This window comes from Streptomyces yamdrokensis (assembly GCF_053890455.1).
Map to the genome: position 1 here is coordinate 114378 of NZ_JBSSMB010000004.1, position 56660 is coordinate 171037.

A 56660-nucleotide genomic window follows, 5' to 3' on the forward strand; every position below is an offset into this window, starting at 1 on the left:
GGCCGAAGCGGGCCACGTCCCGCGGATGGATCTGCAGCGTGCACCGGTTGCTGCCACCGACCAGCGAGGGCACGTTGTGCATCCAACTGTTGTTCGAACGCAGGTGCCGGCGTCCGATCAGCACCATCTCCGGGGCCGGGTCCCGCAGCCGATCCAGCAGGCGCGGCACGTCGGCGGCCAACGCCGCCGGCGCCAGGTCGACCTTCCCCGACGCGGTGCACAGGATCTCCGGCAGCCGCGGCTGCAGCGGACCGAGGTCCAGGCCGTGCGGGGCCTGCCGCATCGCCTCCAGCGATAGACCGTAGGACCCCAGTTTCAGCAGCGCGTCCAGTATGTGCTCGGTCCCGTCGGCGCCGTCCAGGCCGTCACGCAGCTCCGGTGCGGCCGCGAGCAGCTGCCCGAGCAGCATCTCCTCGCACACCTCGGGGTCGGCGTCGGGGCCCTGACCGCTCAGGATCAGCAACAGCTTGGCCAGGATCGCGGCCTCGGAGCGCTGGTCGTGACCCAGCGGCAGCACCGGCGGGGAGAAGCGGGCGTAGTTGCGGACCATGATGATCTGCACCAGGAAGTCGAAGTGCGGGCTCTGCAGGATCCGCGGCGGTGGCAGGATCACGTTCGCGTGCCGGGTCGTCTCGTTCAGGTAGGGGTCGACGCAGACCATGAAATCCAGCCCGGACAGGGCCCGCGTCAGGCGCGGGGCGCCCGGCGCGGACAGCGCCGGGTTGCCCCCCACCGTGACCAGGGCCCGGATCTGCCCATCCCCGGGTGTCTCGATCTCGTCGGCCATAGTGGCGACCGGGAACTCGCCGAGGACCTCCGGCAGACCACGTACCCGGCTGTGCCACGCGCCGGTGGCGAACGGCTGTCCGCTGCGGAAGATCTCCAGGCCCGCGGTCTTGGCGAACATGACGCCGCCGGCCCGGTCCAGGTTCCCGGTCAGGGCGTTGATGACGTCGACCAGCCACTGTGCCGTCGAGCCGAACTCGGCGGTGCAGGTGCCGATCCGGGCGTAGACGGACGCCGACGGCGCCGCCGCGACCTCCCGCGCCAGCCGCACGGTCGTCGCCGCCGGCACGCCGCAGGCCCGCTCCACCGCCTCCGGCGTGAAGTCGCGGGCCAGGGAACTGAGTTCGGGGAGCCCGGTGACCTCCACGTCCAGAGAGGTCAGTCCCTCGGCCAGTAGCGTGTGCACGATGCCGAACAACAGGTACGCATCCGTCCCGGGGCGGATGAACAGGTGCTCGTCAGCGAGCTCGGCGGTGCGGGTGCGCCGCGGATCGACGACCACGACCTTGCCACCGCGCTCCTGCAAAGCCCGCAGCCGGCCCTTGAAGTTCGGCGCCACGCACAGCGAGCCGTTGGACTCCACCGGGTTCGCCCCGAGGATCAGCATGTAGTCGGTGCGGTCGAGGTCCGGGACGGCCACGGCCATCGGATCGCCGAACATCAGGCCGCTGGCGACGTGCTTGGGCATCTGGTCGACGGTGCTGGCCGAGTACACGTTGCGGCTACCGAGGGTCTGGGTCAGCGGCTGCCGGTAGAGGAATCCGGCCATGGTGTGGAACGTCGGGTTGCCGAAGTACAGCGCCACGGCGTCGCGGCCGTGCGCCGCCATGGTCTCGCCGAGCCCGCGGTGCACCTCGGTGAACGCCTCCTCCCAGCTGGCGGGCCGCAACTGCCCGTCGACCCGGACCAGTGGACGCGCCAGCCGGTCCGGATCCTCGTCGAGCTGGCCCAGCGCCGCCCCCTTCGGGCAGAGGAAGCCCTTGCTGAACGGGTCGTCCTGGTCGCCCTCGACCCGCAGTACGGAGCCGGCGTCGTCCAGGGTCAGCCGTAACCCGCAGGACGTCTCACACAGTGGACAAGTCCGGAGTGCAGTCTTCATGCTCGCTCCCGAGTTCGGGGGTGGGCCGACGCCCCAGGCGCAGCCCAACCCAGGCCACCGCCGGTCGGATCGTCCGGGCCGTGGAAGTGGGACAGGCGGACCTCGCCGGCGTCGCACGGTCCAAATCGCCTCCAGACGCTAGCAGCGGCGGCGGCGCGGACCCTTCTCGCTGGATGCGAAGGGGCGCAAACCGGTTGGGCATTCCCGAAGATGTCGGCCGCCGCCGGGCAAGCGATCGTGGGGGCAGACCTGCCGAAGAGAGGATTCGCCATGGCTCCGAACGCCGAGCCGGCCACCGCCGCCGGACCGCTGACCGCCTTCCGTGAAGCAGACTCCGAAGCGCTGGCCGAGGCGTTCAGCCGCCTGATCGGCACGTTCTGGACCGACGGAGTGCTGAACGATCCCGCCTCGGCACGGGAAGCCGTCCCCGATCTGCTGGTTGCCTGGGACGACGCCGACGCCGTGCACCGCGGCTACCTGGCGATCGCCCTCGGCCTGCTCGTCGAGGCCGAGTACCCGGTGCTCGGCGGCCCGGTCGCCTCCGCCGTGCGCCAGGGCTTGGACTCCTTCCTCGACGAGGTCCGCGGCACCACCGCCGTCACACCGCTCACCCTGGCGCTGCTGTACCTGCTCTCGCACTTCCCGGACGAGCGCGCCCGCGTCCGGTCCGCATTCAGCGGTGTGCCGCTGGACCCCGACGACCGGACCCGACTGGACCGCGGGCTGACCCGGCTGGACCACCTCGACCCCGACCTGGGCCGGGCCTGGCCCTCCCCGTTCGACTGGGACATCGACGAGCAGGAGCGGGACTTCGACCGGGCCTGGATCAGGACCCTGACACCGGAGCAGATCACCGCGACCTGGAACGACGACACCCGCACGCTGTGGGCCACGGCCGGCGCCAAGGCCCTGTGGTCGGTGGCCAACAAAATGCCCACTCCGGTCGTCGACCGGAACCCGTACTGGTCGGCCCGGCACGAGCCGGCAGGCACCGCCGACAGCGCCACGTTCGCCCGGCACGAATCCGCGTTGCGCTGCACCTCCTGCCGGAGCGCCCTGTCCTTCCAGGACAGGGGCGCACGCTGTCAGGGCTGCGCCACCTTCTACCCCGTCGCCCTCGGTGGCATCCTTGACCTGTCCCGCCGGGAGCGCTCCGGCGCCGGCGTGAGCGACGCCGCCGAGGACATCGAGGCCGACGTGCTCCAGAACGCCGCCGTAATGAGCACTGTCGGCCAGCACTACGAGGTTGGGCTGCGCCCGGCCTTCCTGCGTGTTATGGGCCAGAACTGGGACGGCGGCATCACGCCTGCGATCGAGGACGCCTACATAGCCGACCGGCTGCGCGCGGCCGCCGCCCGCACCGATGCCCCCGTCCTGGACCTCGCGGCCGGCGCCGGCCGCTGGACCTGGGTGGTCGCCGACGCCGTCGGCGCCGACCGGGTCATCGCCCTGGACCTCAACGACGCCATGCTCCACTGGCTGCGCGGCCGACTGCCACACGTGGCCGCGGTCCGGGCCAGCGCCCTTGAGCTGCCCATCGCCGACAGCAGCCTGACCGCCGTCAACTGCTGGAACGCCCTGCAGGCGATGCCGGACGCGGCCCAGGTGATCGCCGAGATCGGCCGCTGCCTGAAGCCAGGCGGCATCTTGACCCTGATGACCTTCCGCTGGGCCGACGACCCGGTGTACCGCTACTTCCAACGCTCGCACATCTTCCCCGCCCGGCCCGAGGGCTACCTGCTGTTCGAGCCGCAGGAGATCCGGTCCTGGCTGGCCGCCGCCGGGTTGGGCGTGGTCGAGGAATCCGGGCCGGGGACGTTCGTGTTCCTCACCGCGAAGCGGGAGGGCTGAGGCGTGGGAGACGACGGCCGGATCGTCGTCGAAATACTTCTCGCCGACCACCCCTTCGAGGGCTTCCTGGACCCCGTGCGCCGGCGGGCCGCGGAGTTCGGCGCAGCGCACCCCGACTACGAGGTCCGCATCTCGACGTACCGGTACTGGACCGAGACCGGCCGCGAGGACTTCATCCGGATCCTGGACCAGGGCCGCGTCCCGGCGCTCGTCGACGTCTTCTTCACCGAGACCCAGCACGCCCGCGACGCGGTCGCCGCGACCGGTGGGCCGCTGTTCACCCCGGTGCAGCGAGCGGTAGGTGGACGCCGGGAGATTCTCGGTGAGCCGGTGGTCATCGACGACTTCGTCGACAGCGCGCGCCGCTACTACAGCTACGACGGTGAACTGGTGTCGATGCCGTTCAGCGTTTCCACGGGCCTGCTGTACGCGAACATGACGATGCTGCGGGCGGCCGGAATCACCGAGGTGCCGCAGGACTGGGACGGCTTGGAGGCCGCTTGCCGGGCCGTCGTGCAGACGGCCGGCGGCCCTTCACATGCCATCGCGTGGGCCGTCGACGGCTGGTTCTTCCAGGGTGCCGTGTGCCAGCAGGGCGGCCTGCTGGCCGACCACGCCAACGGCCGGTCGGGCCGGGCCCAGAAGGTGAACCTGGCCTCCGAGGAACTTTTGGCCTGGGCCACGTGGTGGCAGCGGCTGCACAAAGACGGCCTGTACCTCCACACCGGCGCGGCCCAGGACTGGGCGGGGACGTCCGAGGCCTTCATCGAGGGCCGGGTGGCGTTCCTCTGCAACTCCTCCGTGATGGCCCAGTCCGTGGTGTCGACCGGGGCGCGGGCGGGGATCGAGGTCGTAGCCGACGGCCTGCCGCGCAATGGCGCCGTGCCGTACTCCGGCGACGTCCTGGGCGGCGACTCCCTGTTTCTGGCCGCCGGGCTGCCGCCGGAGGTGGAGGACGGCGCGCTGGCATTCCTGCAGTACCTGCTCAATCCGGAGGGCGCCGCCGCCTGGCACAAGTCCAGCGGCTTCATCCCGGTGACCCACGGCTCGCACCGCCTACTGGAAGCAGAAGGCTGGTTCGCCGACAAACCGCACCATCTGGAGGCGCCGAAGCAACTCGACGCCTCCGACGGAACGCCGGCCGCGACCGGCGCGCTGGTCGGCGAACTCGCGAACATGCACGCCGACCTGGTCCAGGCGATGAGGGACGTACTGGAACAGGGCGCCGACCCCGCGAGGCGCTTCGCGCAGGCGACGGACGCGGCGCAACAACGGCTGGACGACTACAACAGACGGACCGCCGAACGGCACACGGCGCACTGGCCCGAAGCCGCCGAACCGCCACCCCGCACGTCAGATCGCGGTCCCGGCACGACCTGAGACACAACCCGGGACGCGACCCGGGACGCGACCCGGGACAAGAGCGAACCGTCCGCTCCGCCGACGCCGGACCGTCCGCGGCCCTCGCGGGCCGCAGACCACATGCCACTCCTGCGGGTCGGCGGCGCCCAACACCGGCGCGCCGCCGACCCGTCCGAGTGCCAGCGCCCGGACGGCGGCCCCGACGGCTACTCCGGCGAACGGCAGTACGCCGGGAAGAGCCGAGAACAGCAACGAGGTCGGGGCGGTGACGAGGAACAGCCAGACTCCGGCGAAACCGCCGTCCGGCTGCTCGAGTCCCTGATGTCCTTGATGGCGTTCACCCACTCGGCGTTGGCGGAGTTTTCGACCTCGCGCTCCTGGCCCGGCCGATTCAGCGGAATTGGTGGATCTGGGCACTTTCTGCTTTCCTGACCGCCTGCCGGACAGCCCGCTTCATGAAAGCGCGAGGTCAACTCGTGGCCGAGTCGGGCCCGTCGTGGCATGAACGGCACCAGGCCAGGCCTGCGTGCAGGCCGCGGAAACGGGCCGTGGGCGCCGGCGCGAAGCACCGGCTGGTCTTCGTCGACCGGCTCCTGGCTACCCTCGTGCATCTCCGGCACGGGGCCACGCACGACGTGCTGGCCTGCTGGTTCGACGTGGACCGCTCCACCATCACCCACGCCATCGGCGAGGTACGACCGCTGCTCGCCGAGCGAGGGTGCACTGTGAGTCCTAGCCTTCGGCTGCGGGCCCTGGCCGAGGTCGTCGACCATCCCGGTGCCAGCGGGAAGACCGGGATCGTCGACGGCACCGGGATCCGGGTCCGGCGGTCCGCCGTCGGACGCAGGGACCGGGACAAGTTCATCTCCGGCAAGAGCAAGCAGAACGCAGTCAGGACCATGGTGTTCACCGACGCGGACGGTCGGATGCTGTTCTGCAGCCCGACCAGGCCCGGAGGCTGCGCGGACATCACCGCCGATGCCGGCCACCAGGGCTTGGGCGCACAGACGGGCGGACGGATGGTGACACCACCGCATCCCGAGTTCAAGAAGAACGCCCCGGCCTGGTACGGGGAGATGTACGAGCGGCAGCGCAAGGCGCGTTCCTCACGGCGTATCCGGGTCGAGCACGGCATCGCCCATCTGAAGAACTGGCGTGCTCCGACCCGCCCCCTCGGTCGCCGTGAGCACATGAGTCACACCGTCCAGGCCGTCGCCGGACTGCTGTCCCGTCAGCAGACCGCGGACCTGACGTCGGCACGGCAGACGTGAACATCCAGCCCCGCCGCCATCCTCGACGCCTCATCGCCAACCATGCACGAGTTCGTCAGGAAAAGACCCAGAACACTCACCCGGAGAGCTCGGCCCGCCACGGCCGCGGCCACTCCCCCGACGGCGGCGGATCTCCCGCGATGCCGAGGTCACGTCGCGCGTTCTCGTAGAAGGCATCGCGCGCCGCACTCACCAGCTGATGCGTCCTGGTCCACATCTCGGCGTCGAGCGGCCCCTCCCGTACGAGCAGCTCGATGGTCCAGATCGTCTCGTGCCAGCGCCGCGCCGCCGCGCCGCCGCGATCAGCGGTCAGACTTCGGTGACACGAACAGCTCAGTGGTCGAACTTCGTTGACATTCGGCGAAGGTCCAATGGCACAGGACACCTGCTCAGCAGGGGCACGGCTCAGCATCTTCACACCACCGAACGCGATTCGCACGCAATTCGTACGGCAATCGCACGCAATACGTACGGTTAATGGGCTAGGATGTCGGTCAGGAGGTGCTCCATGTCCGAGTTGTTCGACGCGGTCGACGCGCTGGTCGCGTCCCGTTCCCCGCTGCCGTCAGCACAGGAGCGCAAGCGGCTGCGCGTCGCGCACGGTCTGACGCTGGACGAAGTCGCCGCCGCGCTGAAGGTACGCCGGGCCACGGTGTCCGGCTGGGAGTCGTCCAAGAAGCCGACTGAGCCGCGAGGCCCGGAACGCGAGGCATACGCACGGCTGCTGGAGAAACTCGCGGAGCTCTACCCCGTACCCCCGGCACCAAAGGAGCCGGCCACCCCGGTGTCGGCCACGTCCACCGGCACACCCGCCCCGGCGGAAGCGCAGACTCCGGCCGCGTGCCCGGCGCCCGAAGCCGCGGCCACGACTGCACACGAGAACACCCGGAACACTCCCGCTCCCACCGCCCCTGTCGAGAAGGCTGCGCCGCACTCGACGAGCAGCGGCGAGAGCACGTCGACGTCGCGCCGCCCGGGCACGCGGAAGGCTGCTCCACCCGGCTTCCCGGCGGGCGGCACCGACCCGCGCTTCGAGAACGGGCCACTCGCGGTCGTCGACGTCGACGCCGATGGGCGGGTGCTGGCGTACTGCACCGGCGGCCTGGTCCTGGACGTGCCCGCCAAGTCGGTCCCGGCACTGGTGGACTGGACGCTCAAGGAGGCGAAGCTCGGGCAGCCGAGGCTGTCCGGTCCGGGCAAGGACGCCGACCCGCTGCTCGTGCTCACCGAGGCCGCGCTGGAGCGCTACGGCCTGCCGGCCGTCCTCACCGATGAGGAGCGGCTCGCCGGGCGGATTCCGGAGGGTCACAAGGTCATCAAGCAGCTGGCGCGCGCGGAGTGGAAGCTGACGAAGCGCGGGTTCGGCCCGTGGGCCCGCATCTACCGCCCCGCCACAGGTTCGGAGCGGGCCTGCGCGCAGTTGTGCATCCCCTCGTGGAACGCGCTCGACTCCCGCCACTGGGGCCACGCCGCCCAACTCCCGCCGGCGGACCTCGCCAGGGTCCTGGGTGTGTACGCGTCCCGGGTGATGACGCCGCGCGGTTCCACTGCCGTCACCGGCCTGGAACTGATGACTGCGCTGCACCCGCCGACCCGTGCGTCCGAGCCCGACGCCGACGGCAAACGGCACTCCGAGCTCAACCCCGGCTCGCTGGGCAAGGACCCGGTGGACTGCGCGCCCTGTGAGGCCCCGGACGGGCACCCGCTGCTCAAGGACCTGCCGCGGTTCCATGTGCGCGGCCCGGCGGAGAAGCTGTTCGAGGAGGCGTACGACTGGGCTCGGCCCATGACCGACGCCGAATGCATGCGTCGCAACCTGGTCGGCATCGACGTGAACATGGCCTTCGCCGCCGGCGCCAACGGCCTGGTCGTCGGACTCGGAGCGCCCACGCACGTCAAGGCGCCGGTGTTCGACCCGAAACTGCCCGGCTCCTGGCTGGTGGACCTGTCCCACGTCGACCTGTCCCGTGTGAAGGTCGGCAAGGACAAGTGGGCGGACCTGGACGCCTCCCTGCTGCCCAGCCCGTTCACGCCGAAGGGCGAGCGTCCCGAGGGCCCCGCCTGGTACGCGACGCCCACCGTCGCCTATGCGGTGGAGCTGGGCTACGAGGTGCGCCCGATCGAAGCGTGGGTCCGCTATGACAACGGCCGCTACCTGGACGGCTGGTACAACCGACTGCGCGACGCCTACCTCGCCACGATGGCCGACCTCGGCGTGGACGTGGACCTGCCGCCGGCCGGCTTCCTGACGGTCATGGACGGCTACAAGGAGCGCGACCCGGAGCTCGCGATCGTCGTCTCGGCGGTCAAGGCGACGGTCAAGGGCGGCCTGGGCAAGCTGCGCGAGCGTCCCCGGGGCGAGGGCTGGCGGCCGGGCGAGCCGTGGCGGGCGCTGTCCCGCCCGACGTGGCGGCCGGACATCCGCGCGGCGGTCATCTCCCGCACACGGATCAACCTGCACCGCAAGATCGTCAAGCACGCGGCCTTCACCGGCCAGTACCCGGTCGCGATCCTGTCCGACTGCGTCGTGTACGCGGCCGACGGCACCAGCCCGCTGGACTTCCTGCCCTACCGGGAGGGCAAGCCACTGCCGGGCGGCTTCAAGGTCGGCATCAACCCGGGCCTGGTCAAACACGAGGGCACTCAGAGTGTCCTGTGGGGTGAAGAGGTCCGCGAGCGGTTCGACGCGCCGGAGCTCAACCTCGCCCGGTACATCAAGGACGGCACCGTCACCGACGTCGACAACGGAGAGTAGGAGTAGGCCACGATGAGCCTGTTCGGGGACGGCCTGGAGGCCGCGGTGCACAAGGCGTTCACCCGCCCGGCACCCAAGAGCGCCGGCGCGCAGATGCGGTACCTGGTCAAGCAGCTCAAGGGCACCAAGGCGGTCGCACAGATGCTGCGGGTCTCCCAGCGCACCGTCGAACGGTACGTGAAGGACCAGATCAAGAAGCCCCGCGCAGACCTTGCCGCTCGCCTGGAGCGCGAGGTGAAAAGACGGTGGCAGCCGCAGATCAGGGCGAGGGCCAAGGAGAAGGCGGCGACGACGGGCGGTATCGTCATCGACACCCGCGCCAGGCTCGGCTACACCGCGCCGATCGGTTCGACGGACCAGGACCGCATCCGGCACCTGACCGTCGCCCTGCCGCCGCAGTACGCCGCCCGCCTCTTCGAAGCCCAGCAGGCCGGCGCCAGCGACCAGCAGCTCAGGGAAATCGCCGCCGAAGGGCTCAAGGAGGTGTACTTCCAGGACAGCGGCCGCCGCGCCGGGAGCCTGGAGGAGATCCGCTTCACAGATATCGAGCACCTTGAGTTCGACCTGTAGGTCCTGAACAGCAGTAGGGGCTCGAACCGCCTTCTCGGTTCAGGCCCTTGCTCCTCGGTTACCCGGGCTGGGAGACGTACTGCGACGCGGGATTCGGCATCAGCCGCGCCCAGGTATATCGGCTGCTGGACCGTCGCCCGCGCGCCCCGGACGCGATTCACGGCACTGTCGCCGCCGGCACCGAGCCCTCTCGCACGCGAGACACCGGCCCGGCCGCCGTGGCCGCGCTCGACTACGGCCTGTCCCAGCGCGCTCTCATCGTCGTCTCCGGCGGTACGGGTGACGTCGAGTAACTGAATCCCGCCGGCTCGCCACGCTCGCCCACAGAGACCTTCAGGCCTTTGATGAGCCTACGTGTGCGCGGCGGACCACCAGGCAGTCCGTGATGTCCGCGCCACTTTGCCCGCACGGCCGGATGATCCGGTGGTGCATCTCGCGCTCGCCGCACCGTCGACAACTTTGTCGCAGGTAGGCACGCGATCGGCGGGCTGACTCTCGAGGTCGCTCCGGCCCACCTCAGGCCACCGAGGCCCTCGCACGGCTTCGCTGCCCGTCGCTACGCCTTGTTCGGGGACCACAGCCCCCTGTACGGCACCGTCCTGTGACTGCCGCTGCCCGACTGTTGCTGTGAGGCACATACCCCGTCCTTCCAGGTGGGCGGGGCGCGCTGTGAGGGCGTCAGGTATGGGATGAGGGCCTGTGACGGCCTGGCGCTGCTCCCGGTCCGGCTGCTCATGGCGGTGGGCAACGAATTGCCACTCGGCAGCTTCCGGTAGGGGGCGGCGTTGTCGTGGTGGTGCGGCTCGTGGTGCTGGTGGTCGTCGGGTGGTGCCATGGGTACAGCGCGGCATTTGCATGGGCGGGGCACAGCACGGCTGTTGAATGGCTCGGAGGATTGCAGTGTGGCTGCGCAGGCGAAATGCCGCTCTCCGCGCCTACGGGTCGGTACATCCTCGGCCCTGGGGGGCCTGCGGTGCACCGATGGGGCCTGCGGGTGCCCGGGCGACCGCGACTTGTCGGGGGTGTCAACGGGCTGAGTGGCTGAGGCGGGCAGGGGCTGATGGAGGCATACGTGGCGGGTGATTCGTCGACTGCGGCTGCATCCTGGCGTGCTTTCGTCGGCTGAGGACGGGGTAGGGGGCACGGTTTTTTGTCGACGGGCCGAAGGGGGGCGCGGATGTCGACGCATGGCGGGGAGGTACTGCGCGCTGACTCGCGCGACTGCCTTCGGGAGCTTGGTGTGTGGGTGGGGCCGTCGCAGCTCACAACCTGTCCTGCTGTATAAGAGGGCGCGATGAAAAAAAGTGCTCTGACCTGCAAAAACACCCTTCCGCATCGGGTTCTGACGATCTGGCAGCCGGTTCTGAGCATCGTGCACCCGGTTTCCAGGAGCAGGGCAGGCAGTTCTGGCAACCGTTGTACCCATGTTTCAGGAACCGTGACCACGGCTGCAGGATCTGACCAGATTGACGTCAGGTACATCAGCAGGTGCCGCTTCCACGTGGGGGCGGGCTTCAGCCGCGGGCCATCTCTGGTGGAGCGACACGCTCCGGAAGCGGAGTTCATGAACTCAACGCTCATGTACGTTAGGTTCATCTAGTCGGCCCTGAAGGCCGCCGCTCATTGACGCTGACGCAATGCCCGATTTTGGAGGGCTTCTTGGGAGCAGTACGCAGGCTGGTCGATGCCGACACCGGCGAGGCACTCCCATATGCGCCCTACGCCTTCTCGGGCGACCACATCCAGGTGGACAAGGCCAGAGTCGAAGCGATCACCGAGAGTAAGGAATTCACCCCGAGCCAGAAGTACATGGTTCTGTGGTGGATCGGTGTTTCTCCCCAGGGCATGGCGCCACTGAGGGCGACCGGCGCGGACATCGCCAAGAAGGTCGGGATGACCGCCGATGCCGTAGGCAAGATCAACCGGAAGCTGCTCAAGCGGCGGATCCTGATCGAGCGCGGGCGCATCGGCAACTACAGGCTCTATCGGATCAGCCCGTACATTGCCTTTCACGGGACCGGTATCGAGCAACGGGAAGCGATCAAGACATGCAACCCGCCGGACATCCCCGGCTTCAACAATACGACCCTTTCGCCGTGGGAGGCCCAGTGAACAACGACGACAAGCGCAAGCTTCTGGACGTCCTCCACCGCACGGCTGGCATGACCGCGAACCAGCGCCTGGTCATCATGCTCTACGCGATGCACCCCACCGACCGTGCCGGCGCCGTCGTCGAGACCGGAGCCAAGCTCGCCGAGCTCGTCGGCATGTCCCCGACGGTGTTCTCCCGCACCCGGCGCCAGGTCGTAGAGGCCGGATGGCTCGAGGAATCCGAGAGGCTCGCTCACATCAGTTACTACCGGCTCAGTGCGAAGTGCACCGGTGAGGACGTCGTCGTCCCCTTGCGTCGTGCGACCTGAACGGCTCTGAGAAGCACAACTCATGTACGTGAGGTCAATGAGTACCGCCCCTGAGGACGGTACTCATTGACCTCACGTACATGAGGGTCCGGCGCCTCCGGACATGGACGAGCGAGCAGACGCCCCCAGTCAGCACCCGTTGACCTGCCCGGCCAGGGCCGGGATCTCCGCTCTTGCTTTACCCGCAGCGAGTCCAGGCATCGAGGAGGGGTGACTGCACGCTGCACGTCGACAGGTGAGAGTGAAGCGGGCTATTCGAACGTTTCCTCCCATAGGCGACGGGCAGAAAGGAGGCGGGGGCGGCCGATCTCCAAGTCGCCGGTATGGCAGGACCCTTGGGCCCCTGGCAGGCCGACAGAAGAGAACACAGGCGATTCTTGTCCCTCAGAGCGGACGTGAGTGCTTCGCAAGCGTGACGGGACGGTGTAGATGCGTTCGACGCTGGCGGGGTCCGGAGGCATGTACTCGGCGTCGCGTTCCTCGAACAAACCCCCTGCGCGCTGCCGCTGTGCCAGAGTGCCTCGGGGAGTCGTCGCAGTTGCCGAACGAACCGTGGGGGTGCGGTGGGGGTACGCAGACTGCTGTCGTTTTCGGACGCGTTGTCGCTGCTGGGCAGTGACCCGCCAGCCGTCGCGGTGCTGGATCGGGCGCTCGGTGGGGCGCTGATTTTCGCAACAGGCGGGGCCGGCGACGGGCTTGTGCAAATTGCGGATGACGATGCCGGTACTGTACGACGCCACCGACAATGCTCTGCGCCGGGACGGCGACGGCCCCCTGGAGGAAGCTGAGCTGTACGAGGAACTGCTTTCCTCCTTTGCTCGTCGCGAGATCGACAAGACCGGCCCCTCCCCCGCCGCCCTGACTGACGACGAGGCACGGGCCGAACGAGAACTCCGACGGCTCTCCCGGTCGCGTTCGCCCTGCACAACCGCCGCCGCCAGTAGGTCTCGGCCGCTGAACTCGATGAGGATCTCCCGGCGCTGTTGGGCCGGACCTCAGCCGAGCCTTCCGGGTTCCGCACCCCGCTCGGCGCCGCCGAAGCCGCACTCGCCCGCTTCTTCTTCGTCCAGCGCGCCCAGTCCGTACGGGACGGGCGCGTGCTGGCTATGTATGAGTTCTTGCACGCCACGTTCGGTGAGTACCTGGTCGTACGCCTCGCCCTGCACGTCCTCACGAGCCTCGTGACACACCGCCCTTCCCTGTCCGTGGCCGACAACAGTGTCGATGACGATCTCGCGTACACACTGCTCTCGTACGCACCGCTGTCCTCACGGCGGATGTTGCGGTTCGCGGGATCAATGGTGGACCGGATTCCCTCTGCCGAGCGCAACAGGCTGGCGTGCCTCCTCATCGGTGTACTGGAGCAGCACGGCCAGCGCACGCACGAGCCGCATCGCGCCTACCGGCCCACCCCTCCCCCACCTCCCCCGGACTGCGGATCACGGCCCGCCACGGCATCTGTGGCGCCAACTTGGTCCTGGTGATCCTGCTCCTCAAGGGCCGCATCACAACGAGCGAGCTGTTCCCGTTCTGGAACGACCATGCCAGCGCCTGGCACCGCCATGCGTTGCTGTGGCGCTCCTCGTTCGACGAGGAACAGTGGTCCGACTTCGCCCTGTCCCTTTCATCGCGGCGTACCCGGACCGAGCAGGGCAGGGAACTGGAGATCACCCTGCGGGCCGGCGTCCTGACACCGCCGGACCCGGTGGACATGAACTGGCTGTACCGCTGTCCCCAGGGCAACGACGGACCGGATTGGTCCCGTCCGTACTGGGACGTCCTCCGGCATGAACTGGACCTGTCGGGTGGCACGAACGATGCCGTCGTACGGCATGCCATGGACCCGGTCTTCACATGGCTAGGGCCGGCCGTCACCACGTTCCTCGCCTCACCCGGCGAGCGAGCCACCTCCCTGGCGCACGATCTGCTGGAACTGCTGATCAACGCAGCGGAGCTGCCGTCCAGCGAAGAGGCGGCCGTGCGCGCCCGGGTGCTGAGGGGTCTTGAGAATGTTCCGCCCGAGGTACAAGTGCGGATACGGCGACTGCTCACCGAGCATCCGGACCCGTCCGCGGGGTACGGCTCCTCGAGCGCCTCCTGAAGGGTGGTTGAGCGCGATCCTGACCACGCATTCCCCAGTGGGACCGTCTGCTTGACCCAGCCGCCCCGATGCATGGGGCCTTGCGAATTACGGATCCTCCAGTTACTCAAGCGGCAGGGCCGTCTTCGCTGCTGCGGACCAACCGGTCGGCCCTCCTTGGCTACCACTTCGGATGGACGCCGACCAGTTTCTCGTTGCCGGGCGGGCGTTGGCCTTCTCTCCCTCACGAACAGCTCTTGGTGTGCCGTAGGGGTGATTACGACGTAATCACCGCGGATGGCTGGTCTGGTGTCCCCTGGTGATTACGCCGTAATCACCAGGGGACACCAGAGGCGTTCCAGGTTGGTCTAGCTAACGCGCCAAAGCTGCCATGAATCATGAACGTTAGTATGGTGTCTTCCATGACTTCGCCAGCCCTCTCCAGCGACCGCGAGAAGGTCGTCTCCAAGCTGCCGGGATGGCTCCGGCAGAACCTCAAGATCAGAGCCGCCCAACACGGAATCGAGATCCAGACTGCCGTCGAACAGGGCATCAGTGACTGGTGCAACCTGGCGTCGGCCACTGCGACCATCGACACCGCCGGCGCCGACTCCTTCTCGACCTTCCTGCCACCCGGCCAGTGGGAAGAGTTCCGGCAGACCACCGCTGACCGGCGGGTCTCCCTCATCCAGGGTCTGGCCCAGTCCGTCCAGCTCTGGCTCGACATCAACCCGGCACCAGACATCCAGCGGCCGGCTGTCACCCGCCGCATCATCGTCTGCAACCAGAAAGGCGGAGTCGGCAAGACAGCCATCACTGCCGGGTTGGGCGAGGCACTGGCTGAAGACCCCAACACACTTCACCCCGTGCGTGTCGCGAAAGCTCTCAGCAAGGCCCTGCGCGCGAGCCAGACACATGCCGACGAGACCGGGTCGGAGGGTGATCCGCTCGACATCGAGAACCTGCCCGGGCCCGGACTGCGAGTGCTGCTCATCGACTTCGACCCGCAGTGCCACCTCACCAACCAACTCGGCGCCACACCACTTCCGATGAACGGGGACAGCCTCACCAACCACATGGCAGGTGACCCCAAGGGCGACATCCGCGACCTCGTCGTCTCCATCGACGACGAAACTTTCGCCGGACGGCTTCATCTCCTGCCCGCCTGCAACGACGCATTCCTGCTCGATGTGCGCCTGTCCGCCGTCCGGGCCCGAGAAGCCGCACTGGAGCGTGCGCTCGCCCCACTTGAAGCCGACTACGACGTCATCATCGTCGACTGCCCGCCCAGCCTCGGCCTCAGCATGGACGCCGCCGCCTACTACGGTCGCCGGCGCAACGGCGAAAAGCCCGGTCAGTCCGGCGCCCTCATCGTCGTCCAGGCCGAGGACAGTTCCGCCGACGCCTACGAACTGCTCACCGCACAGATCGACGACCTCCGCGGTGACCTTCAGGTGGACATGGATTACCTCGGCATCGTCGTCAACCTGTACGACTCCCGCCGTGGCTACATCGCCACCTCGTCCCTTCAGGGATGGGTGGACATAAAGGATCCCAGGGTCGTCGGACTCATCGGAGATCTCAAAGAGCAGAAGGAAGCCGTCCGAGTGAAGAAGCCCTTGCTGTCCTACGCGCCCAAGTCGCAGCAGGCAGTCGGCATGCGCGCCCTGGCCAGGGAGGTCCTGTGAGCAGGGCCGACCAGCTCGGCGCCGGCCGGTTCGGCGGGGGAGTACGTCCCGTCAGCGCACGCCGCCAGGCTGTCGCTGCAGCCACCGGAGTCCCCACCGAGGGCATCGCCCCGCCCACAGAACTTCCAGTAGAGCGCATCAGTCTCAACCCCGACAACCCCCGCTCCACGCTCGGAGACCTCACCGACCTTGCGGGCAGCCTGAAGACCCACGGCCAGAAGCAGGCGATCACGGTCATGAACCGCGACGCCTACATCAAAGCCAACCCGGATCGCGAAGCCGACCTCGAGCCGGACACCACCCACATCGTCATCGACGGCAGCAGCCGCCTCGCAGCCGCCCGCGAAGCCGGACTCACCACTCTCAAAGTCATGGTCAGTGACGATCAGGGCACTACCTCAGAGGAACTCCTCGAGTCGGCTCTCGTCGCCAATATCCACCGGCAAGACCTCGAAGAACTCGACGAAGCCCGAGCTCTCCAAAGACTCCTGGCCATCCAAGGAAGCCAGAGGGCCCTGGCCAAGCGACTCCACCGCTCCCAGGGCTGGGTCTCACAGCGCCTCGCCCTGCTCAACCTGACCCCCGAACTTCAGTCCCGCATCGGCAAAGAATCCATCGACCTGCTGCGTGCAGTCGGCAACAAGCCCGCTGACCAACAGGAAGCAGCCCTGGAAGAGCTGAAGGCAGAACGGGCCCGGAAGGACGAGAAGACACGAGTCGCCAAGGCTGAGGAGAAGCAGCAAACCAAGGACACGCCCGCAGAAGGAGGTGAGGACATGAGCGTTGGTGATTACGGCGTAATCACCAACGGACCGAGCGAGGTGTCAGCGGAGGAGACGGCCACTACGAGAGCAGAGGTAATCCCCGAGCCGCGTTCGGACTCACCCGCACCAGCCGCCAGCGAGAACGCGGCATCCGAGGAACCCCGGGTCCGCAAGGTGCCGTACGACGAGCCCGGTTCCCTCGCCATGCTCCTTGACCGGAAGATCCCCGCCGAGGACGTCTTCTTCGACCTGCTCCAGTTCCTCAGCACGAAGGCACTGGAGCGCAACCCGAGCCGACTCGGTGAACTGGCACGGTCGCTCGCTGAACAGGCGGCCACGCGGGTCGACTGACCCCACTTGTCTCGCTTCTCCACCGGAAAGGCGATGGGACGAGAACAAGCGGCTTTGGGTGGCCGCGATCCGCTGCCTCGCGGTCGGGGAGCCCTGCCTTCCGACCGCCCATTTTCGAATAAAAGTCCGACCCGGCTGGGCGTCAAGCTCGTGCGCCAGTACGCCGCTACAAGCAGGATGCGGTCCTCCAGGGCAGCCCCACGGCCGGTCCCGGCGGACCGCATCCATTCCTCACGGAGACGGCTGAGGTCTGTTGGGACTGGGCCTGGCGACCTTGTCCGGGAGGAGACGTCACACGGGCTCTCCAACACCGCACGCTACGCAGCGGCTGGACCTTCGGAGCCGGTCATGAGTGTCCGGCGCAGCAGACGGCAGCGGCCTTCTGCCGAGGAGTCAGCCCGGGGCTTGCGCCGGAACCCGCCTCCAGGGGGGAGCAGGAGTCGCACCGTTCGCAGGGATGAAGACTTGTCGAACAGCGGCACCTCAGTGTCTTCCACGACTACCCCTCCCCCTCGCATTCGTACCGACTGGCCAGGTTGCCGGCAGGGACGGCGCGGATCCGCCCCAGCGGGGCGAGCAGCGGGTGCCGTCCTCGAGGTCTATGGCCCACGGGACTCTGTCACCCTCGGCCACGGGCTCGGCAGTGGGCACGGGCGGATCCGCAACCGTGTGACGGCGCAGTTCCTCCTTCCAGAAAGAGCCGCACGATACCGTCGTACGGCTCTCCTCCACCCAGCACGCTTGCGCGGTAAGGACGTTGGAAAGCAGAGGACGATGTCCTCTGCGGTTGAGAAGAACGAGGCGCTGCAGCCTTCCACCTGCTCGTCCGGTTCCTCGACGATCGTGTGGCCGGCGAGCGTGGCGCCCTGTGTGGTCACCGGGGCCACGGTGACCACCTCGGTACGGGTGACAGAGTCCAGGGGGCGGGCCCTTTTTGCGTTGTAGAGGTGGTGTCCATTGCGTCAGGCCCGTTGCTCCTACTGAACCAACCCTGAGGCAGGACCGCGTATTCGTCAGGACGCTGGTCACGCAGGATCACGAGCGGCAGTCGGGCTGCTTCGCCTCAGTTTCCTGCACGGATCGCCGTTGAGCAGGAGGCTCGGCCGTACCCGGCGCGGACTCGTTGTCCGCGGACAACGGACTCGCGTCGGGCTGAGGGCGCAGTGCCTCCGGCACAAGTGCGCACGCCGGAAGTAGTGGACGCGGGGTGTACCCCCTACCGTTCCGGACGAGACGGCCAGTCGTGCCCGTTGTCGGTCCGGGATCACCGAAGGAGACGCTTGTCGTGGATCACGAGGGAATGAACGGAATGCACGAGATGGGGAGCTCGGTGTCCGCCGTCGACACCGCCGGTGCCGTGTTCTTCATCGGCTGGGCGGTGGCGATGTGGGCGGCGGTCGCTGTACTCGCCTACGCCAACAGAGGACCGGTGCGGCCCTGGCTGTACAAGGTGGCCGTCGCCCTTGTCGGCCTGGGTGTCGTCGGACAGTTAGGTCACTTCCAGGAGCACGTGGCACAGGCGGCGTACTGGATAGCCCACCCGTACGACCCGGCGTGGATGACACCCTGGGCCGACAGCTTCGCCCGCGGCATGGGCCAGATCGACACGGCCAAGCCGTCGCTCGGCATGGAGATCCTGCACCTGGTGGGCAACCTCATCTTTCTCGCGGGTCTGGTCGGCATTGTGCAGATCACCAAGCGGGTCAGCGGCAGTCTGCAGTCCCGCAAGTGGGCGAGGATGGGCGTGTGGATGCAGGGCATCCACGGCGTGGAGCACCTCGTCCTCACCCTTTCCGTGGCACTGGGGGCGAGCCGGGCCATCGGCCTGTCCACCTGGTTCGGTGTCCTCGATCCGGGCGCCGCTCTGACGACTTACCGGGTCTGGTGGCACTTCGTGGCCAACCTCATCGGTACCGGCATCCTGCTTCTCGCCATGTATCACCTGTGGCGCGAGAGGCGCGGCGTCAGGCAGTCGTACCGGAGTGATGCGGTGGACGCCGGGGGCGCCCCGCCGGACGAGCTGCAGCGCGACAACACGGCGAGTGCTTTGGGGCTGGCCGGAAGGGGGTGAGCGCGGCGTCGGATCCGGTGCCGACGGGGAGGGGGTCATGCGGCTCCTGAACCGTCGCCGCGGAGCGGAACGGTATCGCCCGCGGTCTCACGTGAGAGGGATCGCGCGCGGTCTCCACGCGGCACCGCCAGCACAGCCCGTAGGGAGCGGTCCGTGAACAGCTGCCGCCGCGCCCGCGACAGCGGGCCACCAAGACCGGGCCCTGCGACGCGGGAACGGACGGCGGTTCCTCGCGCTGCGGGCCGTTGTGGCCGTCGGCCGCTCGTGGTGGCGGCACCGGGGAACGGATATGCGTGGGCTGGCGCGTATCGCTGGTGTCACAGGAAGCGGCACGCCGGTCGGCGGCCACCTCCCTACAGGCGCGGCAACGCTCACCGGTCGACCAGAGCACGCCGGTCTCGCAGTCCGGATGGGCACATCAGGCAGGCAGCGCAACAGGTTCGCCCACTACCTGTCTCTCGCCTACGGCGGGTGAGGAGCAGTCGACCTCGTTCTCGGGTCGGTCAGTGCTGTGGTCTTCCTTCAACGCGAGCGACCGCTCATCAACTCGAGCACCTGATCCGTCATCAAGGATGGCGGTCGGGGCCGGCGAAGCCACCGCGTTGCCGAGGGCCCGGTGGCCGTCGTGGACCAGGAACAGGTGACGGCCGCGTTCACCGGCCCGGCGATGCACGGTGATCCAGCCCGAAGCATCCAGCTGCTCGATGATACGGGCGACGGCGCTCGGGGTGAGGGGATGGCCCGCCCGCCGGCCCGAGTGGTGGCGGAGGATCTCGGCGAGCACCCGCGAGGTCAAGGGATGGTTGCGGGCCACGGCGTGGGCGAGTGCGGCGAAGGCACGCAGCAATCGGGGGCGGAGGCATGCACTCGCGGTCACCGGCAACCAGACGAAACGCTCGGTTGCCGTCATGGGTCTGACCCCACGACGAGCCGTCGTCCCGCACCCGCCTGGCAGGGATCTTCGTCGGTTCTCCGGTAACTCCACGACACCGTCCGGGCCGATGGCGCGGAGCTGGGCCGGGCCGCGTTGCACTGTCGACTCGGACAGTCCCAGGTAGGAGGCGAGCGTGGCGATCCCGGCGGTACACCTCTCGGGACGACGTTGTCACGTTGGCTGACCGGTCTGGGATGATTTTGGAGTTGTTCGTGTCGGGGAGGGGGTCGTTCGTGTCGTCGGCGTCGCCGTCGTACAAGGGGCACCGGTACCCGGTCGAGGTGGTCTCCCACTGCGTGTGGCTGTGCTTCCGCTTCCCGTTGTCGTTCCGTGAGGTGGGGGAGCTGATGCTGCAGCGCGGCGTCATCGTCTCGCATGAGACGGTCCGCCGCTGGTGTGTGAGGTTCGGCCAGGCCTACGCGAACGGACTGCGCCGCCGTCGGCCGCGGCCCGGGGACAAGTGGCACCTGGACGAGGTCTTCCTCAAGATCAACGGAGAGCGGAAGTATCCGTGGCGGGCCGTGGACGCCGACGGCAACGTGCTCGACATCCTGGTCCAGAACCGCCGGGACAAGACCGCGGCCCGGCGCTTCTTCCGCACACTGCTCAAGAAGACCTGCTCGGTGCCGCGGGTGGTGGTCACCGACAGGCTGCGCTCCTACGGCGTGACCCACCGAGAGGTCACGCCCTCCGTCGAGCACCGCTCACACAAGGGCCTGAACAACCGGGCAGAGAACAGCCACCAGCCCACCCGGCAGCGTGAACGCACGATGAAAGGATTCCGCTCCGTCGGCGGGGCCCAGCAGTTCCTGGCCGCGTTCAGCGGCATCTCCCCCCCCGCTTCCGCCCTCACCGCCACCTGATGACAGCCTCCGAGCACCGCGCCGAGACGACCGTCCGCTTCGCGATCTGGGACCAGATCATCGGCGCTGCCGGCCGCCCACCACGGCCTGACCCCAGGCCCGAAGCGCAAGCCCACCACGCCCCGACGCGCCCTCGGACACTCACACACCCAACAACGTGACAACGCCTGACGAGTGGACATGCTCCTCGGGGCTGTTTCGAATATCGATGCAGCGGTTCTCGGCCATCGCCGTGATGGCTGGGGCGACTTCTATCGGCCCCATCGAGGCGACTCCAACCGGACAGCGGGCCGGACAGGGAAGCACCGTGTTCCGGCGGGTTACTTCTGGGTGACGTCGGTGCAGTAGACGTCCTTGTCCGGCAGGTGGCCGGTGGCCAGGAAGCCGACGGTGGCCTTGTCGGCGCAGGCGGAGCCTTCCCCGTAGACGTAGTGCCCGCCGTTGTCGACGCCGACGAAGGCGGAGCCGTCGCCGAGGGAGTTGTGCAGCCCGACGCCGCTTTCCCACGGGGTGGCATTGTCCCGACGGTTCTGCAGGATCAGGGTGTTGCGCGGGCCGCCCTTCACGACCTTGGCAGTCGCCTCAGCTGGCTTGTCCCAGTAGGCGCATGCCCAGATGTTGGCGGGCATGCCCGCGGTGAGCGGCCACTTCTCGCGGTCGGCGGTGGTGCGGGCGGCGTAGCCGTCGACGTCGTGCGGCCATTCGGCGTCGCCGCAGGTGAGAGCCATGAACATGGTGGCCTGGTTGTCCGCGGGGATGCCCGGGGACGCCGGTGTGTCGGCGAACACCTCCTTGAGAACCGCGGTGTCGGCGGCCGTGGTGCTGCCGTGGGTCAGGTTGTCGGCGGCCTTCCAGAACTTGGCGAGCATGGGAAGGGTGTTGTTGTGCAGAAGCAGGGCGTAGGTCATGTTCCGCAGCAGCGCCCCGTCCAGCGACACCGATGCGCCGGGAATCGCTGCGGGCGTGCGGTCGAGCCGGTCGGCGAGGGTGAGGTAGGTGTGGGTCACCTGCGCGACGTTCGTGCCCAGCTTGAGGGTGCTGGCCTGCGCCGCGGCGACGCGGGCGGCATCGGGGAACCGGTCGGCCATGCCCTTGCCCCAGGTGTCCGCCACCTGGTTGGCCCATACCTTGGTGGGGTCGACGTTGCCTTCCAGGATCATCCGGTCGGTGTGGTCCTGGAAGAGGGAGCGGTAGACGGCGCCGAGGTAGGTGCCGTAGGACTGGCCCCAGTAGGAGATCTTCTTCTCACCGAGCGCCTGGCGGATGCGGTCCATGTCGCGGGCGGTGTTGGCGGTGTTGTAGTACCGCAGGTTCTTGCCCACCGTGTCGGCGCACTGCTTGGCGTCGGCTTTGGCGAGGGCCACGTTCTTGGTGATCGAGCCGTCCGCGGCGGGATAGGGGAAGAGCCCGGACACGCTGGGGTCCTGCAGACCGCAACTCTGTGGGGTGCTGTGTTCGACGCCGCGCGGGTCGAAACCGATCAGGTCGTAGCGGTCCAGCACGGACTTCGGCAGTGTGGACGCCATGGTTTCGGGCATGCCGAGACCGCCCAGGGCCGGCCCGCCGGGGTTCAGCAGCAGAACGCCACGTCGCTTCCCGGGCTGTGCGGTGGACAGCCGGGAGACCGCCACGTCGATCTTCATGCCGCCCGGGTTCTGGTAGTCGAGTGGCACCTCCAACGTTCCACAGGCCAGGTGGGGGTCACGGGTTTGTCCCTCGGCCAGGGCCGGGCACTTGCCCCAGGTGATCTTGGTGTCGCCCGCGGTCTCGCCGACGCTCTTGCCGGAGACCTTGGCCGGTTGCGAGCCCTTGGCGTCGGCACCACACGCGACCAGTGCGGTTCCTGCCAGCGTGGAAACCAGCAGAGCTGCGGCGATTCGGCGGCCTCTGGGGAAACCGTGCTGCGCGGAACTGCGTGTCGTGGTCATGGTGTTGTCCTTAGCTACTGGGCTGGTCGGCCTTGTCCGGCCGTTGTGTTGACGATTCGAGTCAACAAGAGACCACCGGTGGCGCGCGTCACCCCAGAGAGGACAAAACAGGTAGCTCGCTCGGGGGATCCTGGGCCGATCCTGAGAACGGAGCGGCCACCGTGGGGCGTGTCGGATGAGCTGTGGGCGGGAACGAGCCGCTGCTGCCGGCTTGCCGCGCCGCACGGCATGACAGGGCCGTCAGGCTCGGTTGCCGTCCCCCAGCCAACCCCGCCCGATAGGGCCAGGACCACCGCCTGGACGCGGTCGCAGAGATCCAGTTTGGTGAGAATGCGGGAGACGTAGGTCTTCACGGTCTCGTGGCTGATGACCAGTTCGGTGGGCGATTTCGGCGTTCGACAGGCCCTCGCTGATGAGGAGGAGGACCTCGTGCTCGCGGGGGTGAGAACCTTGAGTCGCTCGCGCTCGGGGGACGCGGGGGCGGCGGAGGGGCGTACGCGTTCGGCGAAGCGGCCGATCAGGGTGCGGGTGACGGCGGGGGCCAGGAGGGACTCGCCGCGGGCGACGACGCGTACCGCGTTGATCAGTTCGGGCGGTGGGGCGTCCTCCAGTAAAAAGCCGCTGGCGCCGGGGCGCAGGGCCTCGTACACGACTCGTCGACGTTGAAGGTCGTCACGACGAGGATCCTGGCGGGGAATGGCGGAGTCGGGCCCCGTCAGGCGGCGGGTGGCCTCGATTCCGACGAGCAGGGGCGTGCGGATGTCCATGACGACGACGTCCGGCTTCAGCTCCCGCGCGCTCCGGATCGCCTCCCGGCCGTTCACGGCCTCGCCCACGACCTCCATGTCGGGCTGGGCGGAGAGGACCGTGACGAAGTCGGCACGCACGAGGGCCTGGTCCTCGCACACCAGCACTGCGGGTGCCGATTATTCATCCATCCTGGTCACGCAGCATGTTGGTACTCGTGAAGGGTTCCGTCGAGTCGATCTCGTCGATGGACTTCCAGGGGGTTGATCTGTCTGGGATCGGCGATCGGTTCGGGGAGTTGGCGGAGCGGAGCCGCTTGCCCCAGGGTTCGGTGCGGGCGGTGCTCGTTGTAGAAGGTTTCGAACTCGCGGAGCGCGTGCAGGAGGTGGTTCTGGTTCCAGATCAACGTGCGGTCGAGGAGCTCGCGCCGGCAGGTCTGTATCCAGCGCTCCATGCGAGAGTTCATCCGGGGTGTCCGGATGCCGGTGGTGACGACCTTCAGGCCGGCGTCGGCCAGCAGGGCGTCGAAGGCGGCTGTGAACTTCGCGTCTCGGTCCCGGATCAGGAACCTGGCCCTGCTGCCCGCGTCCTCCAGGTTCATGGCGAGGTTGCGGCCGAGCTGCACGATCCACTCCGCGGCCGGGTGCGCGGTGGCGCCCAGGATCCGGACGCGCCGGCTGGAGTGCTCGATGACGGCGAAGACGTACAGGCGCGCCCCGGTCAGGGTGCGGGTCTCGAAGAGGTCGCAGGCGAGCAGCGCGTCGGCCTGGCTGCGCAGGAAGTCGGCCCAGGTGGTGCTCTGCCGTTCGGGTGCGGGTGGGATGCCGTGCTCGCGGAGGATCTCCCAGACGGTCGAGGCGGCGACCTCGATACCGAGAGCCGCGAGCTCGCCGTGGATCCGGCGATACCCCCACGACGCGTTCTCCCTGGCCAGACGCAGGACCAGGACGCGGATCGAGCGGACGGTGGGCGGGCGCCCACGCCGCTTCGGCGCACATGCCGCGGCGTGGCGTCGCTTGAGCAGGTTGCGGTGCCACCGCAGGATCGTGTCCGGGCGTACCAGCAGCAGGAGGTGGCGCAGCTTCTCCCTCGGGAGGTGGTGGAGCAGGCCGGCGAGGACGGCGCGATCGGTGTCGGTGAAGGCGGGCTTGCCAACCTGGCCTTGCAGGAACAGCAGTTGGTGTCGGAGCGCAAGGATTTCGATGTCCTTGTCGCGGTCGCTCATCGGCAGCAGGCGCAGGAGTGCCAGGGTGTTGGTCGTGGCGAGGTAGGCCAGGCGCAGCAGCACGACCGATCATGATGCCGTCCGCCCCTGCCCAGGTGAAGACAGCGGGGCGGCCGACGTCGCATCAGAGAAGGCCGATCAAGGACGTGGCCTGAGCGGATGATTTATCGGCACCCGCAGTGACCGGCCGAAACCCGTCCTGCTGTGATCGGAGTGGTCGTAGCGTCGTGCCATGACCACTGTTGGCGACACGGCTTACCGGTACCGCATCGCCGCCGCCGAGGACACCGAGGCCATCAAGGCCCTGGACGACTCCTTCACCACCGACACCGTCCTCCAGGTGACCGCCACCGAGGAGGGGTTCGCGTTGCGGGAGATCCCGGTGGAGCCGCCCCTGGCCAAGGTGTTCCCCGAGGATGAGTCGGACGGCGACGACGAGGACAAGAACGACGCGGACTCCCGCATTTTCGTCGCCCACGACGTCGCCGGAGACCTGGCCGGGTTCGTTGCCGTCTCGTACTCCGGCTGGAACCGCCGGCTGACCATCGAGGACATCGCAGTCGCTCCACAGCACCGGGGCCGGGGAGTGGGGCGTGCGCTGATGGGACTGGCGGGGGAGTTCGCCCGCGAGCGGGGTGCCGGCCACCTTTGGCTGGAGGTCACCAACATTAACGCGCCGGCGATCCACGCATACCGGCGCATGGGCTTCGCCTTCTGCGGACTCGACACCACCCTCTACGACAACACCCCCTCCAGAGGTGAGCAGGCGCTCTACATGAGCCTGCCCTGCCGCTGAGTCGGCTTCAGGCGGCACAGGCAAGGAGCAAGGACGTCCACCGGGAGGCAGCCGCCCCTTCCAGGCAGCGGTGCTGCCGCAGCCGGAGGAGGACCACGACTAGGAGCCGGTCCGGCCCCGTTGCGGTCTGTTCCGTTGCCTCAGTTGAGCACGTACAGCAACACCGCCCAGGTCGTTGCGATCCTCGGTCACCCCAGAGGGCGGCCGCCACTGGGATCGCTGGTTCGCCCAGCGCCTGCGGTTGCCGTTGCGATCCTCGGTCACCCTAGACGATCGATTCCAAGGGGTTCGCCAGCTTGACGGCTGCGCTCGTCGCACCGCGAAGAACCCTCAGCGTTGCGGGCTCAGCGCGATGTCAGACCTGCCCGCTAGCCTGGCGCCATGCCCTTGATGAGCCATGCCGTGCTGACCGACCCGGGGTTCGACGTCCCTCCGGTGCCCGACTCCCCACCTGGTGGTGTCGCCTGGTTGAGGTCCTCCGTCGCGCGCTTCAGCAGTGGTGCCGCTCACCGGCGAAGGCGTGTGCTGGCGGTGGCCGAACTGGCTTCCGTCGACCCGGACGGTCTTCGGCTGCGGGCAGCTGAGCGCGGGGACGGGCCGGTCGAGGTGCTCGCTGAAGCACTCGGCCTGCCTGCGGACGTGGCTGCCGATGTCGCCGTGGTGGCGAGGTCCTACCAACCGCACACCACGATCACCGAGGAGGCGGATCGGGCGGTCGCCCGGCTGGTCGGAGCCTGCGGCGGTGTCGCCGACGAGGCCACGGCCAACCGGATCGGGTTGCTCGTGCAGGCCTGCGACGCGACCAAGGCCCTGGTGGCGCACACTGTTGCCGGTCGAGCCGATGCGCCGGTGCCCGTGACCCGCCGAGTGGCGCCGGACGGCACGCTCGTGGACGTCAGTCTCGCCGAAGTGCCATTCGGGATCGGCCCTCATGCATGCCCTGGCCGTGAGCACGCGCTCGCGCTCGCGGCCGGCCTGGTGGAAGCGAGGACCCGTTGAACACCGCGTTCCACGCGTTGCACTACGCTGACCAGCCGTTGCTGCTGCCCAACGCCTGGGACTTCGCGTCGGCCGCGGCGCTGGCCGCTGCCGGGTTCGCCGCCATCGGCACGACCAGCCTCGGTGTGGCCGCGGCCCACGGCCTGCCTGACGCCGCGGGATTGGCCCGCGATGAGACCCTTGCGCTGGCGATGAGGTTGGTGCGGCTGCCGTGTCCGGTCACCGTCGACATCGAGGCGGGCTTCAGCGCCGACCCGGGGAAAGTGGTTGACCTGGTAGCCGAGTTGGCTGACCTGGGGGTCGTCGGGATCAACCTGGAGGACGGGCGTGGCGACCGGCTGGCCGACATCGCGACGCAGGTGGCGTTGATCGGCGCGGTGCGAGAACGTGCGCCCGGAGTCTTCCTCAATGCCCGTACGGACACCTTCTGGCTCGGGGTCGACGCCTCGGTGGCCGCGACGCTGGACCGCGCGCGGCGGTACGTGGACGCGGGCGCCGACGGGATCTTCGTGCCGGGCCTGGCCAGGGAAGAGGACATCGCCGCCGTGACCGCCGCCGTACCGGCGCCCGTCAACGTGCTGCACCTGCCGGCTCTCGACCTCGGCCGGTTGACGGAATTGGGCGTGCGGCGGGTCAGTACCGGATCGCTGCTCTTCCGCGCAGCCCTGAACGCTACGGTCACCACCGCAGTCGCGGTCCGGGAAGGCGAGCCGCTGCCCATCGGCATCCCCGGCTACGCGGAGGTCGACGCGCTCAGTCGCTAGATGATCAATTCCAAGGGGTGCCTGTGGAGGGTGTGGGGGTGGGCGGTCAGGCCTCGGGGTCGACTTCGGGGTGCGTGAACCGCACGGGCTTGCCCAGCGACCGGGCGTAGGCGATTTCGGCTCGGGCGCTGTCTCCGATGTAGTCGCCGACTACGAGCACCTCATCAGCGAGCCGGATCTTCGCTCGGTGCAGATCGTCGAGTCGAACCTTCAGCGCCTCGGCCTCGACAGGATCGGACCAAAGTTCGTGCGGCGACTTCATGTCGCAACCCGGCTTGACGACAATCTTTCCGGCTTTGGTTTCCCGCAGATCGGCCTCGGTCATCTCGGTCATGAAACGGGTGGAGCCGCAGATCACGACGATACGCGGGAGGATCAGCTGCTTCTTCGCGTCGGCGAGTTTCTCCTCGGGGGTGAGCGGTTGCGGGTATGACACTGCTTCCTCCTGGTGGTGTGGTCCAAGGGGTGCCTGCGGAGACGAGAACGAGGGTGTCCAAGATCGTCTTATGGCGAACGACGTGGACACCCTCGCGACAGCACTCTATGCGACGACCGACGACATGCTGAAGGAGGTCCTCTCCGCGCGAGCGGAGGTGAGCCGACGCCCTGCGTGAACCGCTCGCGGGCGAGGTCGCCCTCTCCGCGCGAGCGGAGGTGAGCCGCGCTTGGTGGGCATGAGAGTGGGCCTTGACCCTTGATCGTGGACACCGGTTGTCATGCGGCGGTGGCCAGTGAAGGCAGACAGGAACCGCTGGGCTGCGCCGACGCTGCGGAAGCCCTTCATCGCGCGTTCGCGTTGCCTGGTGGGCTGGTGGCTGTTCTCGGCCCGATTGTTCAGGTACTTCGACTGCCGGTGCCCGACGGAGGGCATGACCTCGCGGTGGGCCGCGCCGTAGGAGCGGAGCCTGTCGGTGACGATCACCCTGGGCACCGTGCGGGTCTTTGTGAGAGGACGGCGGAAGAAGCGCCTGGCCGCAGCCTTGTCCCGCCGGTTCTGCACGAGGATGTCGAGGACGTTCCCGTCCTGGTCGACGGCCCGCCACAGGTACTGCAACCGCCCGTTCTTCTTGATGAAGACCTCGTCCAGGTGCCACTTGTTCCCGGACTGAGGCTGTCGGCGGCGCAGCGCGTTTGCGTAGGCCTGGCCGAACTTGGCGCACCAGCGGCGGATCGTCTCGTAGGAGACGACGATCCCACGCTCGAGCATCAGCTCCTCGACCTCGCGGAAGCTGAGCGGGAAGCGGTGATACAGCCACACGCAGTGGGAGATGACCTCGACCGGGTACCGGTGACCTTTGTACGACGGCGGCGTGCTCTCCACGTACGGCTCCTCCAGCATGATCAGCGCGAAGATCACCCCACGCCAACAGTCAACGTGACAGCGCCCTCAGGAGTGCTGCGGGCCGCCGGCGCTGCGGCCGTAGCGGGCGAGCATCGTCGTGACCGCCTCCTCGACGGCGTGGCCGATGTCGGCAGGTGCGGGGCTCCAGTCGGCGAGCAGCATCCGCGGCCACAGGACGTAGTTGGCGATCATTCCGAGGAACTGGTTGGTGGCGCTCTCCGCGTCGGGTACCACCGCAGTGCCCGCGGCGTGCTCGGCCTCCAGGTAGTGCTGGACGGAGATGAAGTAGGGCAGCTTGCCCAGCTCGAACTGAGCCCGTCCCAGTTCCGGGAAGCGCGGCAGTTCGGCGATGACGATGCGGAAGAGGGCCGCCATCGCGGGCCGGCCGATCAGGTCGGCGTACTGGCGGCCGATCGCGCTCAGGCCGGCGCGCAGGTCACCGGGCTGCGTCGCGGGCGCCGCCGGGTCCGGCCCGCCCTTCCAGTACTCGGTGACGATGGCTTCGAAGAGCGCCGCCTTGGTGGGGAACTGCTTGAACAGCGTGGACTTCGAGACGACCGCTTCCTGCGCGATCTTCGCCAGCGAGGTCCCGTCATAGCCCCGTTCCAGGAACAGCTTCGTGGCCGCTGCGGTGATCGCCTCGCGCTTGCGCTGAGCGAGTCGTTGATGGTGCGCGGAGAGTCCTGCGGTCATGGGCCCAGTATGACCCATCACGAGGCGAGTCACTTGACTCGCCACTGTGTAGATGTTTACGTGGACAGGGAGGCGAGTCGCGCGACTCGCATTCGGTCGGTGGGAGCACTCCCCGCCGGCGTCGTTCCGTTCCCGCATGGAGAAGCACTCATGGAGTCAGGCAAGATCGCATTGGTGACCGGCGGCAATCGTGGGCTGGGCCGGGCCACGGCCCAGTCGCTGGCCCGGCACGGGCTGCGCGTCATCGTCACCCACCGCGGCGACGCGCAGGAGGCCGAGGAGACGGTCAAGAGCGTTCAGGAAACCGGCGCCACGGCCGCCGCACTGCGGCTGGACATCAGCGACGTGGTCTCCTTTCCCACCTTCGTCTCCCACCTGGCCGCGCAGCTGGAGCGCTGGGACGCGACCCGGCTGGACGTCCTGGTCAACAATGCCGGGATCGGACTGTTCGGACCGCTGGAAGCGGTCACGTTCGACGACTACGACGCGGTGATGGACACCAACGTGCGTGGCACGTTCTTCCTCATCCAGGCGCTTGCGCCCGTGCTGGCCGACGGGGGGCGGATCATCAACGTCTCCTCCTCCCTCAGCCGCCACACCAGTGCCGGCACCTCGGTGTACTCGGCCTCCAAAGCGGCGGTCGAGGTCCTCAGCCGGACATTCGCCGTGGAGCTGGGGGCGCGCAAGATCCGCGTCAACGCCATCGCGCCGGGGCCGACCGCCACCGACTTCAACGGCGGCGCCATGCGGGACGACGCGCAGATGCGCGAGGGCTTGGGCACGCAGACCGCGCTCGGCCGCGTCGGCGAACCGCAGGAGATCGGCGACGCCATCGCCGCGCTCGCCTCCGAGGACCTGCGATGGGTCACCGCCCAGCGCCTCGAAGTGTCCGGCGGCGCCCTGTTGTAGGGACCCCCGCCCACACCGTGTGCCCCGCCCCTTACCTGGCAGAACCGGGAGATGTATCAGTGGACCGTGCAGAACTGAGCGGGACCGTCGTGTTCCCGGGCTCGCAGGACATGAAGGAAGAGGCGAGACCGATGAGCTTCCGGCTGGCGCTGTCGCGGCGTCGCTCGGCTGCGGTAACCCGACCGCGGTCGCCGACCTCAACGAGGGCGAGCGCGTCCCAGACCTGGGCTCCGGCGGCGGCATCGACGTCCTGCTGTCCGCCCGCCGCGTCGGTGCGACCGGCAAGGGGTACGGCCTGGACATGATCGAGGAGATGCTCGCCCTCGCGCTGGCAAACGCGGTGAAGGCCGGTGCGACGAACGTGGAGTTCCTCAAGGGCACCATCGAGGCCATCTCGTTGCCGGCGGGCACGATCGACGTCGTCATCTCCAACTGCGTGATCAGCCTGTCCACCGACAAGCAGGCCGTGTTCACCGAGACCTTCCGCGGGCGTTGTCAACTTGTCTGGTGAGGTGTTGAGTGTTGGGTGGTGGGGTGTCAGGGCGTGATGGGGTCGGGTTCGGCTCCGTGTTCGGGGTGCGGTGAGCAGGCCGACGGCCCCGGTGATGTGGTTTCAGACGGTGAGGCGGTGGTGCATTTCGGTGCGGTGGTCGGTGGCGGTCACCTGATGACCGCCACCGACCACCGCACCGAAATGCACCACTTCTGCCAGGCCGGGACGGCCACCTTGTACAGCCAGGCGCCCGTGACCTGCTGGCGCTCCTGGAGGCGGCCGGTGACCTCCTGTGACTACCAGAGGCGCAACGTCTACGGGCTCACGCTGGAGGACTTCCTCGCTCACCCCGAGGTGCACCGCTGCCAGTCCTGGGGCCTTGCCAGGTCGCTGCCTGTGACCGGCAAGGCGAGGCCAGAGACGGGTACTGCACGCCCCACGCCGACCAATGCCGTCACCTCCGCCAAGAAGGCTTCTTGGCGGACGAGGATCTTTGGCGGCTGACCAGCTGGCCCGGTGACCAGCCTGGCCGCCCTCTGGATCCGAACGTCCTAGCGAGCGAACTCGGCCAGTTCAGGGTCGCGGCCGGCGCGGCGTCCCGTGCGGTCCGGCTCGCTGTCGCGGGTGCGGAGGGCCACGTTCCGGTGAATGCGACCCCGGAGAGGTATGCCGCCGACCCATTCATGAATCACACTTGGTAACCAATCGACTGCTATGTGTTGCCATCGGGTGATTGCGTCCTGTCCTTCGCCCCTGGCGGAGGCGGGGCACTGCCGGCGGGCCGCTGTACCGCGGCTTCACCGACGCGGAGAGCCGCGCGGGCCGCCATCGGAGGGGGAGAGCTCATGGACGTGACGGAGGGACCTCGGTCCCGCGGGGCAAGGACAGCGCGGCGCAGGAGAGGCCGGTTCGTGGTGCGCGTGCTCGCCACCGTCGGGCCGGCGGGGGCCGGGGCAGCTGCGGCCGCCCTCACGTCGGGGAGTTCGGGCCCCGTGCGGGCGCAGGAAACCGGTCAGGACACGAGGGCCCGGCCGACGGTGGCGGTCTCGCTGGGGGACAGCAGCATCTCCGGTGAGGCAGGCCGGTGGCAGGGCAACCTCGCGATGAAGCACTCCCCCGGCACCGATATGTGGGGGACCGACAGAGCCTGCGCTCCGCGGGCACCTCACCCAACCGTGTCTACAGACGGGGGTCACCCATGGCACTGACGGTCGAAGAACTGGTTGCACTGTTCCCGGCGGGGGGTGCCGGAACGTTCGAGCTCGGCACCGGGAGGCTCGGGCTGACCGGCGAGTCCGAGTCCCTGGAGCACCTGCCCGGCGGCGTCCTGACCCTTACTCAGGCGACGGCCGACAGTGCCGCTCTGACGGTGACCGGCAAGATCACCTTCGCCGGTGAGGAGATGCCGGCCAGCGCCCGGTTCTTCGCCACGGGCACGGCGGTCAACGCGCTGCTCTTCGAGGCGAGCCCGGCGACCTGGCTGCTCCGGACCGCCGTCGCCGACGTCGACCTGTCCGCACTGTCCGGCGGCCGGTCACTGCGGGTCCTGCTGGCCGCCGGACAGGCCGCGGCCGAGGCCGGACGGTGCCCCGGCACCGGTCCCTGGGTGGGCTTCCAGCTCGGCGGCGCGGTCGCCGACCCGCTGGAGTTCCGCGCCGAACTGCGCAAGGAGTCCATCGGCAGGGCCCAGCCCCTCGACGGACCGCCGCTGCTGATCACCCCGCTGCTCGAAGCCCTTGGCGAGTACGACGTCGAACTGCCCGGACCGCTGGTCGACTTGCTGGAGCGGGTCCAGCTGCACCAGCACCCGATGGGCAAGACGGACAACCTGATGGTCACCGCCGAAGCGCCGGTGGACCACGGCACCGGCGCGAACCCGGTGGAAGTGCTGGTGCTGCGGACCACGGTGCTCGGCCGCACCGGCCAGGACGGCAAACCCAAGGCCACCACCGTCGCCATGGTCCGGGCCCGCACGGACTGGGACGGCTCCGGGCTGCCGGTGGTCGGACCCATGATCGGCAACGGGCTGCTGTCCCTGCCCGCGCTCCAGATCATGTACGTCTCCGAGAATCTCGGCGCCGAAGACGTCATCAAGATCAACCGGGTTGTCACGGAGTACAACCTCGGCCCGCTCCAGCAGTTGCCGGTGGTGAACGAGGCGGCAGGGGTCCCGCTGGGCAAGAACGTGAGTGCGGCGGTCCACCTCGCGGTCATGGGCCATCCGACCCCGGCACTGGTGATCACCGTCCCGCCGAAGTTCGGACCGGATCCGCAGAGCCCGGACAAGCCGGGGCTCGAATACGAGTTCGTGATCGGCAAGCAGTTCGGGCCGGTCTACCTCTCCGCGATCGTGTTCCGCTACGACCTTAAAAAAGGTTTGCTGATCGAGCTCCAGGGCCAGGTCACGATCGGTTCTCTCACCTGGCAGGTCGCCGGGCTCGGCTTCTACGTCGGCATGAGCGGCGGCTTCCCGCTGCTGCCCTTCCTGCACGGCATGAACATCGAAGCCACCGCCGCCGACGGGCTCATCGGCCTCAAGGGCGGCCTGCTCAACAAGACACCCGACGACCCCACCCTCGACTTCGAACTCGCCGGACTGATCCTCGTCCAGGCGATGGCGGTCGAACTCGGCGCCCAGGCCGTGTGGGCGCGCAGCGTCGAAGGCTGGCACTCGGTCTTCATCTACGGCGAGGTCTCCCTCCTCGGCGGCGCCTCAGTCTTCGGCCCGCCGCCCTTCACCGTCACCGGCTTCTCCGCCGGATTCGGGATCAACAGTTCCTTCAAGAAGGTCCCCACCGGAGCCGAGCTCGCCGAATTCCCGCTGGTGGCACGGCTGGACGCGGCTCAAGCGCTGCCCGGGGACCCCGCCCCGACGCCGTACACCCCCGAGGACGCGCTCAAGGCCCTCACCGGACCCACCGGTTGGATTCGCCCCACCGAGGGCCAGTACTGGATCGCCGCCGGAGTGAAGTTCACCAGCTTCGGCTTCATCGAGACCAAAGCCCTCGCCGTCATCGAACTCGGCGACTCCGTCAAGGCCATGCTGCTCGGCCGTACCTCGGTCAGCCTGCCGCGCACCCTCAACCCGAACGCACGGGCCATCGCCAGGGTGAACATCGGCCTGAGCCTCGGCTTCAGCTCCGCCGAGCACTGCCTGTCCATGGACGTGGCCCTGCTGCCCGGCAGCTATGTGCTCGATCCGTCGATCGAACTCACCGGTGGCCTGGCCGTCTACGTCTGGACCGGTGGAAGCCGCGCCGGGGACTTCGCCATCAGCCTCGGCGGCTACCACCCCGCCTACAACGTCCCCGCGCACTACCCCCGGCCCAAGCGCCTCGGGTTCGTGTGGTCCCCGGCCAGCGACATCACGGTGCGGGCCGAGGCCTATGCCGCGATCACCCCCGCCGCGTTCATGTTCGGCGGGCGCCTGGCCGCCGTCTACGACAAGGGCATCTTCTCCGCGTGGTTCACCGCGCACCTCGACGTACTGGTCCAGTGGAAACCCTTCTACCTCGACGTGCGGCTCGGCATCAGCATCGGCGTCGCGGCCACCATCAAGGTCTGGTTCGTCCGGGTCCGCATCTCCGTCGAGGTCGGCATCGACCTCCACCTGTGGCTGCCGCCCTTCGGGGGCCGGGCCACCGTCAAACTCTGGTTCATTTCCTTCAGCTTCGGCTTCGGCTCCTCCCGCGACAACACCCCCACCGTGGAATGGCCCGAGTTCCGCACCCAGATCCCGGCACCCGTCCGGGTCATCCCCAACGAGGGCTTGCTCGCCGACGCCGATCAGAGTGAGATCGCCCGGCGCGCGGCCGCCAAGGAACCGACCCTCGTCTCCTCGGCCGGATTCACCTTCACCACCGAAGCCGGCATCCCCGCCTCGCACCTCTACCTCAACGAACGACTGATTGAGCAGTCCGACGAGGGGACCATCGACATCCGCCCCATGCGGAAGACCGGTGTCACCTCCGCCCACCGGGTCACCATTACCAAGGACGGCACGACCTTCCACCCCACCGACCACTACTGGGTGGTCAAGCCGGTCACCGCCACCGTCGCCCCCGGCCTGTGGGGCAAGCCCCTGGCCAAACCCGGAGATGCGCTCGACGGCGACCAACTGCTCGAAAACCGCCTCACCGGACTGAGGATCACCCTCCCCAAGCCGGACTACGGCACCGACACCGGGCCCGTCACCTCAAAGGCGCTCTCGTACGAAGGACTACCGGACGGTCGCATGCCCCTGCGCGTGTCCGACCCCGCCGGGCCCGAGCCGCGGGCCGACGACCAGAGCGTCCGGACCATCGTCGACACCGTCGCCGCCCCCACCGTCAAGGTCCGCCGCACCGCCGTGCTCAGCACCCTCGCCCGGCTCGGCGCGGGACCCGGCGCCGATACCGACAGTCCGCTCACCGGCTACGCCGCACTCGCCGGCCGCAGCCTGACCACCCCGCCCCTGACCACCACCGCGACGAGGTGACCGGCCGTGACCGCTGAACCGGATCTGCGCATCCACTTCCTCGACCACCTGATCCCGCGTGCCACCCCCGGCGACTACCGGGTCGTGGTCGAGAACACCCTCAGCGACGCCGGCGGCGAACTGGACGCCCAGGACAAGCTGCTCCCGTCCGAGGAGACATTCGAGATCAAGGCCGTCCGCTTCGTGCTCAGCGAAGCGTCCGTCCACGCCTACTACCCGCCGCGCGAGAGCACCGGCGCCTACACCAGGACCCTGCCGCACATCACCCTCAGCCGGTCGATCCTGCCCTGGGAACGCAACCTCGCCGGAACCCGCACCGAGCAGCCCCCGGCCCGCCCGCCCTGGCTCGCCCTGCTCGTCTTCGGCGAGAACGAACTGCCCGACGACCCCGCCGCGTCCGGGGACACCGTGCTGCGCACCGTCGAGGAGCTCCGCAACCCCGCCGAGGCAGGGGTCAAGGGCCCGAACCTGCCGTCCGGCGGCGTCGACGAGGCTGAGGCCCGGAGCACGTGCCGGACCATCGACGTCCCGGCGGACCTCTTCAACGCGGTCGCCCCGCGCGACGACGAGATGTACTACCTCGCCCACGTCCGCAAGGTCGTCGACGCGAACAGGACTCGGGCCGACGGCGAAGTCCTCGAAGAAGGGGAGTACGCGGTCGTCAACGCCAACCGCTTCCCCCACAACCCCGGCAACTACGCCGTCCACCTCGTCTCCCTCGAAGGCTTCGAGGGCCGCCTGTCCGGCACCCTGCCCGGCGGCACCACGGCTGTCCGCCTGTGCTCGCTGCACAGCTGGAGCTTCACCAGCAGCGAAGGGCCCGCCGCCGACCCCGGAGCACTGCTGGAGAACCTCGTCGCCCCCAGCACCGCGGACCCCGAAGAGCTCGAAGAGCTCGCCCTGCGGCTGCCGGTGACCGCACCGGTCACCGACGACCCCGAGGACGGCTACGTCCGCGACCGCCTTGCCCGCGGCTACACCGCCGTCCCGCAGCTGACCCTCTCCGGCGAACGCACCTTCGCCTGGTACCGCGGCCCGGCCACGCCGGTCACCGCTTTCGACGTGCCCGCCGAGCACAGCCCCGGCCCGCACACCACCTCCGACCACGCGCTCATCTACGAGCCCGAGCACGGCATCTTCGACGTCAGCTATGCCGTCGCCTGGACTCTCGGTCGCACCATCGGCCTGGCCGACCCCGAATACACCACCGCCGTCAGCCGGGCCCGCCGCGAACTCGCCAACCGGGCGACGACGCTGATGGCGCTGGCCGGAGACCCGGCGCGCGCCTCGGTCGACCCGGATGCCCCGCCCGCCCTCGGCGCACTGCGCGAACTCGCCTCCGCAGGCTTCCGCGAGCGGCTCAGCACCGGGCTCAAGAGCCCCCAGCTGCCGGACGAGGCCGGACGCAGGACACCGCAGCTGAGAGTGACACGTACACAGGCAAGGTCCGTGCTCGCGGAAGAACGCTCCGTCTCCCTGCTGCGCACCACCGCGGAACGCAACGCCGGGGCCATCGCCGCCTGGCAGGCCCGCCTCGGCCTGCTCCAGGGCGTGCCGTTCCACCACCTCGTGCCCGACCCGCGCATGCTGCCCCTGGAATCCCTGCGGATGTTCCGCCTCGACCAGGGCTGGCTCGACGCGCTCGTCGCCGGAGCCGCCGACGTCGGCGTGCACACCTCCGTCGACAGCCGCCTCGCCCCCGAACTCAACGAGGCCACCACCGCCCGGTCGGGCAGCGCGAAGCGGGCCGCCGGCGGGCTGCTCATCCACTCCGAACTCATCCCCGCCTGGCCGGATATCAAGGTCAACGCCTACCTCGAGGACGGCACCGTCCTCACCGAACTGCGCCGCGCCAAACCGGACAAGAGGATCCTGCTCGTCCTGTGGGACGGCGTTCCCGACAAGGTCGTCATCCGCGAACCGGGACAGGGCATCCACTACGGCATCGACGCCGGGAACCGCCTCGGCCTGCGCAGCCTGGCCGCCGACCCGCCGATCGGCACCCCGCTGGAGACCTACTACCCGGCCACCGGCAGCCTCTTCGACCTCCACCTGCGCTCCGACCCGGACGCCGGACCCGCGGTGCTTCAGATGTTCGGCACCGGCGGCCTGGTGCCCGCCCTGGCCCGGGAGTTCGGGCTCACCGACCTGGATCCCGGACAGCTGGCCCTGGAACTCGTCAACGCCCCACTGGAACAGGAAATCCTCAGCCCCACCGGCACCGCTGCCCGGACGGAGACCGCCTGATGAACGCCACGGACCTGATCGTCCCCGTCAAGGTGCACGCCCTCGTCGTCAACCGGCTGACCCACACCACCGAGACGTTCAACCGGTGGACGCCGAACTTCGACGCCATGATCGAGGAGGGCGCGGGTGCGGAGCCGGCCCCCGGCGTCGGCACCGAGACCATGGGCCCGGACAGTGAAGGCGTCTACGTCCAGTGGCAGCTACCCGAGGCGCTGGCCAACGGGCACTACGACCAGACGACAGGGGAGACGACCTTCCCCTTCGTCCCCAACCGCTGGCTGGTCGTGCGCTACAGCACCGCAGCGGCGGCGCCGGACCGCAAGGCCGTCGGGTGGATCGTGCAGAGCGACTACCTGGAGAGCCGCCCGGTCCAGGACGCCGACGGCAACGACGTCCGGGGCACCAACAAGCACCCGAACCCCGATTCGCCGGAGGGTGCTCCGCTGGAGCTGACCTTCCTCGGCCGCCGCCACGACCTCACCCAGGCGCCGTGGACCGAACCGCACGCCCAGAAGCCGCACCTGACCGCGGCCGGGCCCGGACTGCCCGGCTTCGCGGCCTACCAGCCGTACAACAAAGACGTGTTCTCGATCCACGACACCCTTGAGGACCTCAAAGGCGGCCTGGACAACTACCCGCCCGACGCGACGCTCAGCTACTTCGTCGTCGGCTGGTACAGCGACGACGCACTCGACTACCTCAACCGCGCCGCGTCCGTGCCCGGCCTGCTCCCGCCGGACGCGGACGGGACGGCCGACCTCCTCGAAGCCCTCGGCTGGAACACCCCCGAAGGCACCGACGCCGACGCCCTGGACCGCACCCTCTACAGCGGCTTCGCGCTGGGAGTCGACTGGCAGCGCGAAGGCGCCACCCATGAGTCCGACAAACCGAGCAACGCCGAGCTCAGCACCATCCTCACGCTGGGCAGCAGCAGCGCCGAAGCCCTCGGCAGGCTGACCGCCCGGCAGACCCGGTCCGCGCGCACCGGGGACCTCGTACGCTCGCTCTTCCACGGCACCCTCGAAACACTCGACACCGCCGACGGCGAGGAGGACCTCGACACCCTCACCCACCACTCCTGGTTCTCCGGCTCCGACGGCGGCCATGTGTGGAAGGTGACCGCGCGCCCCGTCGAAGGCGACGACGAACTGCCGCCCCCGCCACCGGAACCCGGATGGCTGACTGAACTCAACCATGTCCAACGGCAGTACGACGACCTCACGCCCAGGCTCCGCCGCTCTCAGCAGCGCCTTTGGAACATCTGGTGGCTGCGCAACAAGCCGGTCCCCGCCTTCACCCCTGAGCACCCCGCGGGGTTCGACGACGCAGCCGATGTCCAGCTCGACGAGAACGATCCGACGAGTCTGGCCGGGCGGACCAAGGCTTTGCTCGACGAGCAGTTCGTCCTGTTGAGGCAACTGCCCACCGGCACCACCCCGGAGGAACTCGCGGCCGACATCGAAAAGTACGCGACCGAACGCGGACTCGACCCGCGCTACCAGCTGGAACGCACCGCCCGCGAGTCCTACTACCGCCCCGCCGACCCGGTCGTGCTCATCAAGGACACCGGTGCCAAGGAACCCCTCACCCGGGACACCCCGCTGCCCTGCCGCCTCCCCGAAGCCCTGATCACCCGGATCACCGTCGACGGCAAGACCTACGACCGGCCCACCACCGCGCCCAGCCCCCCACTGGCCGGACTCCCCGACGCCTGCACCCCGCTGCTCGCCGAGTTCGCCCTCCTGGACCAGGTGGCCAGGGTCCCCGGCGCTCTCGACGCGGCTCTCGCGGACCCCGCCGCCGTCACCGGGCCCGTCCCCGAGCACACCGCGCCATGGCGGCAGCCCTGGCTGCCCATGCACCTCGAATACGAACTGAAGTACTGCCCCACGCCCTTCCAGGCCGACGACACCACCTACTGGACCTTCAACGGCAGCCGCTACGAATGGTCCGGCCGGGGAGCCCAGCCCGGCGGCGGCGAAGCCGACCTGCGCTGGCTCACCTTCAAGAACCGGGCGTTCCTCACCCCGAGCGCGCCGTTCGTCCTGCAGAAGCAGATCGACCGCTACCTCGACACCTACTCCGGCGCCCCCACCGAAGGCCTGCTCGCCCTGCGCGAGGAACTCGGCGACCCCGGACTGCTCTCCCAGCGCCTCGACGGCTTCCACGACTGGCTCGTCCAGCAGGACGGCACCGCCAGGACCACCGTGCACGTCCCCGAGGCCACCGCCAGGCTCGTCGGCGACATCCAGAGCGTCCCGGAGGGCGGCCCGCTCGAACCGCCCGCCGACGACCCGGGAACACCGTTCCAGCCGGTCCGCGCCGGCCAGTTCGCCTTCCACGACCTGCGCATCGTCGACCGCTTCGGCCGCACCTATGACATCGTCAACAGCAGCAACTACGAACAGGTCTCCCTCACCCTCGCCGAGAGCGTTGCCCCTGACAGCGTCCTCGACGAGGACCTCGTCGGCACCGCCCGCTTCGTCCAGCTCGGCCCGCGTCTCCTCCAGGGCGCCCGCGTCCGGCTGGAGACCGTACGCGCCGTGGACGGACAGCGGCTCTCACCGATGGCCCGCGCGGCCACGACGGAAAACCCGCTGGCCGGCTGGCTGCTGCTCAACCATCTCGACCAGACCCTCGTCGTCCACGGACCCGACGGCGTCTGTCTCGGCGAACTCCGCGTCGTCAAGGACATCGACGGCGCGGACGACAGCGTGTGGCTACCGCTCCCCGGCTCGCCCCATCCAGATGTCGACGCCCGGGAGTTCGAGGACGCCATGCCGCACCTGGCCCGGTTCGTCCGCACCCTGAAGGACAAACCCGCTGCCGCGCTCACCGGTCTGCTCGACACCATCGACCAGACCCTCGACACCATTCTCGACGACGCGGCCCAGGAGGACGGTTCCCCACTGCGGCTCGTCGGCCGTCCGCTCGCGCTGGTGCGCGCCGATCTGGGCGTCGAGCTCGAAGGACCGCTGCTGAGCAACCCGAGCTGGGACCAGGTGCTGGGGGAGTCGCAGGAGGAGTACGACGGCTACCGCTGGCCGGTCCGGCTCGGCAACGAAAAGCGGCTCGGCGACGGGCTCATCGGCTACTTCGCCGGGGCGACCGGGCCCGACCAGGAGACGTCGTACGACCTCTTCCACGCGGTCATGCCGCAGGGCGGCGGAGGCTACCTGACCCCGATCGACAAGGGCCACGGCCTGGCCGTGCCCGCGCGCATCCCGGACCAGGCGGTGAAGCACCACCTGACGCTACTGATGGATCCGTACGCGGCGGTGCATGCCACCACGGACATCCTCCCGGTAACGAAGGTGCAACTGCCCGACGACCTGGTGTCCGAGGCGATGCGGCGGATCCGGGCGTCCTTCCGGCTCGGCCCGCTGCTGGCGGCCGAGCGGGTCGACAAGGCCGAGGAGGCCCGGCGGGCGCGGGCGCAGGAGGAGCCGACGGAGGCCGGTGTGGTGCTGCCGCAGCCCGCGTCCTGGCACGGGGCGTGGAGCTGGGCCGAGCCGCGCGGGTCGGACACCGAGTGGGTGGAGCTGCCGATCGTTCCGGCTGATTCCGCGGCGCACTTCGGGGACCCGCAGGCGCAGGCCCGGTACGGATACCTGCTGCTCGACGCGACCGAGACGTCCTGACACCGCTTACTGAAGGGCTGTTGCATGAGCGTCATCATGGTGAACACCACCAACCTGCTGCCGTACGAACCGTCGACCGACCCGAAGCCGTTGCGGGTGAGCTCCGCCGAGGAAACCGAATACGGCTCCGTCAACATCAATGTCGGCGGCGGGATCACCACGCCGGCCTGGTGCAACAAGATCACCGTCCGGGTGCCGGTCGGCGCCGGGGCCGAGCACCTCACCACCGAAGGCGCCGCCATCAAGACAGGTGCCAGCACCGGCTGGACACCGTCCGCCCCCACCGTCTCCGGCGGCTTCGCGGTCATCACCTTCACCCCGGCCCGCGCGGTGCAGTTCACTGGGCAAATCATCACGCTCACCCTGTCCAACATCGCGGTCAACCGCACGGCGGGTCAGGTCTCCATTGAGATCGTCGAGAGTTCGTCAGGGACGAACGGGAGTTTCACCAACAAGGACGCTGCGGTCGTGGTGGACAAGTTCCCGACCGGGTTCGTGTTCCGGAACTTCGCGCCCGAGAAGATCATGGTGGAGAACGGTGAGGCCGCCGTGCTCCGCTGGGAGGGCTCGGACGCGAAATACACGATGCACTGGGGCGACACCCCCGCCGGAGTCTCCCTCGACAAGGAACGTGTCTGGCCCACCCCACGCGGCCTGACCACCGTCACCGGCTTCATGCTCCGCGCCGAAGTCACAGCCGGTGGCGCCACCCTCACCCACACCCTGACCACGGCAGTCACCGTACGCATCCCTGACCTCGTCGTCAGGAACCTCACCGTCCAGGGCCCGGCCACCTTCGCCGACAACGTCAGCCTCAGCAATACCGCGAAGGACCTGACGGTCGCCGGATCGGTGCGCGGTGCGGGCAGCAGCCCGCTGCGGGTCAGCCAGCCCGCAGGCCTGAAGGTCGACGCGGGCCTGAACGTCACCGGGGCGAGCACCTTCGACAACAACGTCACCGTCACCGACGACCTGACCGTCAAGGGCGAGCTGCACGCGCAGGGAATCACCCGGATCACCGACCTGCGCGGGCCTTACGGAGAACCGCTGAAGATCAACAGTCATGTCGAAGTCCTCAACGACAACAATGTCACCGTCACCGACGACCTGACCGTCAAGGGCGAGCTGCACGCGCAGGGGCTCACCCGGATCACCGACCTGCGCGGGCCTTACGGAGAACCGCTGCAGATCAACAGTGACACGGTATGGCTCAGCGGCAACGATGTGACGTTCAACGGTGGGGTCCGCGTTTCCGGTGCACAGGTCATCCGGGCAGGTGACACCATCCAGGTGACAACCGCCTACTTCGGTTCGACGCGCTACCTGAACGGAACGAGCAACGACAAGCACGAAGATTGGAACGGCGATAAGTGGCCTGCCGCCATGTGGGCCAACAACGACTCTGCCGCCAAATTCACGATCAAGAGGTTGTGAGGAAGCTTGCTGCCCGCCACCGCTCGCTGGTTCGAGTTGTCCGCGGACCTGTGCCTACGGCGCGCGCCCTGGGCAGGGCGTTGTCAACTTGGCTGGTGGGCTGAGTCCCTGGGACGATTCTCGGGTCGTTGGGCACCGGGAGGGGACGCCGTGGCGCCGTCGTACAAGGGGTTCCGGTACCCGGCGGAGATCATCGCGCACTGCGTGTGGTTGTACCACCGCTTCCCGCTCAGCTTCCGCGAGGTCGAGGAGCTCATGCTCGCCCGCGATGTGGTCGTCTCCCATGAGACGGTCCGGCAGTGGTGCGCGAAATTTGGGCCCGAATATGCCCGTGAACTGCGGCGTCGGCGTCCCCGGCCCGGCGACAAGTGGCATCTGGACGAGGCCTTCATCACCATCAACGGGGAACGGCAATACCTGTGGCGGGCGGTCGACCAGAACGGCAACGTGCTCGACTGGGGACGCCGGCTAGAACGCTGCGGCCGGGCACGGCGCGGGTCAGGCGGTCAGGGCCTGCTCAACGGTGGAATGGCAGGGGATGACGTCGTCCAGGCCGACGATCTCAAGGAGCCGCAGCACCGACGCCTGGGCGCCGGCGATACGCAGCCAGCCCTGAGCGTCACTCATGCTCTTGTGGGCGGCGACGAAGACGTTGATGCCGCTGGAGTCCATGAACGTCACGCCGCTGAGGTCCACCACGGTCCGCGGCGGAGTCGCGCCGTTACAGGACAGCAGGGCCTCACTGAGCACGTCCTTGACGGTGTGGTCGATCTCGCCGCGCAGGGTGACTACCCGGATGCCGTCGATAGCGGCATGGCCGATCGACAGCTGGCCGGGCCGGGCTGCTCCGTGGGTGTCTGTCACTGTTTCCTTGACTGCTCGCTGATGGGACTCGAGGCCCCGGCGCGATAGTGCGCCGATGACCCCGCCTCATGCTACAGCGAACACATGTACGGCCCGTTATGAGGTTCTCACGGGACATGTGAGGCATAGTGCCGGGTACGCGCAGGAAGTGTGAACGGGGGAACAAGGGTGGAGCCGGCTGGATCAGTCCCCGAGGGTGAGGGCAGCGTGATGCCGGACGTCCCTCCGATACAGGACACCGTCGCCCTGGACGGCGACGGGCACGTCATTGCTGAGGCGCGCCACCGCGCGAGGGACTTCCTCGCCCGTGTACAAGCGGAGCACGGCCTGCCGGTGTCCGCTCGCGCAATGGACCTGACCCAGCTGGTGGTCAGCGAGCTGGTCACCAACGCCCGCAAGTACGCCCCTGGCCCCGTACTGATGGAGCTGCGTATTTCCGGCGCCGTGGTGGAAGTGATCGTGTGGGACAGCGATCCGGTCCTACCGGTGGCGCGGGCCGCCGATGCGGGCAGGGTCGGGCAGCACGGTCTGGAGATCGTCATGGCCGTCGCGCAGGGCTTCGAGGTCCAGCGGGAGCCGGTCGGCAAACGCGTCACCGCCCGCGTCGCCCTGCCCGACGACCCCGGCGGAGACGTCACCGGACGACGCCCCCAGTGACAGCCGGCGCTCCCGTCGGCCCCACCACCTTTCCCTGACGGCCTGCCTGAAACGGCGCGCTACCGGCAGGAGATGGCGGCGGCGGAAAAGGGTCGGGTCGGGCGTGCCGCACCTGACGATCAGCGCCCCAGCCGAGGTGGCGTTCGGTTTCGTGCACGACGGTGCGCCAAAAGCGGGAGAGGCAGAGACAGCGCACAAGACCAGCGGCCGGCTCTCCTCCTTCCGCAGGTGAAGCACCTGTGCCCGAAACCGTCAGGGTGTGTGTGGATAGGCTTTGGCGGTGACCGCTGATGCCGTGGAGAAGCTGCTCGCTGATGTGTGCGGGACGTTGGCCCGTGCTGGCTTCGATGTGGCGTCGGCTGGTGATGAGGGCAGCCCTGGTCTGCGGGTGCGGAGGGATATGGACTCGGTGCTGGTGGGATGGGTGCCCGGCAGCGAGTTGGATCCTGCGGGCCGGGAGGATGCCGAGTTCGAGGGCATTCGTGCTGTTCTGCGGTCGGCGCTGCTGGCGATCCTCACGCAGGCCGGTCATGCCGTGCAGGTGGACCGCGCGAGCGGTGAGGTGCGGGTCAAGCTGCTTGCGTGACCCTGGGCCACGGGATCGACACCCGCGTTGCCCTCAGAGCGTGGGGCAGTTCGACACCGGCGGGCCCGGCGACGTAGGACCGCGTGCCGGAGTCCCGCGCCGTTTCAACTGGTCCGGCGACACCTCCTGGCCGGGCAGCCGACTCGCCGCACGGCCCTGCCGGGAGCACGCTGGGAGGCGTGATGAGCGCGCCGATCGTCGTACACCAGCCCTCCCGTACCGGTGGCCGGAGCGTCACCGTGCACTCGCACGGCCGGGACGAGATCCTCGGCACCGCTTACAGCGACCACGACCTGGTGGTGTTCCTCGAAACCGCGGGCGTCGACGATCCCGAGGGAGTGTTGGACGATGCGCGCTGGGTGAAATGGCGCGGAGGCCGCCCACACGAGTGGAGAACGGCCTGAGCGGGACCGCTCCAAACTGACAGCGCACAGGGTGGTGGCGTGGTGTACGGGTTCACCACGGCCGCGAGGTGGTGGTGTCAGTGGGTGGTGAGCATGCCCGCGCGGAGCTGGGCCTGGGTTGCTTCTTCGACGAACCTCCAGTGCAGGATTTTGCGCGAGCGCTCGTCGAGGTCGGTGATCATCGGGGCGAGTGCGTGAAAGTCCTCGACCAGTTCCAGCGCGCCGTCGTCGTTGCCGATGAAGTCGGACAGGGCGCTCTTGCCGTCCTCGCTGCTGCCGATGGCGGCGTCCAGGGAGGAGGAGCGGTAGCCGTTGGAGGCCAGTCGCGCCTCGATGACTTCCTTTTCTTCGAGGTTCATCAGCTGGGACAGTTCCGCCACGGTCGGGGTGCGGCCCAGGCGGCTGCTCAGTTCCTCGGTGGCGCGCGCCAGCTGGACGCGGGCCTCCTGAAGGCGGCGCGGAACGTGCACGGCCCAGGTGGTGTCGCGGAAGAACCGCTTGATCTCGCCCACGATGTAGGGGATCGAGAAGGAGGTGAACTCCACTTCGCGGGAGAGCTCGAACCGGTCGATGGCCTTGATGAGGCCGATCACGCCGACCTGGACGATGTCCTCCATCTCCTCCTGGTCCCGGCTGCGGAAGCGGGAGGCCGCGTAGCGGACCAGGGAGATGTTCATCTCGATCAGCGTGTTGCGCGCGTACTGGTACTCCGGCGTGCCTTCCTCCAGCCGGTTCAGCTGCTGGAAGAACAGGCGGGTGAGCTCACGGGCGTCCTTGGGAGCGACCTTCGACGGGTCCGGGATTTCCGGCAGTTCAGCGCACTTCACATCCGCCGTTGCCGCTGCCGTATCCGTAACCATGTGTCCCTCCCCTTGTCGGCCATGCCGACACCGGCCCACCTCACCTTGCCATCGCCGCACCTACCCCGTCCCCCCCCCGCCTTCATGCCTACTCCTTTCCTGATATCGACGGCCCCGCGCCTGCGAGGTGTCGAAGCGGACCTCGATCGACTGCGGCAAGCGGATCCAACCGAGTCGCGCCAGCCAATCGAACTCCAATCCTGCGCACATCGAGTCGCGCGGAGTCCTGCTCCGGTCCGAGCAGGGTGCCGGCGGCGACCAGGTCCGCCAGGTCCTCGCGGCGGAAGACATGGCCAGGGGCAACGTCCCGTCGGAGTTTTGTGCTCAGAGGACGTTCGTGTCATCTATACGCCGGTTTAGGGCAGTTGTGCCGCGCCGGGATTCGCCTCGTACAGGCAGAACAGGCGGTATGTCTCTTCAGTTGGAGTGCGCCGGGACTCGCGTTTTACCCGGGTTGCTACCGATACCTTCTGTCCGGTTCGAATACGTCCCTGAAGCTGGCTTTTGCCTCGCTCGATCGAGCGATATACCCGGTTGGGGACCTCGTGCATGAGTGGTCCCATGACCTCTTCGCAGCAGCGCGAGCCGTACCCGAGCGATCTCTCCGATGCCCGCTGGGCGTTGATGGAACCGGCCTTGACGGCCTGGCGGGCCGAGCGGCAGAAGACCTCGCTCAACCTCGGTGGAAAGGTCACTGACCTGCGAGAAGTCATGAACGCGATCCTCTTCCTCAACCGGACCGGCGTCCCCTGGCGCTACCTGCCCCACGATTTCCCGCCGCACACCACCGTGTTCGGCTACTTCAGCGCCTGGACCGCCGACGGCACCATCGAGAAACCCGGCCTCCACCTGCACCGGATGGTCCGTGAGCAGGCAGGACGCACCGCCGAACCCACTGCCTGCGTCATTGACGCCCAGAGCGTCAAGACCGCTACCAGCGTGCCCGCCGACACCCAGGGCACCGACGTCGGCAAGAAGACCGTCGGACGCAAACGCAGCATCGTCGTCGACACCCTCGGCCTGTTACTGCTGGTCATGGTGACCGCCGCCAGCGTCTCGGACAACGAGGCCGGCATCCAGCTCCTTACCCGCGTCGCCGCCGACCACCCCACCATCAGCAAGGCATGGGTCGACTCCGGCTACAAGAAGAAGGCGATCGAGCACGGCGCCTCGCTCGGCATCGACGTCGACGTCGTTCCACGAAACGAGCAGGTCAAAGGCTTCTCCGTGATCCCGCGGCGCTGGGTCGTGGAGCGAAGTTTCGGATGTATCATGATGCACCGTCGCCTCGCCCGCGACTACGAGACCAAACCGGCGCACTCCGAGAGCATGATCCGCCTCGCGATGATCTCCAACCTTGCGAAACGAGCGATGGGCGAAACAGTCATAACCTGGCACAAACCATGAACTATCGCTTCTTCAAGCAAGACGTCCTCTCAGAGGGCGTTTATGCAGGTTAAGCCCTAAATGCGGCTCTCGCCCCTGCCCTGCTTTGGGGGCCTTCATCCCGTAGGTGGCGAATGGCGGTCTCCAGGGCGGATGCTCAGCCATCCGTCTCGTTCGCTTCCATGCCTGGAAGTCCGTCTGGTTTGAAGTTGCCGTGGAATCGCCCAATGAACAGCGGAATCGAACATTCCGCCTCGCTCATGATCACGCTACGTCGTGAGCGAGCGCAAGCCGTACCCCAGCGACCTGTCCGACGCCCGATGGGCCCTGATCGAGCCGACGTTGACGGCCTGGAGAAAGGCCCGGCTCGACCGCAGGCCAACCGGGCAGCCGGCCAAAGTCGATTTACGCGACGTCTTCAACGCGATCCTCTACGTGAACCGCACGGGAATCCCCTGGAAATACCTTCCACATGACTTCCCGAACCACGGCACCGTCTATGCCTACTACGCGGCCTGGCGCGACGAAGGAATCTTCGCCCGGCTCAATTACGACCTGACCGGACTGGCCCGCGTGAAGGAAGGGCGCAAGCCTGAACCGACCGCCTCCGTGATCGACACCCAGAGCGTGAAGACTTCCACCAACGTGCCCGTGACCAGCCAGGGAACGGACGCCGCGAAGAAGATCGTCGGTCGGAAGCGCGGCATCCTCACCGACACGATCGGCCTCATCCTCGCCGTTACCGTCACCGCCGCCAGCCTGTCGGAGAACGCCCTGGGAATCCGTCTCCTCGACCAGGCGAAGGAGACGTACCCGACCCTCTCCAAGAGCTGGGTCGACACCGGCTTCAAGAACGCTGTCGTCGAGCACGGCGCCCGCCTCGGAATCGATGTCGAAGTCGTCAACAGGAACCCGGAGACCCGCGGCTTTCAGATCGTAAAAAGGCGCTGGGTGGTCGAGCGGAGTATCGGTTGGCTCATGATGCACCGCCGCCTCGCCCGCGACTACGAGACCCTCACCACCAGCTCCGAGGCCATGATCCACATCGCCTCGATCGGCAACCTCACCAGGCGCATAACGGACGAGACGACACCCACCTGGCGAGGAACGTACTAGGACGTAAACGGCAAGTTGCCCACTTCAAACGCCCTCTCAGGTCGGTGAGCAGCTTGTGGTCCGGACCACGAAGGCCGTCACGCCTCGCGTTTTCGCCGATCACTTCGCCCGGTTGCGGTCGGTGCTTGGGCGGGCGTTCCACGATGCCGGTGCGCACTACGAAGCTCGCTCTCGGATCGGGTGCGCCGGCCGCGTTCGGTAGGGTTCCGGAGTGCTGGCTGTCTGGTCGGTGTCTTCCTGGGGGATGAGCGAGACGAGGGACATGCCGGAACAAGCGATCCTGCCTGCGATAGCACCGAGCGAGCCTTTGGCCGTGTCGGTCGAGGCGGCGCGGATGGCGGCGGTGCGCCGTTACGACATTCTCGACACTCCGCCGGACGGCGCCTACGACCGAGTTGCCGCGCTGGCCGCGCGGCTGTTCGAGGTGCCGGTGGCGACGGTGACGATCGTGGACGAGGACCGGATCTGGTTCAAGGCCGCGCACGGGCTGGAAGGTGTCAGCGAGATCGGCCGGGATCCGGGCCTGTGCGCCTCGGCGGTGCTGAGGGATGACACCACCGTCATCCCCGATACGTTGTTGGACCCGGTCGCCTGCTCCAACCCGCTGGTCGCCGGCCCGATGGGGGTGCGGTTCTACGCCGCCGCTCCGATCATCACCGCCGACGGGCACCGCCTGGGCACGGTCAACGTCCTTGACACCCACCCCCACGAGATCAGCGAGGCCGACGCCTCCACCCTCACAGACCTGGCCGCGGTGGTGCGGGACCAGCTGGAACTGCGACTGTCGGCGTTGCATGTGATACGAGCCGAGCAGGAGAAACGTCAGGCGGAGGAAGAGGCCCGCCAGCGTGCGGAGCTGGACAAGGCGGCCATCGCCGCGTTCGCCTCCACCCTGCAGCGCACCCTGGTGCCTCCCGCGCTGCCCGCGGTACCGGGGCTTGAGCTGGCCTGCCACTACAAGACCGCCTCCTCGCAGGAAGTGGGCGGCGACTTCTACGACGTCTTCCCCATCGGCGCAGGCCGGTGGGCGTTCTTCCTGGGCGATGTCTGCGGCAAGGGCGCCGAAGCCGCCTCGATCACCTCACTGACCCGCTACACGCTGCGGGCCGCAGCCCTCGTCGACGCCGAACCCACGGCCGCGCTCAAAGCCCTGAACACCGCGCTGCTGCTCGACGCGGCGGTCGGCACCCGCTTCTGCACCGCTATCTTCGGCCTGCTCGATCCCGCCCGGGACGGCGGTTTCACAGTTACGCTGGCCACCGGCGGTCACCCGCCCGCCTACCACCTCAGCCCTGCCAAGGGCGGCGGTGTACGGGTTGAGGCGGCCCGCGCCAAGGGCGGCATGCTGGTCGGCGCGTTCGCCGAGGCCGCCTTCGCCTCACTCACCCTGCACCTGGCACCCGGCCAGGGCTTGCTGCTGTACACCGACGGGCTGACCGAGGCACGCACCGTCGATGGCCACATGCTCGCCGACACCGGTCTTACCGACTTCCTTGCCCAGCGAGAAGCGCCGGTCAGGGCCGGCGCCCTGATCGACGACACCGTCGCGCTCCTGGACATACTCCCCGACACCGAACGCGACGACGTGGCGCTGCTGGCTCTGTCCGTTCCCACCGCGGACGCCGCTCCCGCCGGCATCACTACCACCGCTCACAGCGCCGCCGCCCCGACCGCACCCGCCGACGCCTCCGTCGGGCAGGAGATCCGACGCCCATGACCGACGCATTCCACATCGACGTCCCGCACACCGACGGCGCCCTGGCCGTGATAGGGCTGTCCGGTGAATTCGACATCGCCGCCGCACCCGCCGTGCGGGCCCGCGCCCTGGAACTCATTGCCGCCGGACACGCAGACCTGGTCGCCGACCTGTCGGGGGTCACATTCTGCGACTCCTCAGGGCTGGGAGCCCTCGTCGGCATCTGGCGCTGCGCCAAGGACGCCGACGGCTCCCTGACCCTGGCGGCCATCCCCGACCGGCTGAGCCGCCTGCTCAGCGTCACCGGAATGGACACCTTCCTGCCCGCCCACCCCAGCGTCGAGGCCGCGCTCGCCGCCCGCCAGGGCAATCGCACCACCGCCTGAACACCCTCGCTCGCAGGAATGGCATCAGGGGGCATGCCCCGGGCGTGCCCGGCCCTTAGTGGACGGTTCGTGAAGTGATGTCCGTTTCTGCATGAGGGTTGCGTCAGGGGTGCTGGTCGTAGCGGTGGCTATTGCTTCCTGGCGAAGCTGCCCGTGTCGGCTTCGGTGAGGACGCCGAGTTTGACCAGGCGTTTCAGCTTGGCTCGGGTGCCCTCGACGTTCTTGGGCAGGATTTCGTGGCCGAGGGCCTGACAGACGTCCTTGGCCCGCAGGGGCCCGGGGGCCTCGTTGAACACGGTGAGGATGCGGGCGTAGTCCGGATGCTCGGGCAGCTCCGGCGGGGAGACGGGGATCCGGTCGGCGAGGCCGGTGACGGTTGTGCGGGTGATCGCGAGGTGCTCGAGGTGGGTCTCGGCCTCCCGCAGCCGGGTCTGCAGGTCGTCGATCCGCGCGCGGAGGTCGTCGGCCAGGGCACGGGCGGCCTCCTCCTGGATGTCCAGCGCCTGGAGGAGGGGCTGGATGTTCACGCTGCCGCCGGCTCACGCCAGGTGGGGGCGTTCGCGCCGGTGAGGCGTCGGGCCATCACATGGGTCATGGCCCAGTAGACGCGGGAGGCCGAGGAGGAGGGGTGGTGTTCGTAGTCGCGGACCAGTCGCCGGTGCAGTATCAAGATCCCGTAGGTCTGCTCGACCCTCCATCGCTTCGGCTGCGGGACGAACCCCTTGTGCTGCGGGTCGCGTTGGACGATCTCCACGTCGATGCCGAGGCCGACGCCGTGTGTGACGACCTGGGTCTTGAAGCCCTGGTCGACCAGAGCCTTGCTGACGGCGCCGCCGGCGTTCTCGGCAACCTCGCTCAGCAGGGCGATACCCGCGGTGTTGTCATGGACGTTCGCCGCGAGAACGACGACCGCGATGACCAGGCCGAGGACGTCCACGGCCAGGCCACGCTTGCGGCCCGGCACCCGCTTGGCCGGGTCATGGCCGGTCGTCGCGGCGGGGACCGAGGCGGCCGCGCGGACACTCTGGGTGTCCAGCACCACCAGGGTCGGGTCCTCTAATCGCCGGGCGCGTTCCCGGACCTGGCAGCGCAGGAGCTCATGGATGACCTGGTCGGTTCCGTCGTCCCGCCAGGCAGCGAAGTAGTAGTACGTCGCGCTCTTGGGCGGCAGGTCATGCGGGAGATAGGCCCACTGGCATCCGGTCCGCCCCTGATAGAGGATCGCGTTGATGATCTCCCGCATGTCATAGGCGCCCTGATGGCCGCTGACCGAACGATGCCGGTCCTTCCACGCGGTGATCACCGGCTCGATCAGGGCCCACTGCTCATCCGATAAGTCACTCGGATACGGCTTCCGTTCACTCACCCGGCCAGCCCACCAGACCCCAGCCCCCGGGCCGGGAGAATCCGCCTCACAGCCACACCATCAGGCGATAGCAGAATCACTCATACACTCACGAACCGCCCACTTAGAAGTCATCTCATTTGGTGAGTTTGCGGTAGCAGATCAGGGTGCAGGCGATGCTGGTGAAGGCGAGGAAGTGGTCGGCCTTGCGTTCGTAGCGGCGGTGGAGTCGGCGGCAGCCGGCGAGCCAGGCCATGGTGCGTTCGATGGTCCATCGGTGCCGTCCGAGCCGCTGCGAGGTCTCGACGCCCTTGCGGGCGATGCGGTGCCGGATGCCCTGGCGGGAGAGCCATTGCCGCAGGTGGCGGTAGTCGTAGCCCTTGTCGGCGTGGAGCTTGCCGGGCTTGCGGCGGCGGCGGCCGCGGCGGGAGCGGATCGGGGGTATGCCCTTCACGAGCGGGATCAGGGCCTGGCTGTCGTGGAGGTTGGCGCCGGAGATTCCGACGGAGATGGGCAGACCGGTCCGCTCGGTGATCAGGTGGATCTTTGACCCGTACTTACCCCGGTCGACAGGATTCGGACCCGTCAGCTCCCCCTTTTCAGGGCCCGCATGTTCACCGAGTCGATCGCACAGCGAGACCAGTCCAGCTCGCCCCGGGAGCCGAGTTCGTCCAGGACCAGGCGGTGCAGCTTGGCCCACACCCGGGCCTTGGTCCACTCGGAAAACCGGCGGTGGGCCGTGGCCCCGGACGGCCCGAACGACGCGGCGGGCAGCTGCTGCCACGTGCAGCCCGACGTCGCCACGAACACGATCGCGGCCAGCACCTCACGGTCGCCGTGCCGACGCCGACCACCACCCTGAGGCCGCGAGGGCGCCTCCGGCACCACCCGCTGGAACAGCTCCCACAACTCATCCGGCACCAGCCGCTCAACGATCCTCGCCACGACCCACAGCCTACCGAGCCAATTGAGATGACTTCTAAGGGCGCAAGGCCCGTCGTCAGGGCCAGCCGCCCCGGTGTCCACGCACCTACACATGGCCGCCACGCATCGGCTCCCGCCTTCAGCAGCACTCGCACGGTCTGCCCCTGCAGGTGCTCGACCGCCCATCACAAAGGCGTACGCCCCCGTTCATCAGGTATGTCCACCTCCCGTGTGTGGGCGAGCATCGCGGTCACCGCCTCGGCGGCGCCCGCCGCTGCCGCCAGATGCAGGGGCGTCTCCTCGAATGACCCGTAGCGGGCGGTCGGAGACTCCCCTCCCGCAAGCCGCGCCCTGACAGATGCCAGATCGTTCCAGTCCTGGAGATGCCAGAAGTCTCTCGTACTCATCCCATGATCATCGCAAACAGCACTGACAGCGACTGTGATGTGTCGGGTTGGTGTCAGTGGAGTGATCGGCAGTCTTCGTCGGCCGCTGCCGGCCGTATTCCTGCTGGCCGTGGTGGGGGCGTGTGACGGTCCGCCGCTGACACCGGGGTGGCACCGGCATCGGATTTCACTGTCATGAGGCGGTGTATCCCCGGGTGGTTCGCTGACATGAAGCTGAGAGATTGCAGTTGGCGCCGACGAAAATGCTGGGCTCGGCGATAATCGCCATGAAGTTTCCAGGTGTCCACGATCAAGGGGAAGCTTCAATCCCCGTTCTCTTCCTGTGCGCGCATCCTCCCCCGGCGGGAGGGGGATGCGCGCACTCATGTGTTTCAGGCGTATGAGTTGACGCTGACCGGCCACGACCCGGTGTACGGCACCCAGCCCTGGAGTGTGGCGGGGATGCCCACCCGGGTGTTGCAGTTGATCACCTGGAAGTGCAGGTGGGGTCCGCTTGACGCGCCCGTGCTGCCCGACCAGCCGATGACCCGGCCCTGCGGGACCCAGTCACCGGTGTTGTAGATGGCCCGGTTCAGGTGGGCGTAGTGGGTGCATTGGCCGTTCGAGTGTCGGATGATTACCTCGATGCCGTTCTGCCAGTACGGGGACCAGTTCGAGACGAGGACCGTGCCGCCCTGGGCGGCGGAGACCTCGTAGTTCGTGGGGAGACCGAAGTCCCAGGCGTACTCGTTGTAGGGGCCGGTGTGCGAGTACGTGCCCTCCGGGCCCTGCGTGACCTGGTAGGCCTCGCCGGCCGGGTAGGGGAGCTCGTAGTAGTAGTCCGCGGCTGAGGCCGGGGTGGCGCCGGACAGCATGATGCCCGCGGCCGCCACCATCGCACCCGCCATCGCGGCGAGTCGGCGTCGGGCTCCTGTCGTTCTGTTCACTGTGCAACTCCTCTTTAGGGGAGTTGACATGCTCATGGATGTCTGGGGTGGGTGTCGAGGGGTGTGCCGCAACAGGCATGGGCCACGGCCTGCTATGCCCATCCGATGCCCAGCTTTCGTAGTGCGTTGCGCTGGTCCTGGGTGAGTTTGTCCCGCCGCTGCTTCGTGTTCGAAACCCATACGCCCAGCTTTACGATCACCGGCTCCGCCTCGCCGTCGACGGCGATCTGTTCGCTGTGGCCGCGTGGTACCGGCCGTTGACCTTCCCGTTCGACCCACTGGGCGAGGGCCGCAAGCCCGCGCTGGAAGGCTGACGCCTTCCCGGTGCCCTTGGCCGCCGAGGCCGGGGCGAGCCGTTCGACGGGTTTCACGCCCAGCCCGGTCAGCCGTTCCTGCTGCTCGGCGGACAGCTCCACCCAGCTGCGGCGTTGCCGCTGAAGCCATTTGCCGAGGTCATCGCCTTCGTAGAGGACGCCGGGCCGGATGGCGGGCAGTACTCCGCCGGGCTCGTCCTGCGCGAGGTGGGCGAGGACGCGGTAGTGGCGTTGCCAGTCCAGCGGCCAGGGGCAGTTCCAGTCCTCATCGATCGCCTTCAGCTGCTTCGCCCGCTCCCCTGCCCGCTGCGGGTCCTTCCCCAGGCCGCCCTTGCGGCGGAGGTTGGCCATGTGCTGCCCGACGGGCACCATCGCCTCGCCCTCGCCCTCACCCTCACCCCACACCGCGTTCTGGCGGGGTGCGAGGTGCCCGGTGGCGCGCCGGTAGGACCGCAGCGCGGCGAGCTTGTTCTCCCAGGCCTCTTCGCCCGGTTCCCAGACCATGCCGACCTCCGGCAGGTCGAGCAGTTCCTTGCGCCGTGGCTCCAGCTCTCCGGCCCGTAGCGCCTTTCTCTGCTGGTGCACCCACCTGCCCAGCGGAAACGCCTTCGTCACCCCGACCTCGGTCTCCACGTCATAGGGCACGGCGTGCAGGCCGGTGATGCCGTTCTGGGCCCGCCAGCGGATAAGGGCCTGGTAGCCCTCCAGCCATACCAGGGACTCGGGCCGGTAGACCCGGGTGCGCAGGAACGCCGCGATGGTTGCTGCGTCCTTAGGGGAGGAGAAGTGCAGCAGCGCCGCCTCGGCGGCCGCCTGGGTGTCGTCCTGTTCCTGGTCCTCGCCGTTGCTCTCGCCGTCGGCACCGATGATCCGCCCGTCCTCGTCGCGCCGGACGTGCACGGTGCGCTGTCCGCTGGTGAGGGCGCGGGAGGCGAGTTGCTCCACCAGGCGCTCATCGTGCGAGCGCAGGCCTTGGAGCACAGCGACCAGTCCCGCATACGAGGCGGAGGCGATCATGTCGGTGGGGTCCTCGCCGGGCTGAAGGAACACGGGCACGATGATCCGCGCGACCTTCGTGGTGCCGTCCCGGTTGAGCCGGAGTGCCCGGCCGATGTTCTGCACGATCTCCACCTGGGAGGTGCGGGTGTCGGCGAAGCACGCCGCTTCCACGCCCCGTTCGCCGGTGATGTCCACGCCTTCCCCGAGGACGCGACAGCTTGCCAGGAACGCCCGGTGGACGCGCCGGCCCGCGGCATCGATCCCGTTCGCGAACTGCCGCAGCACCTCCCGCCGCTCGGACACCAAATGGCCGCCGCACAGCCACGCCGACCACACCCGGCCCGGGGGGACGTGGCGGCCGGCCTCCAGCTCGTAGAAGCTCGCGTCGATCGACGACGCGGGGAGCCGGTCCGCGGCCGCCAGGTCGTCATCGGAGGCGTCACTGGCGTACAGCTCGGCAGCCGTCTGGGGCATCTTCTCCGCGAACGCGGCTGCCTCCTCCACCTTCTGGTGGAACGTCATCACCGTACGGAGGTTGTACGCCGCCGCGTGCTCCAGAAGTGCGGTCTGCAGCAGCGCCAGGCGCCGGCCCCGCTGCGCCTCCTCCGACTCCCCGAGGACGGGCGAGGGGTCGCGGATTTCCAGCACGTCGATCTCGAACCCGGCAAGGATGCCCCGCTCGATGGCCTCCGAGAGCCCGAGTTCGGCCAGCCACGGCCCGTACGTCTGGGAGTCCTGGCCCATCGACGCGAGCTCCAGCTCCTGGCCGCCCGCGCCCTTCTGCGGCCGGGGCGCGGCCAGGATGCGCGGGGTGGCGGTCAGGTAGAGCCGGAAGTCGGCGGGGATCCGGGCGTTGTCGTGGATCGCCGCCCACGGCCTGCCAAGATCACCCGCCGTACCGTGCGCCTCATCCACGACCGCGAGGTCGAAACCGCTCATCTGCTGCCCGTACAGGCGCTCCCCGCCCGCCAGAGCGGCCTCCAAAGGCCCGCGAACCTTGCCCTGGCCCATCGGATCCTCGAAGTCCTCGCGGTCCACCAGGGAGGCGTACGTGGCGAACACGACCACCGGCCCGGACCCCGCCCACAGCGCCAACTGGATCGGATTGGTGGTGGTGCGTACCCCCAGCGAATCGAGCACCGCATCGCTCTCCAGCGAGCACACCGCCACCAGCGGCGCCCGGTGGCCCACCAACCGCCACGCCTGAGCGGTCTGCACGAGCAAGTCCAG

At 68.6% G+C, this 56660-nt stretch carries 48 protein-coding genes and 3 pseudogenes (1 of these 51 only partly in view); 33 read left to right on the forward strand and 18 right to left on the reverse strand.

The features are described 5' to 3' along the window. Positions 1–1885, reverse strand: the 5' portion of a protein-coding gene (locus ACWZEH_RS35700) for a molybdopterin oxidoreductase family protein (RefSeq protein WP_456200381.1). 245 nt of this gene lie to the left of the window's left edge; only the first 1885 of its 2130 coding nucleotides appear in the window; it begins with the start codon at positions 1883–1885; the stop codon falls past the left edge of the window. A 270-nt stretch (positions 1886–2155) separates the two neighbouring features. Here ACWZEH_RS35700 and ACWZEH_RS35705 point away from each other — a divergent pair, with 270 nt between their 5' ends. Both ACWZEH_RS35705 and ACWZEH_RS35710 read left to right on the forward strand, forming a co-directional pair. Then, positions 2156–3736 (forward strand): class I SAM-dependent methyltransferase, encoded by a 1581-nt coding sequence (locus ACWZEH_RS35705; RefSeq protein ID WP_456200383.1) that lies wholly within the window; start codon positions 2156–2158, stop codon positions 3734–3736. Between the two features lie 3 nt (positions 3737–3739). Continuing rightward, a complete protein-coding gene (locus tag ACWZEH_RS35710; protein ID WP_456200384.1) occupies positions 3740–5116 on the forward strand; it encodes an extracellular solute-binding protein in 1377 nt (458 codons plus the stop codon). On the opposite strand, the gene ACWZEH_RS35715 is transcribed toward ACWZEH_RS35710, so the two are convergent. Beyond that, complete coding sequence (locus ACWZEH_RS35715) at positions 5090–5515, reverse strand: SCO4225 family membrane protein (protein WP_456200386.1); 426 nt, start codon at positions 5513–5515, stop codon at positions 5090–5092. The two genes, ACWZEH_RS35710 and ACWZEH_RS35715, sit on opposite strands and share 27 nt — an antisense overlap. A 131-nt stretch (positions 5516–5646) precedes the next feature. Here ACWZEH_RS35715 and ACWZEH_RS35720 point away from each other — a divergent pair, with 131 nt between their 5' ends. Continuing rightward, positions 5647–6369, forward strand: coding sequence for a transposase family protein (locus tag ACWZEH_RS35720; RefSeq protein WP_456200387.1), 723 nt, complete (start codon positions 5647–5649; stop codon positions 6367–6369). Between the two features lie 76 nt (positions 6370–6445). Here the strand turns inward: ACWZEH_RS35720 and ACWZEH_RS35725 are convergent, their stop codons facing one another. Next, entirely contained in the window at positions 6446–6808 is a 363-nt protein-coding gene (locus ACWZEH_RS35725; protein WP_456200389.1) for a hypothetical protein, read from the reverse strand. A 69-nt stretch (positions 6809–6877) separates the two neighbouring features. On the opposite strand from ACWZEH_RS35725, the gene tap reads away from it, so the two are divergent. The 11 genes from tap (at position 6878) to ACWZEH_RS35780 (ending at position 19068) form a co-directional block, all read left to right on the forward strand. Next, entirely contained in the window at positions 6878–9124 is a 2247-nt protein-coding gene (tap, locus tag ACWZEH_RS35730; RefSeq protein ID WP_456200391.1) for a telomere-associated protein Tap, read from the forward strand. A 12-nt stretch (positions 9125–9136) separates the two neighbouring features. Continuing rightward, positions 9137–9694 carry a telomere-protecting terminal protein Tpg gene (gene tpg / locus ACWZEH_RS35735; RefSeq protein WP_456200393.1) on the forward strand — a complete coding sequence of 186 codons (558 nt, stop codon included), beginning with the start codon at positions 9137–9139 and terminating at the stop codon, positions 9692–9694. 47 nt (positions 9695–9741) lie between these two features. After that, the gene (locus tag ACWZEH_RS35740; protein ID WP_456200395.1) at positions 9742–9987 is read left to right on the forward strand and encodes a hypothetical protein; all 246 of its coding nucleotides are present in this window, start codon (positions 9742–9744) and stop codon (positions 9985–9987) included. Positions 9988–11353: 1366 nt separating this feature from the next. Then, entirely contained in the window at positions 11354–11806 is a 453-nt protein-coding gene (locus ACWZEH_RS35745) for a MarR family transcriptional regulator (protein ID WP_456200397.1), read from the forward strand. Further along, on the forward strand, positions 11803–12114 hold the full coding sequence (locus tag ACWZEH_RS35750; RefSeq protein WP_257854020.1) for a replication initiation protein, RepL2: 312 nt from the start codon (positions 11803–11805) through the stop codon (positions 12112–12114). The genes ACWZEH_RS35745 and ACWZEH_RS35750 overlap by 4 nt, the downstream gene beginning before the upstream one ends. A gap of 635 nt (positions 12115–12749) precedes the next feature. Next, complete coding sequence (locus ACWZEH_RS35755) at positions 12750–12902, forward strand: hypothetical protein (RefSeq protein ID WP_456200554.1); 153 nt, start codon at positions 12750–12752, stop codon at positions 12900–12902. Between the two features lie 195 nt (positions 12903–13097). Next, positions 13098–13598 carry a hypothetical protein gene (locus tag ACWZEH_RS35760; RefSeq protein WP_456200399.1) on the forward strand — a complete coding sequence of 167 codons (501 nt, stop codon included), beginning with the start codon at positions 13098–13100 and terminating at the stop codon, positions 13596–13598. Further along, positions 13595–14215 carry a hypothetical protein gene (locus tag ACWZEH_RS35765; protein WP_456200401.1) on the forward strand — a complete coding sequence of 207 codons (621 nt, stop codon included), beginning with the start codon at positions 13595–13597 and terminating at the stop codon, positions 14213–14215. Before ACWZEH_RS35760 ends, ACWZEH_RS35765 begins: the two co-directional genes overlap by 4 nt. Positions 14216–14616: 401 nt before the next feature. Then, positions 14617–15882, forward strand: coding sequence for a ParA family protein (locus ACWZEH_RS35770; RefSeq protein ID WP_456200402.1), 1266 nt, complete (start codon positions 14617–14619; stop codon positions 15880–15882). Further along, positions 15879–16997, forward strand: coding sequence for a ParB/RepB/Spo0J family partition protein (locus ACWZEH_RS35775; RefSeq protein WP_456200404.1), 1119 nt, complete (start codon positions 15879–15881; stop codon positions 16995–16997). Before ACWZEH_RS35770 ends, ACWZEH_RS35775 begins: the two co-directional genes overlap by 4 nt. A gap of 1300 nt (positions 16998–18297) precedes the next feature. Continuing rightward, a complete protein-coding gene (locus ACWZEH_RS35780) occupies positions 18298–19068 on the forward strand; it encodes a DUF6008 family protein (RefSeq protein ID WP_456200556.1) in 771 nt (256 codons plus the stop codon). A gap of 418 nt (positions 19069–19486) precedes the next feature. Here the strand turns inward: ACWZEH_RS35780 and ACWZEH_RS35785 are convergent, their stop codons facing one another. Then, positions 19487–19978, reverse strand: coding sequence for a hypothetical protein (locus ACWZEH_RS35785; RefSeq protein ID WP_456200406.1), 492 nt, complete (start codon positions 19976–19978; stop codon positions 19487–19489). Between the two features lie 218 nt (positions 19979–20196). Between ACWZEH_RS35785 and ACWZEH_RS35790 the strand changes: the two are divergent. After that, positions 20197–20936 (forward strand): annotated as a pseudogene (locus ACWZEH_RS35790) (IS6 family transposase); the annotation flags it as partial. A 249-nt stretch (positions 20937–21185) separates the two neighbouring features. Here the strand turns inward: ACWZEH_RS35790 and ACWZEH_RS35795 are convergent. The 3 genes from ACWZEH_RS35795 to ACWZEH_RS35805 are packed head-to-tail and all read right to left on the reverse strand — an operon-like array spanning position 21186 to position 24828. Beyond that, positions 21186–22793, reverse strand: coding sequence for an alpha/beta hydrolase (locus ACWZEH_RS35795; protein WP_456200408.1), 1608 nt, complete (start codon positions 22791–22793; stop codon positions 21186–21188). A 14-nt stretch (positions 22794–22807) separates the two neighbouring features. After that, positions 22808–23680: a response regulator gene (locus tag ACWZEH_RS35800; protein WP_456200410.1), complete on the reverse strand. Its 873-nt coding sequence runs from the start codon at positions 23678–23680 to the stop codon at positions 22808–22810. Between the two features lie 56 nt (positions 23681–23736). Beyond that, positions 23737–24828, reverse strand: coding sequence for an integrase core domain-containing protein (locus tag ACWZEH_RS35805; RefSeq protein WP_456200412.1), 1092 nt, complete (start codon positions 24826–24828; stop codon positions 23737–23739). A gap of 169 nt (positions 24829–24997) precedes the next feature. Here ACWZEH_RS35805 and ACWZEH_RS35810 point away from each other — a divergent pair, with 169 nt between their 5' ends. From ACWZEH_RS35810 to ACWZEH_RS35820, 3 genes are all read left to right on the forward strand, one after another. Next, entirely contained in the window at positions 24998–25561 is a 564-nt protein-coding gene (locus ACWZEH_RS35810; protein WP_456200414.1) for a GNAT family N-acetyltransferase, read from the forward strand. Positions 25562–25942: 381 nt separating this feature from the next. After that, on the forward strand, positions 25943–26560 hold the full coding sequence (locus tag ACWZEH_RS35815) for a hypothetical protein (protein WP_456200415.1): 618 nt from the start codon (positions 25943–25945) through the stop codon (positions 26558–26560). Continuing rightward, the gene (locus tag ACWZEH_RS35820) at positions 26557–27324 is read left to right on the forward strand and encodes an isocitrate lyase/PEP mutase family protein (protein WP_456200417.1); all 768 of its coding nucleotides are present in this window, start codon (positions 26557–26559) and stop codon (positions 27322–27324) included. Before ACWZEH_RS35815 ends, ACWZEH_RS35820 begins: the two co-directional genes overlap by 4 nt. A gap of 46 nt (positions 27325–27370) precedes the next feature. Here ACWZEH_RS35820 and ACWZEH_RS35825 read toward each other — a convergent pair whose 3' ends face one another. The 3 genes from ACWZEH_RS35825 to ACWZEH_RS35835 all read right to left on the reverse strand — a co-directional run bounded on the left by ACWZEH_RS35825 (position 27371) and on the right by ACWZEH_RS35835 (position 29359). Next, positions 27371–27760 (reverse strand): hypothetical protein, encoded by a 390-nt coding sequence (locus ACWZEH_RS35825; protein ID WP_456200418.1) that lies wholly within the window; start codon positions 27758–27760, stop codon positions 27371–27373. 105 nt (positions 27761–27865) lie between these two features. Beyond that, on the reverse strand, positions 27866–28663 hold the full coding sequence (locus ACWZEH_RS35830; RefSeq protein WP_456200557.1) for an IS6 family transposase: 798 nt from the start codon (positions 28661–28663) through the stop codon (positions 27866–27868). A gap of 48 nt (positions 28664–28711) precedes the next feature. Beyond that, positions 28712–29359 carry a TetR/AcrR family transcriptional regulator gene (locus ACWZEH_RS35835; RefSeq protein WP_456200419.1) on the reverse strand — a complete coding sequence of 216 codons (648 nt, stop codon included), beginning with the start codon at positions 29357–29359 and terminating at the stop codon, positions 28712–28714. 150 nt (positions 29360–29509) lie between these two features. Between ACWZEH_RS35835 and ACWZEH_RS35840 the strand changes: the two genes are divergently transcribed. From ACWZEH_RS35840 to ACWZEH_RS35875, 8 genes and pseudogenes are all read left to right on the forward strand, one after another. After that, positions 29510–30268: an SDR family NAD(P)-dependent oxidoreductase gene (locus tag ACWZEH_RS35840; RefSeq protein WP_456200421.1), complete on the forward strand. Its 759-nt coding sequence runs from the start codon at positions 29510–29512 to the stop codon at positions 30266–30268. 19 nt (positions 30269–30287) lie between these two features. After that, positions 30288–30755 (forward strand): annotated as a pseudogene (locus tag ACWZEH_RS35845) (methyltransferase domain-containing protein); the annotation flags it as partial. 141 nt (positions 30756–30896) lie between these two features. Then, on the forward strand, positions 30897–31265 hold the full coding sequence (locus ACWZEH_RS35850; RefSeq protein ID WP_456200422.1) for a hypothetical protein: 369 nt from the start codon (positions 30897–30899) through the stop codon (positions 31263–31265). A gap of 694 nt (positions 31266–31959) precedes the next feature. Continuing rightward, positions 31960–35238 carry a DUF6603 domain-containing protein gene (locus tag ACWZEH_RS35855; protein ID WP_456200424.1) on the forward strand — a complete coding sequence of 1093 codons (3279 nt, stop codon included), beginning with the start codon at positions 31960–31962 and terminating at the stop codon, positions 35236–35238. Positions 35239–35244: 6 nt separating this feature from the next. Next, positions 35245–37485 carry a hypothetical protein gene (locus ACWZEH_RS35860; RefSeq protein WP_456200426.1) on the forward strand — a complete coding sequence of 747 codons (2241 nt, stop codon included), beginning with the start codon at positions 35245–35247 and terminating at the stop codon, positions 37483–37485. Continuing rightward, positions 37485–41126 (forward strand): hypothetical protein, encoded by a 3642-nt coding sequence (locus ACWZEH_RS35865; RefSeq protein WP_456200427.1) that lies wholly within the window; start codon positions 37485–37487, stop codon positions 41124–41126. The genes ACWZEH_RS35860 and ACWZEH_RS35865 overlap by 1 nt, the downstream gene beginning before the upstream one ends. 24 nt (positions 41127–41150) lie before the next feature. Beyond that, entirely contained in the window at positions 41151–42560 is a 1410-nt protein-coding gene (locus ACWZEH_RS35870) for a hypothetical protein (RefSeq protein WP_456200428.1), read from the forward strand. Between the two features lie 150 nt (positions 42561–42710). Next, positions 42711–43016: pseudogene (locus ACWZEH_RS35875) on the forward strand (IS6 family transposase); the annotation flags it as partial. A gap of 42 nt (positions 43017–43058) precedes the next feature. On the opposite strand, the gene ACWZEH_RS35880 reads toward ACWZEH_RS35875, so the two are convergent. Continuing rightward, the gene (locus ACWZEH_RS35880) at positions 43059–43424 is read right to left on the reverse strand and encodes an STAS domain-containing protein (protein WP_456200429.1); all 366 of its coding nucleotides are present in this window, start codon (positions 43422–43424) and stop codon (positions 43059–43061) included. Between the two features lie 210 nt (positions 43425–43634). Between ACWZEH_RS35880 and ACWZEH_RS35885 the strand changes: the two genes are divergently transcribed. The 3 genes from ACWZEH_RS35885 (at position 43635) to ACWZEH_RS35895 (ending at position 45071) form a co-directional block, all read left to right on the forward strand. Continuing rightward, entirely contained in the window at positions 43635–44081 is a 447-nt protein-coding gene (locus tag ACWZEH_RS35885; RefSeq protein WP_456200431.1) for an ATP-binding protein, read from the forward strand. 280 nt (positions 44082–44361) lie between these two features. After that, positions 44362–44667, forward strand: a complete 306-nt coding sequence (locus ACWZEH_RS35890) for a hypothetical protein (protein WP_456200432.1) — start codon at positions 44362–44364, stop codon at positions 44665–44667. Positions 44668–44849: 182 nt separating this feature from the next. Next, the gene (locus ACWZEH_RS35895; protein WP_456200434.1) at positions 44850–45071 is read left to right on the forward strand and encodes a hypothetical protein; all 222 of its coding nucleotides are present in this window, start codon (positions 44850–44852) and stop codon (positions 45069–45071) included. Positions 45072–45148: 77 nt separating this feature from the next. Here ACWZEH_RS35895 and ACWZEH_RS35900 read toward each other — a convergent pair whose 3' ends face one another. Beyond that, the gene (locus ACWZEH_RS35900) at positions 45149–45931 is read right to left on the reverse strand and encodes a SigB/SigF/SigG family RNA polymerase sigma factor (protein WP_456200436.1); all 783 of its coding nucleotides are present in this window, start codon (positions 45929–45931) and stop codon (positions 45149–45151) included. Positions 45932–46492: 561 nt separating this feature from the next. Here ACWZEH_RS35900 and ACWZEH_RS35905 point away from each other — a divergent pair. The 4 genes from ACWZEH_RS35905 (at position 46493) to ACWZEH_RS35920 (ending at position 50515) form a co-directional block, all read left to right on the forward strand. Further along, a complete protein-coding gene (locus ACWZEH_RS35905) occupies positions 46493–47338 on the forward strand; it encodes an IS5 family transposase (protein ID WP_456200438.1) in 846 nt (281 codons plus the stop codon). A gap of 255 nt (positions 47339–47593) precedes the next feature. After that, the gene (locus ACWZEH_RS35910; protein WP_456192207.1) at positions 47594–48433 is read left to right on the forward strand and encodes an IS5 family transposase; all 840 of its coding nucleotides are present in this window, start codon (positions 47594–47596) and stop codon (positions 48431–48433) included. Between the two features lie 313 nt (positions 48434–48746). Then, on the forward strand, positions 48747–50150 hold the full coding sequence (locus tag ACWZEH_RS35915; RefSeq protein WP_456200440.1) for a PP2C family protein-serine/threonine phosphatase: 1404 nt from the start codon (positions 48747–48749) through the stop codon (positions 50148–50150). Then, complete coding sequence (locus ACWZEH_RS35920) at positions 50147–50515, forward strand: STAS domain-containing protein (RefSeq protein WP_456200442.1); 369 nt, start codon at positions 50147–50149, stop codon at positions 50513–50515. Before ACWZEH_RS35915 ends, ACWZEH_RS35920 begins: the two co-directional genes overlap by 4 nt. Before the next feature lie 128 nt (positions 50516–50643). On the opposite strand, the gene ACWZEH_RS35925 is transcribed toward ACWZEH_RS35920, so the two are convergent. The 6 genes from ACWZEH_RS35925 to ACWZEH_RS35950 all read right to left on the reverse strand — a co-directional run bounded on the left by ACWZEH_RS35925 (position 50644) and on the right by ACWZEH_RS35950 (position 56648). Then, positions 50644–51042: a hypothetical protein gene (locus tag ACWZEH_RS35925; RefSeq protein ID WP_456200092.1), complete on the reverse strand. Its 399-nt coding sequence runs from the start codon at positions 51040–51042 to the stop codon at positions 50644–50646. Then, positions 51039–51881, reverse strand: coding sequence for an IS5 family transposase (locus tag ACWZEH_RS35930; protein WP_381180232.1), 843 nt, complete (start codon positions 51879–51881; stop codon positions 51039–51041). Before ACWZEH_RS35930 ends, ACWZEH_RS35925 begins: the two co-directional genes overlap by 4 nt. Before the next feature lie 115 nt (positions 51882–51996). Then, positions 51997–52796, reverse strand: a protein-coding gene (locus tag ACWZEH_RS35935; RefSeq protein WP_456200559.1) for an IS5 family transposase whose coding sequence is annotated in 2 segments (ribosomal slippage) — positions 51997–52457 and positions 52457–52796 — 801 coding nt in all. Because the reading frame shifts where the segments join, the coding sequence is not laid out codon by codon here. Between the two features lie 173 nt (positions 52797–52969). Next, the gene (locus ACWZEH_RS35940; protein WP_456200444.1) at positions 52970–53191 is read right to left on the reverse strand and encodes a hypothetical protein; all 222 of its coding nucleotides are present in this window, start codon (positions 53189–53191) and stop codon (positions 52970–52972) included. A 371-nt stretch (positions 53192–53562) separates the two neighbouring features. After that, positions 53563–54066 (reverse strand): M23 family metallopeptidase, encoded by a 504-nt coding sequence (locus ACWZEH_RS35945; RefSeq protein ID WP_456200561.1) that lies wholly within the window; start codon positions 54064–54066, stop codon positions 53563–53565. Between the two features lie 143 nt (positions 54067–54209). Beyond that, complete coding sequence (locus ACWZEH_RS35950; RefSeq protein WP_456200446.1) at positions 54210–56648, reverse strand: helicase associated domain-containing protein; 2439 nt, start codon at positions 56646–56648, stop codon at positions 54210–54212. Between the last annotated feature and the right edge of the window lie 12 nt (positions 56649–56660).

Coding starts and splice junctions, on each gene's coding strand:
- ACWZEH_RS35705 (WP_456200383.1), top strand. CDS start 2,156: ATGGCTCCGAACGCCGAGCCGGCCACCGCCGCCGGACCGCTGACCGCC.
- tap (WP_456200391.1), top strand. CDS start 6,878: ATGTCCGAGTTGTTCGACGCGGTCGACGCGCTGGTCGCGTCCCGTTCC.
- tpg (WP_456200393.1), top strand. CDS start 9,137: ATGAGCCTGTTCGGGGACGGCCTGGAGGCCGCGGTGCACAAGGCGTTC.
- ACWZEH_RS35770 (WP_456200402.1), top strand. CDS start 14,617: ATGACTTCGCCAGCCCTCTCCAGCGACCGCGAGAAGGTCGTCTCCAAG.
- ACWZEH_RS35780 (WP_456200556.1), top strand. CDS start 18,298: ATGAACGGAATGCACGAGATGGGGAGCTCGGTGTCCGCCGTCGACACC.
- ACWZEH_RS35785 (WP_456200406.1), bottom strand. CDS start 19,978: ATGACGGCAACCGAGCGTTTCGTCTGGTTGCCGGTGACCGCGAGTGCA.
- ACWZEH_RS35795 (WP_456200408.1), bottom strand. CDS start 22,793: ATGACCACGACACGCAGTTCCGCGCAGCACGGTTTCCCCAGAGGCCGC.
- ACWZEH_RS35810 (WP_456200414.1), top strand. CDS start 24,998: ATGACCACTGTTGGCGACACGGCTTACCGGTACCGCATCGCCGCCGCC.
- ACWZEH_RS35815 (WP_456200415.1), top strand. CDS start 25,943: ATGCCCTTGATGAGCCATGCCGTGCTGACCGACCCGGGGTTCGACGTC.
- ACWZEH_RS35830 (WP_456200557.1), bottom strand. CDS start 28,663: ATGCTGGAGGAGCCGTACGTGGAGAGCACGCCGCCGTCGTACAAAGGT.
- ACWZEH_RS35835 (WP_456200419.1), bottom strand. CDS start 29,359: ATGACCGCAGGACTCTCCGCGCACCATCAACGACTCGCTCAGCGCAAG.
- ACWZEH_RS35840 (WP_456200421.1), top strand. CDS start 29,510: ATGGAGTCAGGCAAGATCGCATTGGTGACCGGCGGCAATCGTGGGCTG.
- ACWZEH_RS35855 (WP_456200424.1), top strand. CDS start 31,960: ATGGCACTGACGGTCGAAGAACTGGTTGCACTGTTCCCGGCGGGGGGT.
- ACWZEH_RS35865 (WP_456200427.1), top strand. CDS start 37,485: ATGAACGCCACGGACCTGATCGTCCCCGTCAAGGTGCACGCCCTCGTC.
- ACWZEH_RS35870 (WP_456200428.1), top strand. CDS start 41,151: ATGAGCGTCATCATGGTGAACACCACCAACCTGCTGCCGTACGAACCG.
- ACWZEH_RS35885 (WP_456200431.1), top strand. CDS start 43,635: ATGCCGGACGTCCCTCCGATACAGGACACCGTCGCCCTGGACGGCGAC.
- ACWZEH_RS35895 (WP_456200434.1), top strand. CDS start 44,850: ATGAGCGCGCCGATCGTCGTACACCAGCCCTCCCGTACCGGTGGCCGG.
- ACWZEH_RS35900 (WP_456200436.1), bottom strand. CDS start 45,931: ATGGTTACGGATACGGCAGCGGCAACGGCGGATGTGAAGTGCGCTGAA.
- ACWZEH_RS35905 (WP_456200438.1), top strand. CDS start 46,493: ATGACCTCTTCGCAGCAGCGCGAGCCGTACCCGAGCGATCTCTCCGAT.
- ACWZEH_RS35920 (WP_456200442.1), top strand. CDS start 50,147: ATGACCGACGCATTCCACATCGACGTCCCGCACACCGACGGCGCCCTG.
- ACWZEH_RS35940 (WP_456200444.1), bottom strand. CDS start 53,191: ATGAGTACGAGAGACTTCTGGCATCTCCAGGACTGGAACGATCTGGCA.
- ACWZEH_RS35945 (WP_456200561.1), bottom strand. CDS start 54,066: ATGGTGGCGGCCGCGGGCATCATGCTGTCCGGCGCCACCCCGGCCTCA.